The sequence below is a fragment of the Microbispora siamensis genome, from assembly GCF_016863095.1.
GTDB classification, from domain to species: Bacteria; Actinomycetota; Actinomycetes; order Streptosporangiales; family Streptosporangiaceae; genus Microbispora; species Microbispora siamensis.
Genome location: NZ_BOOF01000032.1, coordinates 1 through 57,671, shown reverse-complemented (window position 1 = coordinate 57,671; position 57,671 = coordinate 1). Strand labels below are relative to the sequence as shown.

The 57,671-nt window shown below is 70.8% G+C and carries 46 protein-coding genes (1 of these 46 running past the window's edge); 11 read left to right on the top strand and 35 right to left on the bottom strand.

Features of this window, described 5'->3' with window-relative positions; translation table 11 throughout:
* Both Msi02_RS26290 and Msi02_RS26285 read right to left on the bottom strand, forming a co-directional pair.
* Positions 1-627: the 5' portion of a nuclear transport factor 2 family protein gene (locus Msi02_RS26290; protein WP_204050738.1), read on the bottom strand. The gene continues 141 nt to the left of window position 1, outside the view; only the first 627 of its 768 coding nucleotides appear in the window; the start codon lies at positions 625-627; its stop codon lies off the left edge, out of view.
* Positions 624-1,538 carry a ThuA domain-containing protein gene (locus Msi02_RS26285; protein ID WP_204050737.1) on the bottom strand — a complete coding sequence of 305 codons (915 nt, stop codon included), beginning with the start codon at positions 1,536-1,538 and terminating at the stop codon, positions 624-626. The genes Msi02_RS26290 and Msi02_RS26285 overlap by 4 nt, the downstream gene beginning before the upstream one ends.
* A gap of 544 nt (positions 1,539-2,082) precedes the next feature.
* Between Msi02_RS26285 and Msi02_RS26280 the strand changes: the two genes are divergently transcribed.
* Positions 2,083-2,520 carry a hypothetical protein gene (locus tag Msi02_RS26280; RefSeq protein WP_204050736.1) on the top strand — a complete coding sequence of 146 codons (438 nt, stop codon included), beginning with the start codon at positions 2,083-2,085 and terminating at the stop codon, positions 2,518-2,520.
* A 62-nt stretch (positions 2,521-2,582) separates the two neighbouring features.
* On the opposite strand, the gene Msi02_RS26275 is transcribed toward Msi02_RS26280, so the two are convergent.
* From Msi02_RS26275 to Msi02_RS44595, 15 genes are all read right to left on the bottom strand, one after another.
* A complete protein-coding gene (locus tag Msi02_RS26275) occupies positions 2,583-2,744 on the bottom strand; it encodes a hypothetical protein (RefSeq protein WP_204050735.1) in 162 nt (53 codons plus the stop codon).
* A gap of 29 nt (positions 2,745-2,773) precedes the next feature.
* On the bottom strand, positions 2,774-3,766 hold the full coding sequence (locus Msi02_RS26270; RefSeq protein WP_204050734.1) for a sugar phosphate isomerase/epimerase family protein: 993 nt from the start codon (positions 3,764-3,766) through the stop codon (positions 2,774-2,776).
* A gap of 10 nt (positions 3,767-3,776) precedes the next feature.
* Entirely contained in the window at positions 3,777-4,754 is a 978-nt protein-coding gene (locus Msi02_RS26265) for a sugar phosphate isomerase/epimerase family protein (RefSeq protein ID WP_204050733.1), read from the bottom strand.
* A complete protein-coding gene (locus tag Msi02_RS26260; protein ID WP_204050732.1) occupies positions 4,751-5,722 on the bottom strand; it encodes a sugar phosphate isomerase/epimerase family protein in 972 nt (323 codons plus the stop codon). Before Msi02_RS26260 ends, Msi02_RS26265 begins: the two co-directional genes overlap by 4 nt.
* Positions 5,719-6,687, bottom strand: coding sequence for a sugar phosphate isomerase/epimerase family protein (locus tag Msi02_RS26255; RefSeq protein WP_204050731.1), 969 nt, complete (start codon positions 6,685-6,687; stop codon positions 5,719-5,721). Before Msi02_RS26255 ends, Msi02_RS26260 begins: the two co-directional genes overlap by 4 nt.
* Positions 6,688-6,746: 59 nt before the next feature.
* Positions 6,747-7,925, bottom strand: a complete 1,179-nt coding sequence (locus tag Msi02_RS26250; RefSeq protein ID WP_239108717.1) for a Gfo/Idh/MocA family protein — start codon at positions 7,923-7,925, stop codon at positions 6,747-6,749.
* Positions 7,926-7,927: 2 nt separating this feature from the next.
* Positions 7,928-8,938: a sugar phosphate isomerase/epimerase family protein gene (locus Msi02_RS26245; RefSeq protein ID WP_204050730.1), complete on the bottom strand. Its 1,011-nt coding sequence runs from the start codon at positions 8,936-8,938 to the stop codon at positions 7,928-7,930.
* Between the two features lie 23 nt (positions 8,939-8,961).
* Positions 8,962-9,852, bottom strand: coding sequence for a sugar phosphate isomerase/epimerase family protein (locus Msi02_RS26240; RefSeq protein ID WP_204050729.1), 891 nt, complete (start codon positions 9,850-9,852; stop codon positions 8,962-8,964).
* Complete coding sequence (locus tag Msi02_RS26235) at positions 9,849-10,250, bottom strand: C-glycoside deglycosidase beta subunit domain-containing protein (RefSeq protein ID WP_204050728.1); 402 nt, start codon at positions 10,248-10,250, stop codon at positions 9,849-9,851. The genes Msi02_RS26240 and Msi02_RS26235 overlap by 4 nt, the downstream gene beginning before the upstream one ends.
* On the bottom strand, positions 10,244-11,839 hold the full coding sequence (locus Msi02_RS26230) for a GMC oxidoreductase (protein ID WP_204050727.1): 1,596 nt from the start codon (positions 11,837-11,839) through the stop codon (positions 10,244-10,246). The genes Msi02_RS26235 and Msi02_RS26230 overlap by 7 nt, the downstream gene beginning before the upstream one ends.
* Before the next feature lie 154 nt (positions 11,840-11,993).
* Positions 11,994-13,541, bottom strand: coding sequence for an MFS transporter (locus Msi02_RS26225; protein WP_204050726.1), 1,548 nt, complete (start codon positions 13,539-13,541; stop codon positions 11,994-11,996).
* Between the two features lie 251 nt (positions 13,542-13,792).
* Positions 13,793-15,319, bottom strand: coding sequence for a GMC oxidoreductase (locus Msi02_RS26220; RefSeq protein WP_204050725.1), 1,527 nt, complete (start codon positions 15,317-15,319; stop codon positions 13,793-13,795).
* Between the two features lie 82 nt (positions 15,320-15,401).
* The gene (locus Msi02_RS26215; RefSeq protein ID WP_204050724.1) at positions 15,402-16,289 is read right to left on the bottom strand and encodes a thioredoxin family protein; all 888 of its coding nucleotides are present in this window, start codon (positions 16,287-16,289) and stop codon (positions 15,402-15,404) included.
* Positions 16,283-17,353: a Gfo/Idh/MocA family protein gene (locus Msi02_RS26210; protein ID WP_204050817.1), complete on the bottom strand. Its 1,071-nt coding sequence runs from the start codon at positions 17,351-17,353 to the stop codon at positions 16,283-16,285. The genes Msi02_RS26215 and Msi02_RS26210 overlap by 7 nt, the downstream gene beginning before the upstream one ends.
* Before the next feature lie 344 nt (positions 17,354-17,697).
* Positions 17,698-18,819, bottom strand: coding sequence for a DUF6461 domain-containing protein (locus Msi02_RS44595; protein WP_373308308.1), 1,122 nt, complete (start codon positions 18,817-18,819; stop codon positions 17,698-17,700).
* A 584-nt stretch (positions 18,820-19,403) separates the two neighbouring features.
* Here Msi02_RS44595 and Msi02_RS44590 point away from each other — a divergent pair.
* Complete coding sequence (locus tag Msi02_RS44590) at positions 19,404-19,862, top strand: helix-turn-helix domain-containing protein (protein ID WP_275414178.1); 459 nt, start codon at positions 19,404-19,406, stop codon at positions 19,860-19,862.
* 157 nt (positions 19,863-20,019) lie between these two features.
* Positions 20,020-20,352 carry a hypothetical protein gene (locus tag Msi02_RS26195; RefSeq protein ID WP_204050722.1) on the top strand — a complete coding sequence of 111 codons (333 nt, stop codon included), beginning with the start codon at positions 20,020-20,022 and terminating at the stop codon, positions 20,350-20,352.
* 142 nt (positions 20,353-20,494) lie between these two features.
* Here Msi02_RS26195 and Msi02_RS26190 read toward each other — a convergent pair whose 3' ends face one another.
* Positions 20,495-20,848 (bottom strand): hypothetical protein, encoded by a 354-nt coding sequence (locus Msi02_RS26190; RefSeq protein WP_204050721.1) that lies wholly within the window; start codon positions 20,846-20,848, stop codon positions 20,495-20,497.
* 268 nt (positions 20,849-21,116) lie between these two features.
* Between Msi02_RS26190 and Msi02_RS26185 the strand changes: the two genes are divergently transcribed.
* On the top strand, positions 21,117-23,036 hold the full coding sequence (locus Msi02_RS26185; protein ID WP_204050720.1) for an FUSC family protein: 1,920 nt from the start codon (positions 21,117-21,119) through the stop codon (positions 23,034-23,036).
* Here the strand turns inward: Msi02_RS26185 and Msi02_RS26180 are convergent.
* Positions 23,033-25,813, bottom strand: coding sequence for a helix-turn-helix transcriptional regulator (locus Msi02_RS26180; protein WP_239108716.1), 2,781 nt, complete (start codon positions 25,811-25,813; stop codon positions 23,033-23,035). The two genes, Msi02_RS26185 and Msi02_RS26180, sit on opposite strands and share 4 nt — an antisense overlap.
* A 199-nt stretch (positions 25,814-26,012) precedes the next feature.
* On the opposite strand from Msi02_RS26180, the gene Msi02_RS26175 reads away from it, so the two are divergent.
* Genes Msi02_RS26175 through Msi02_RS44035 form a run of 3 tightly spaced genes read left to right on the top strand, consistent with a single transcriptional unit; the run spans position 26,013 to position 28,578 of the window.
* Positions 26,013-26,945, top strand: a complete 933-nt coding sequence (locus Msi02_RS26175; protein ID WP_204050718.1) for an MBL fold metallo-hydrolase — start codon at positions 26,013-26,015, stop codon at positions 26,943-26,945.
* Positions 26,942-28,429: a carboxylesterase/lipase family protein gene (locus tag Msi02_RS26170; RefSeq protein WP_204050717.1), complete on the top strand. Its 1,488-nt coding sequence runs from the start codon at positions 26,942-26,944 to the stop codon at positions 28,427-28,429. The genes Msi02_RS26175 and Msi02_RS26170 overlap by 4 nt, the downstream gene beginning before the upstream one ends.
* Positions 28,430-28,455: 26 nt before the next feature.
* Entirely contained in the window at positions 28,456-28,578 is a 123-nt protein-coding gene (locus tag Msi02_RS44035; RefSeq protein WP_275414177.1) for a hypothetical protein, read from the top strand.
* Positions 28,579-28,705: 127 nt separating this feature from the next.
* Here the strand turns inward: Msi02_RS44035 and Msi02_RS26165 are convergent, their stop codons facing one another.
* From Msi02_RS26165 to Msi02_RS26155, 3 genes are read right to left on the bottom strand one after another with little or no spacing between them, the layout of a single operon-like run.
* Entirely contained in the window at positions 28,706-28,999 is a 294-nt protein-coding gene (locus Msi02_RS26165; RefSeq protein ID WP_204050716.1) for a DUF1330 domain-containing protein, read from the bottom strand.
* Positions 29,000-29,032: 33 nt separating this feature from the next.
* Positions 29,033-30,466, bottom strand: coding sequence for an MFS transporter (locus Msi02_RS26160; RefSeq protein ID WP_204050715.1), 1,434 nt, complete (start codon positions 30,464-30,466; stop codon positions 29,033-29,035).
* On the bottom strand, positions 30,463-30,921 hold the full coding sequence (locus tag Msi02_RS26155; RefSeq protein WP_239108715.1) for a MarR family winged helix-turn-helix transcriptional regulator: 459 nt from the start codon (positions 30,919-30,921) through the stop codon (positions 30,463-30,465). Before Msi02_RS26155 ends, Msi02_RS26160 begins: the two co-directional genes overlap by 4 nt.
* 67 nt (positions 30,922-30,988) lie before the next feature.
* Here Msi02_RS26155 and Msi02_RS26150 point away from each other — a divergent pair, with 67 nt between their 5' ends.
* Positions 30,989-31,132: a hypothetical protein gene (locus Msi02_RS26150; RefSeq protein ID WP_204050714.1), complete on the top strand. Its 144-nt coding sequence runs from the start codon at positions 30,989-30,991 to the stop codon at positions 31,130-31,132.
* Positions 31,133-31,783: 651 nt separating this feature from the next.
* On the opposite strand, the gene Msi02_RS26145 is transcribed toward Msi02_RS26150, so the two are convergent.
* Entirely contained in the window at positions 31,784-32,935 is a 1,152-nt protein-coding gene (locus tag Msi02_RS26145) for a DUF3103 family protein (protein ID WP_204050713.1), read from the bottom strand.
* A 493-nt stretch (positions 32,936-33,428) separates the two neighbouring features.
* Positions 33,429-36,206 (bottom strand): LuxR C-terminal-related transcriptional regulator, encoded by a 2,778-nt coding sequence (locus Msi02_RS26140; protein WP_204050712.1) that lies wholly within the window; start codon positions 36,204-36,206, stop codon positions 33,429-33,431.
* A 211-nt stretch (positions 36,207-36,417) separates the two neighbouring features.
* Here Msi02_RS26140 and Msi02_RS26135 point away from each other — a divergent pair, with 211 nt between their 5' ends.
* Positions 36,418-39,114, top strand: coding sequence for a helix-turn-helix transcriptional regulator (locus Msi02_RS26135; protein WP_204050711.1), 2,697 nt, complete (start codon positions 36,418-36,420; stop codon positions 39,112-39,114).
* A gap of 244 nt (positions 39,115-39,358) precedes the next feature.
* Here the strand turns inward: Msi02_RS26135 and Msi02_RS26130 are convergent, their stop codons facing one another.
* Complete coding sequence (locus tag Msi02_RS26130) at positions 39,359-45,922, bottom strand: PKD domain-containing protein (protein WP_204050710.1); 6,564 nt, start codon at positions 45,920-45,922, stop codon at positions 39,359-39,361.
* A gap of 417 nt (positions 45,923-46,339) precedes the next feature.
* On the opposite strand from Msi02_RS26130, the gene Msi02_RS44305 reads away from it, so the two are divergent.
* Positions 46,340-47,587, top strand: a complete 1,248-nt coding sequence (locus Msi02_RS44305; protein WP_308441835.1) for a methyltransferase domain-containing protein — start codon at positions 46,340-46,342, stop codon at positions 47,585-47,587.
* A 273-nt stretch (positions 47,588-47,860) separates the two neighbouring features.
* Entirely contained in the window at positions 47,861-48,448 is a 588-nt protein-coding gene (locus Msi02_RS26120; RefSeq protein ID WP_204050708.1) for a GNAT family N-acyltransferase, read from the top strand.
* A gap of 69 nt (positions 48,449-48,517) precedes the next feature.
* Here the strand turns inward: Msi02_RS26120 and Msi02_RS26115 are convergent, their stop codons facing one another.
* The 10 genes from Msi02_RS26115 to Msi02_RS26070 all read right to left on the bottom strand — a co-directional run.
* A complete protein-coding gene (locus Msi02_RS26115; protein ID WP_204050707.1) occupies positions 48,518-49,582 on the bottom strand; it encodes a TIGR04500 family putative peptide maturation system protein in 1,065 nt (354 codons plus the stop codon).
* A gap of 1 nt (position 49,583) precedes the next feature.
* A complete protein-coding gene (locus Msi02_RS26110) occupies positions 49,584-50,570 on the bottom strand; it encodes an MvdC/MvdD family ATP grasp protein (protein ID WP_204050706.1) in 987 nt (328 codons plus the stop codon).
* 58 nt (positions 50,571-50,628) lie between these two features.
* A complete protein-coding gene (locus tag Msi02_RS26105) occupies positions 50,629-50,784 on the bottom strand; it encodes a hypothetical protein (protein WP_179155319.1) in 156 nt (51 codons plus the stop codon).
* Positions 50,785-50,833: 49 nt separating this feature from the next.
* Positions 50,834-50,986, bottom strand: coding sequence for a hypothetical protein (locus Msi02_RS26100; RefSeq protein WP_179155318.1), 153 nt, complete (start codon positions 50,984-50,986; stop codon positions 50,834-50,836).
* Between the two features lie 114 nt (positions 50,987-51,100).
* Positions 51,101-53,272 (bottom strand): peptidase domain-containing ABC transporter, encoded by a 2,172-nt coding sequence (locus Msi02_RS26095; RefSeq protein WP_204050705.1) that lies wholly within the window; start codon positions 53,270-53,272, stop codon positions 51,101-51,103.
* A 112-nt stretch (positions 53,273-53,384) separates the two neighbouring features.
* Positions 53,385-54,239: a tetratricopeptide repeat protein gene (locus Msi02_RS26090; RefSeq protein ID WP_079316850.1), complete on the bottom strand. Its 855-nt coding sequence runs from the start codon at positions 54,237-54,239 to the stop codon at positions 53,385-53,387.
* Positions 54,232-55,536: an MFS transporter gene (locus tag Msi02_RS26085; protein ID WP_079316848.1), complete on the bottom strand. Its 1,305-nt coding sequence runs from the start codon at positions 55,534-55,536 to the stop codon at positions 54,232-54,234. Before Msi02_RS26085 ends, Msi02_RS26090 begins: the two co-directional genes overlap by 8 nt.
* A 108-nt stretch (positions 55,537-55,644) precedes the next feature.
* Positions 55,645-55,797, bottom strand: a complete 153-nt coding sequence (locus Msi02_RS26080; protein WP_179155317.1) for a hypothetical protein — start codon at positions 55,795-55,797, stop codon at positions 55,645-55,647.
* 109 nt (positions 55,798-55,906) lie between these two features.
* Entirely contained in the window at positions 55,907-57,001 is a 1,095-nt protein-coding gene (locus Msi02_RS26075; protein WP_204050704.1) for a chymotrypsin family serine protease, read from the bottom strand.
* A 120-nt stretch (positions 57,002-57,121) separates the two neighbouring features.
* Positions 57,122-57,671, bottom strand: a 550-nt coding sequence (locus Msi02_RS26070) for a hypothetical protein (protein ID WP_204050703.1), incomplete at its 5' end; no start/stop codon positions are given.

Here is a 57,671-nt window from a genome sequence, read left to right as displayed (position 1 = left end):
GCCGAAGTACGCGAGCTTCGCCTCGTACTCGGCGCGCTCGTGTGCGGCGAAGGAGATCCAGTTCTCGTCATAGGGCGCGCGGGCGACCTCGAAGCAGCGGAACTTCCAGATGCGCCACTGGCCGTCCTGCTTGAGGAAGTCGACGCCGTATTTGCACCAGACCCAATGCGCCCAGACCTTGCGCCCGTCGACGTCTTCTTTCGCGAAGAAGAACGGCGGGATATGATCCGCCTCCGCCGGCTCGGTCAAGCCCGCTTCCAGCCCCATCATGACCCACAGTCCCTTGGCGGTCGTGCCGTCGGCGGCGACCTCGATGACCGGTGTCGTGGTGTAGTGCAGGATCAGCTTCCCGACGGGGTGGGGCCGGCCCTTGTGGTAGGCCATGATCGTGTCCCAGTCCGTGTAGACGCCGTCGTCGTTGTACTGGGAACGGACTCCCTCGGTGCCACGGCGCACCCACAGCTCGTCGACGATCCGCTCGTCCTCGAACGCGTTGTGGTAGTACATGTAGCGCGAGAAGACGTTCTCCACGTCTCCCCGGTCCTGCGCCCGGATCGCGGCCCGCTCGGCGGCCGTGAGACGTGCCTCCAGGGCGGCCAGCCGCTCCTCAAGCCCCTCAGGCGTCACTGCTCCGTCCCTTCCTGCGTCCCGGCAGCGGCCTGCCTGCGCTGCTCGTACATCTCACGGACCATCGGCTCCAGCGTCGTCGGCCACCAGTCGCCGCCGGGAACCGGCTCACCGAAACCGTCGGGCAGCCCCAGGGTCACCTTGCCGGCAGCCGCCCATTCGGCGCCCCGGGCGAACAGGCCCCGGAACGACGGGTGGGAGATCGCCTCCGGCCCGTGACCGAGTCCGGTCGCGAACACCCGGCCCTGCCCGTAGCGATTCGTCCACACCAGGGCATGCTCCTGCCCCATCCCCGGCAGGGCGTCCCACTCCGCCGGCACCTGCGTGTAGCGCAACGGGTTGTCCCAGCCCGTCACGAGCACCTCGACCTCCGCACCCGGCGCCCACTGCAGGTTGACGTAGAGGTCGTCGTCATAGTGGGGCATGAACTCCGGCATGCCCGCCGTGACGGGGTGTTCCGGAGCGACCACATGCAGCCGGAAGTCGGGTATCGGAGCCCGGCGGCTGCAGTGCTCACGCATGACGCCGCCGGCCATCCGCTCGAAGTCGTCCTCCCATCCGGCCCCCATCTGCAGGGACGCGTGGTAGACGACGACTCCCTTTCCGGAGGCGACGTGGTCGTACAGCGCCTGCTCGGCGCGGGTGCCCCACCGCTGCTCAGGCGCGTGGCCCCACGGCTCGAAGCGGCCGAAGTAGTTGAGGACGACGAGGTCGTACGGCTCCAGCGTCTCCGGCCCGGCCCCCCGGAACTCCTCAGTGATCCGGACGTCGAACAGCCCGGTCTCCCGCAGCAGCTCGGCGAGCATCGGCGAGACCGTCCGCCAGTCGTGGTGGATATCGGTGTGTCCAGTGACGATCAGTGCCCGGAGCTTGTCCTCACCGCCGAGCTGACGCAGGCCGATGTCAGGCACGCGACGTCACCGCCGTCCGCGTCGACCGGGCAGTAGAGGTGCGCAACCGTGCCCGTCCGGTGTCATCCCGAAACAGGACTTCCATCGTCAAACTCATCCGCCGTTCCTCTCATCGGGGGGTTGGGACAGGTGCCGCCGTCGGGATGCGGCTGTCACGCACTCGAAGCGGACATCCCTGTGGGCCGGTATGCCGATGTACCGCCATGAACAGGATTCTGCATGAAATCAACATAAGTCAATCCTCTGTACGACCCTTTCTCCGCTCCGGACGGACCTCCGGCGACCGGCCGAGCCCGCTGTCGCCGGGGGGCGGCGGCGGCCCAAGACTGCGCGAGGACCTGCCGGACCCGGGAGGAGCGGGAGGATCGCCGCACGGACATCTGCTACAGGTCCAGGGTCAGTCGATGTCCGCGGCAGCGGGACACGCAGCTCATCATCGTTTCGCCGGCCAGGCGTTCCTCGAGGCTGAGGACGGAGTCCCGGTGCTCGGGGACGCCTTCGAGGGACGCGAATCTCGCAGGTGCCGCAGATTCCCTCTCTGCAGGTGGACAGCACGTTCGCGCCGGCTCGGCTCGTGCGGAGCCGCGCGCGGGGCGAATCGCTCGACGACAAGCCGGTGCTCCCGCCCGGCCCGCCGGGCGGAGTCCTCGAGCCCCGACAGCAGGCTCTCAAGGCCGCAGGCGTAGACGAGGGCCTCGCGGTCCGGCAGCCGGGACCAAAGGGCGTCGAGGTCGAGCCGACCGCGGTCCCGGCTCGGCCACGCCTCGACCCGCGCCCCGTGCCGGGAGACAAGCTCCTCGACATATCGTGGCTGATCACCTGCAGCGGCAGCGGCAACGCGAACGACGTCTTCAGGTCCGTGTGCCCGTCCTCGGCGAAGCCGTCGACCAGCCGGTGCGCCCGCTCCCGGATCCACGGCTCGTACCGGGCCAGCCGGCGCGGCATGAAGAACGTGTTGACCGCCGCACGCAGCCGGTCGTGATCCGGGTTGTCCAGGCCGAGCAGCGTGCCGCGGGACGGCACCCGCCCGGCGAACCGCTCCCGTCACGGAGACGGGAACTCCGGCACGGTGGGCGCCGAGGAGAAGGTCTCCGGGTCGTGCAGCGCGGCCACGATGTCGTCGTACCGGCCGACCACGCGCGCTTCGAACGTGTCCGACCACGGCAGTCCGCCCGCGGTGCGGGCCACGGCGAGGTCGGCGAACAACCGCTGCGGGTCACCGTCGACCGGCCCCGTCAGCGCGCCGCGGCTTCGACAGCGGCGGCCGTGACCGGGCGCAGGTCGCGCTGCAGCAGGTAGCCGCCGAGAAGCGCGCTCGTGGCGGGATGCGGACTTTGGTCGCTCTCGAACACCACCCACCCGGCGTAGCCGATGTCGAGCAGCGCACGCGTCACCGCGGCGAAGTCCACCAGGCCGCCGTGGGCCCCTGGCTCGGCGAACCACCGCGGGATCTCCCGGGAACCGCCTCGCTGCCGCACGGAGTACTCGGCGTGCGGCTGGAGGTACTCCTCGTCCGTGTCGGCGGCGAGCGCGTCCTTGTACTGGACGTGCCAGACGCGGCCGCGGTGGCGGCGGATGACCTCGACCGGGTCGAGGCCCGCGACGGTCAGCTCGGCGGTGTCGACAGCCAGGCCGACGGCGGCCGGATCCGCGAGGCCGAGGAGCCGGTCGAGTGCTCCCGGCCGGCGAAGCGAGGACAGGAAGTCGACGTGCAGCGCCGTACGGACGCCGTGCGCGAGCGTCGCCCGGCCGACCGCCGTCCAGCAGTCCGCCAGCCGCCGCAGCGCCGCGTCGTCGAGCGGACCGACGTCACCGGCGGAGGGGGCGGCGCGGACGACGAGGACGGATCCGCCGAGCTGTGCCAGAGCGCCGGCGAACCATTCGGCCCGCGTCACGATGCCGGTGACGTCCGCGGCGACCAGTGGCGAGTACGGAGGCGTCAGATGCTCCATCGACCGCTGCTGCGGATCGTAGAACCAGCTGGACACCGCCGCGATGCCGCAGCCCGAGAGGAACTCACGGAAACCGGTGAGCGAGCCGAAGTTCGCGATCAGCTGCTGCGGATTGCCCAGCGGCTCCCACCGCCCGGTGCCGGCCGTCAGCTCGACTCCCTCGAACCCGGCGATCGACACCGTCTTCAGCGCCCGCTCGTGCTGTTCCCGGCGGACGAAGTCGTCGAACTGCGGCTTCCACTGGTTCAGGGCATAACCCCACCTGATGTCGGTCACGGCCGGCCCCCTACCGGTAGATCTTCTCGAGGACGTTCACCGCGTACCAGCGCGCGATCGCAGTGCTCTCGGCGTAGTCGCCACCGTCCTTGTTCGCCTTGTCGTGCTCCACGCTGATCCAGCCCCGGTAGTCGTTGTCCCGGACCGCGGTCATCATCGCCTCGAAGTCGACCAGGCCGTGCGGAGTGCCCATCTCGTAGAACCACTTGCCCGTCGTCGGCGCCATGATCTCGGAATCCGGGCGATGACGGTGATCATCGCCGGCGGCGACGTTGCGGGTGTCCTTGAAGTGGAAGCCGCTCACCCGATGCGCGTGCCGGCGATACAGGGCCACGGGATCGACCGAGGCGATGCAGTGCTGCGCGGTGTCGATGAAGAGGGAGACGTACCTGGGGTCGGTGTAGGAGTAGAAGACTTCGATGTCCGGCTCGCTCTGGATGCCGCAGAAGAATTCGTGGTGGCAGGTCAGCTTCACGCCGTAGCCGGCGGTGATTTCACCGACCTTGTTCCACAGCTCGGCGCTGATCTTGAGCTTGTCCTCGGTGACGGGCTCCATGTCGTAGTAGAGCGTCGCAGGCATCACGATGATGTTGTCCAGCTCGACGCTCGACCAGTGCCCCATGGTCACGCGGAAGTCCTCGAGGATGTTCTCGTGCGTTTCCGGCACGTGGGGCGCGTAGTTGCGCAGGTCGTAGTCGGCGGCGTGGAAGATGTTGACGATTCGCTCCAGGCCGTGGTCCTGGACCATCTCCTGGTATTTGGCCGGGCCGCCGTAGTCGCCGTACATCTGCCACAGACGGAAGTCGAAGGTGTCGATGGCATCGAAGCCGACCGCCTTGATCTGCTTCAGAAAGGACGACATCGTGCGGTGGGAATGCCACTGGTCGACAGGCCCGGCGGGGCCGTTGGAACGCCAGTGGTCCATGTAGCTCCACTTGATGCGCCGCTCCGGCGTTTCGCTGCGCTGAGCGAGCTGATCGGCGGTCACGTGCGCGCCACCGACAGCTCTTGCTGCAGATACCAGCTGTTGAGCATGGCCAGCTCGGCGGGATTGCCGCCGTGGTCGCTCTCGACCACGACCCATCCCGGGTAGCCGTGCCGCCGCAGAGCGGCGACGAACGCCTTGACGTCGACGAGGCCGCCTTCGGTGCCGAGCTCGAAGAACCAGCGCTCGATGCGCCGGCCGGCTCCGCCGCGCAGCATCGTGGTCTCGGCGCCGGGCATGCGGTACTCCTCGCCGGTGTCGGCGTAGCGGGTGTCCTTGAGGTGCACGTGGGTGACCCGCTCGTGCCGCTCCTCGTAGAAGGCCACCGGATCGATGCCGCCGATCGTCAGCTCCGCGGTGTCGAGCGCGAGCCCGACGAGCTCCGGGTCGGTCGCGTCGAGCAGCCGGCGCAGCTCGTCAGCGGTGTGCACGGCGCTCAGGCAGTCGTAGTGCAGGGCCAGCCCCACGCCGGCGGCCGCGGCGACCTTGCCCACGCTGTTCCACACCTCCCCGATGGCCGCGATGTCGTCGCGGCCGAGCGGGGGCTGCATCCAGGCCGACCCGACGGGGCGGGCGACGAGCTGCTCGGCGCCGATCGCGGCGAGGAAGTCGACGAACGGCTTCGCGGACTCGACAATGGCCGCATGATCGTCGCGGTTGCGGGTCGAGCGGAACGCCCAGCCCTCCTCCTCGACCGGCTGGCCCGGGTCCCAGAACATGCTCGAGACGCCGTTCACGGAGCAGGAGCGCAGAAACGCGAGGAAGCCTTCGGGGCTTCCGTGGTTGATCTCGATGACCTCGGGACGGCCGAGGTTGTCCCACCTGCCCGTGCCCGCGGCCAGCTCGATGTGGCCGAATCCGAGCGCGGACAGCGTCTTCAGCGCCCGGCGCTGGTCTTCGTGCCGGACGAAGACGTCCATGCGAATGTTCCACTGGTTGAGGGCGTAGGCCCACCGCAGCGTGTCCCTCATCGCCCGGCCTCCAGCTGCGCCTCGGCCTCGGCCTGCGCCTCCGCGAGGACGTTGTCGATGTACCACTTGGCCACGCACGTGGCCTCGGCGTAGCTGCCCCCGCCCAGTTCGGCCTTGTCGTGCTCCACCGTGAGCCAGCCGTCATACCCGGAGGTCACGATCTCCCGCATGAGCGCGGGGAAGTCGACCAGGCCGCCCTCGGTGCCCATCTCATAGAACCAGCGGGTCACGTTCGGCGCCATCAGCTCCGGGTCCGGAGGCGTACGGTACGCCTCGTGCTCGTCGACGGTGTGGGTGTCCTTGAAGTGGAAGCCGGTGCACCGGTCGCGGTAGTCGCGGAACATCTGCAACGGGTCCACGCCGGCGATCGTGTGCTGCGCCGTGTCGCAGAAGAAGTAGACATAGCGGGGATCGGTGTACCGGAAGAAGAGGTCGAGCTGTTCCCGCGTGCGGATCGCACCCCAGAACTCGAAGTGGCACGTCGTCCGCATGCCGTGCTCGAGTGTCATCTGCCCGACCCGGTTCCAGAGGTCGGCCATGATCTTGATCTTCTCGTCCGTCACCGGCTCCACCTGGAAATATGTGGTGGACGGCATCACGATGAAGTTCTCGACCGACAACCCTTCGACGGCTCGCACCGTCGCCATGCAGTCGGCGACGATCCGGTCGTGGGTCTCCGGGACGTGCGGCGCGGTGTACTTCGTCGCGTACGGATAGGCGGAGAAGATCCCAGTGATCTTCTCGAAGCCGTTGTCCTGCAGGAAGTGCTCGAAGGCCTTCACCGAGCCGTACATGCCCTCGATCATGGGCAGGTAGAAGAAGAAGGTGTCGAAGCCCTTGAAGCCGAGGGCCGACAGTTGCTTGATGTAGCGGTCCATGTAGGCGCGGTTGAACGACGGGGGCTGCGGCCCCTGCGGCGTCTCCGTCACCCAGTGATCCATGTAGGACCACTTCGTCCAGGCCATGATGATTGCTCCTTCTCTGTCGTCTTCGCCGGGCGCGGCCGGGCTGTCGGCGGGTCCGCTCAGGTGAGCGGGGTCCAGCGGGCGTCGGCGGCCGCGCTGCGCTCCACCGCTTCCAGCACCCGCTGCACCTGGAGTCCCTCCTCGAAGGACGGGCGGGGCTGCTCGCCGGCGTCGATGGCCGCCACCAGATCGCGCACCTGGTGGGTGAAGCCGTGCTCGTACCCGAGCATGTGGCCGGGCGGCCACCACGCCGCGACGTACGGATGCTCCGGCTCGGTGACCAGCACGCGGCGGAAGCCGGCGGTGTTGCCGTCCGCGAAGGAGAAGACCTGCAGGGTGTTGAGGTCCTCGAGGTCGAAGGCGAGGGCCCCGGTCGTGCCGCTGATCTCGAACCGCAGCGCGTTCTTCCGCCCGGGGGCCATCCGGGTCGCCTCGAAAGTGGCCAGGCCGCCGCCACTCAGCGTGCCGAAGAAGACCGCGGCGTCGTCGACGGTCACCGGCCCACGCCGGCTCTCGGAGGCACGGCCGGAGAGGCCGACCGACTCCTCCAGCATGGGCCGCTCGGTCACGAAGGTCCGGGTCATTCCGCTCACGCCGGTGAGCTCCTGACCGGTCACGTACTGGATGGCGTCCACGATGTGGGCGCCGATGTCGCCGAGCGCGCCGGACCCGGCGGCCGAGCGGTCCAGGCGCCAGGTCAGCGGCGCGTTCTCGTCGCTGAGCCAGTCCTGCAGGTACACCGCCCGGGTCTGCCGGATCCGGCCGATCTCGCCTGACTCGACCAGTTCCCGCGCCAGCCGAACGGCCGGCACCCGGCGGTAGGTGAAGCCGACCATCGCGAACACCCCGCGCTCCCGGGCCTTCGCCGCGGCCTCCGCCATGGCCCCGGCCTCCGCGAGGGTGTTGGCCAGCGGCTTCTCGCACAGGACGTGCTTGCCTGCATCGAGCGCGGCGACGGCCACCTCCATGTGCGCCGAACCGGGCGTGACGACGTCGACGAGATCGATGTCGTCACGTTCCACGACGCGCCGCCAGTCCGTGTCGCATTCTGACCAGCCGTAGCGGTCGGCGGCCTCGCGCAGCGTCTCCGGGTTGCGGCCGGCGACGGCCACCATCTCGATCCGGCGCGGCAGGTCGAAGAAGCGCTGCGCGGTCCGCCAGGCGTGCGAGTGCGCGGCCCCCATGAACCCATGGCCGATCATCGCCACACGCAGCGGCGGACGTGCGGCGTCGGTCACCGTCAGTCCTCCTTCCGCGCGAAGGCGGCGTCGAAGGCGGTCTCAGGGGCGTCGAAGAGCTTGCCGCGCACGAACGCGAGCGCGTCCGGAGCGCCCACGAGCCGGTCCATGCCGGCGTCCTCCCACTCGACCGAGATCGGGCCGGAGTAGCCGATGCTGTTGAGCGCGCGGAAACACTTCTCCCACGGGACGTCGCCATGACCCGTGGAGACGAAGTCCCAGCCGCGGCGCAGGTCCGCCCAGGCCAGGTGCGAGCCGAGCCGGCCGTTGCGGCCGTCGCCCACGTTGAGCTTCACGTCTTTGCAGTCCACGTGGTAAATGCGGCCGGCGAACTCCAGGATGAACCCGACCGGGTCCAGGTCCTGCCACATGAAGTGCGACGGGTCCCAGTTCAGCCCGAACGCCGGCCTGTGCCTGACGGCCTCCAGCGCCCGCTTCGTCGTCCAGTAGTCGTAGGCGATCTCCGACGGGTGGACCTCGTGCGCGAAGCGCACGCCGACCTCGTCGAAGACGTCGAGGATCGGGTTCCACCGGTCGGCGAAGTCCTGGTAGCCGGCGTCGACGAGCTCCTGGGAGACGGGCGGGAACATCGCCACGTACTTCCAGATCGACGAGCCGGTGAACCCGACGACGGTGTCCACGCCGAGCCTGGCGGCGGTGCGGGCGGTGTTCTTCATCTCCTCCGCCGCGCGCTGCCGGACTCCCTCGGGGTCGCCGTCGCCCCAGATCGCGTCCGGAAGCATGGCGCGGTGCCGCTGGTCGATCGGGTCGTCGCAGACCGCCTGTCCCTTGAGGTGGTTGGAGATCGCGTAGACCTTGAGGCCGTACTTGTCGAGCACGGCGCGCTTCTCGTCGAGGTAGGCGTCGTCGACGGCGCCGCGGTTGGGGTCGAGGTGGTCACCCCAGCAGGCGATCTCGAGGCCGTCGTACCCCCAGGATGAGGCGAGCCGGGCCACTTCCTCGAACGGCAGGTCGGCCCACTGGCCGGTGAACAGGGTGATCGGGCGCGACATTACGGTTCCCTTCGTTCTACCGATCAGGCCGGGGTGACGAGACGCCGGATGAGGGCGTGCTGGCGCCGAAGTTGATCGGCCGCGCGGCCGACGCCGTAGTCGCCCTCGTACTCACTGGAGAGGTAGCCCGACCACCCGCGGCGCAGGATGATCTCCAGGAATTCCGCCCATGGGATGTACTGGTCCCTCAGGTCGTCGTCGATCTCGTAGAACTTCGCCTGCACGTGGACGACGTGGTCGAGCACGTCCTCGAGGTCGGACACCGGTACGACCGGCACCTCCGGCGGACGCGCCGAGCCTTCGCCGAGCCGGCTCGCGACACCTCCGCGGCGGTGGTGCATCCGAGTCTGGAAGACGCCGGTGTCCATGAGCAGCCCGAAGTGCTCGGTGCCGGTGCGCTCGATGAAGGCGAGGTAGTCGTCGACCACCTTCGACCTGATGACGGACGGCCAGTGGATCTCCGGGCAGATGACGATCCCCTTCTCCGCCGCGAGGTCGAGCACCCGCTCGGTGGCGGGCTCCCAGACCGGATCGGGTTCCAGGTCCGAGGTGACGACCCCGAGCTTGGGGCGTACGAAGCGGAAGCCGAGCGTCGCGGCCAGCCGGATGTCGGTCTCCAGTTGCCAGACGGCCTCGTCCACGGTCATGGGACGGCCACCGAACCGGCGGGTGTCCACCCAGGAGCCGTAGCACGTCGGCGTGAGGCCGTACCGCTCAAGCCGGGCGAACCAGGCGTCGATCCAGGCCGCGGGTGGGTTCGGGTAGTCCTGAACGTGGGCCTCACCGAGGATCTCCAGGCCGGTCGCGCCGAGGTCGGCCACGTCCTCGACACAGTCGTCGAGCGTCATCGTCACGCCGTATTCGCCCGTGTAGCTGTAGAGCGAGACGCCGTACTCGAACCGGGGCTCCGTCATCGCGTGATCACCAACCTGCGTTCCTCGCTCCAGACCGTCGGCTGAAGCTCCTCCGGGATGTACGACATGCGCAGCCGCAGTTCCGCGGCCACGGTGTGGAAGCCGATCGACAGCGGCCGCGGGCGCGGGACCGCGAGGATCGCGGGAACGTCCACAGGCCAGCGGGCGGTCTCGGAGGCGCGCAACTCGGCCGGTGAGTACCGCACACCGCCGATGCTCCAGCCGATGTCGTCGGCAGCGAAGCGCTCACCGTCAACGGTGATCGTCGCGCCCTCTATCAGGTTGGTCCACAGGCCCCGGTAGTACGGCAACCGCAGCCGCACCTCGAAGCCGTCTCCGGCCGCCCGGTTGCGGAACCCCCGGGTCTGGATCATGGGGACCTCCAGCACGGTCACCACCCTCCGATCGTGGCCGTCGACGCGGCCGTGTCCTTCGTGTCCTTCGTGTCCTTCGTGTCCTCGGGCTCGGCGGCGAGCCGTGCCGCGATGTCCCGGGCTCCGCCGACCGCCAGGGCCACCGACGTGAGGGTCGGGTTGCAGGCGATCGGGGTCGGGATGACGTTGTTGCCGGCCACGTAGAGGCCGGACACACCCCACACCTCGCTGTTGGGCGCGCATACCGAGGTGTCGTCGTCGACCGGGCCCATCCGGGTCGTGCCCTGGTAGTGCAGCGACGCCCCGGGCGAGAGGACCATCGGCTCGTCGCCGATGAAGTCGCCCAGCGCGCGTGCGGCTCGCAGAATGGCCGCCCGCGCCCGCCCCAGGGTCTCGTGGTCGCGCGGGGTGAGCGTGTAGTGGATCCGTGGCTTCGGCATGCCGTAGTCGTCGGTCGCGGAGTCGTCGAACTCGATGCGGTCGGACTCCTGCAGGTCCTTTCCGCAGAACCAGCCGAGCCCCACGATCGTGCCCGGGGCGGGCTCGTCCTCGTCCAGCAGCGGGATCGGGGACGCGTCGAGCTGCATGACCTGGCCGTGGAAGGGCTCTTCGTCGATGTAGGGGACCCAGGAGACGCCGCTCTCCTCGGCGATCGCGGTGTCTCCCCGCGGGCTGTGCTCCGCCTCCGGCTGACGGCTGACGTCGCGGAGCCGTACGGCGAAGATCATCTGCGGCTGGTCGTTGAGATACCGGCCCAGCGCCGGAGGGCGCACCCCCGAGGCGTAGAGCAGCTGTGGGGTGCGCAGGGCATCGGCCGCGACGACGACGAACCGCGCACGCACCTCTCGCTCGCCGCCATCGATCCGGTCCCGGACGATCACGCCGACGGCCCTGCCGTCCTCGACGAGCACGCGGCGCACCTGCGCGTCGGCGAACAGCAGGAAGTTCGGGTTGTTCCTCGTCGTGTCACCGAACACGACATCGGAGCCGCTCCAGGCAAGGGCGCCGTCCGCCCGTCGCCGGACGGCGAGGGGCATCGGCCGCACGCGCCGTTCTTCGGGCCGGCTGGGGTCGAACTCCGTTCCCAGCCGCGCCCGCACCACATCGGCATAAGGAGCGTCGTCGAACGGGTGCCGGTCGACGCCGAGGAGCCGCTCTGCCTCGTCGAGCAGCTCGTCGAGGTCCGGCAGGAACGCGATGCGCTCCGCGCCTCCGGGTCGCGGGCACGCGGCGGTCCAGTGGGCGCCCATGCCTCCGACGTTGGTCGACATCGCCAGCGCAGGCAGGCCGTCCTCACCCGGCTGCCGGTAGCCGTCAGGCAGCAGGTGCGTGCCCGGGCGCACCACCCGCCGCGAGGGGTCGGGGTAGTGCCCCTCCGGGCTCTGCGTGTGCGGCCGCAACCCCTCGGAGCTGCGCTGGGCGGCGACCCTCGCCACAGGGTCGGCGATGTTCTTCACGTGCATGCCGGGCGGGTCGGTGAGCACCGGCCCTGACTCGAAAACGGCGACGGCGGCTTGGGGAGCCTGCTCGCTCAGGATCCGGGCGTACGCCGCGCCTGTTGGCCCGCTGCCGACGATCGCCACGTCGACAGCGTTGGGAAAGGACCTGGTCATGCCGCTCCATTCGGTGAGAGGGGGATCACAGCGCACGCCGTCGAATGTGGCAATTCTGCCGATTTTCAACATAACTGGTCAACGCTGTGCGGCCACGTACCTGCTGATAGCGGGTATCAACCGTGCCGATGCCACGGGAATCGCGTCACCCCTGTCACCCGCCCTCGTGCGACGCGACCTGATGGCCGACCGCTTCGTTCCGTCCCTGCCCGGTCGTCCGAGCACCACCGCTCAGCCGGCGATCCGGGAGGAACAGCGACACCGCGAGAGCCACCACGAACAGCAGCACCAGCCCCAGGAGCAGGGGCGTGAGGGCCGCCAGGTAGGTCTCGGCATAGGCATGTCTCAGGGCGGGAGACAGTGTCCGCAACTGCACCGGCGACAGCCCCGCCAGGTACCGCCGGTCGCCCAGGCCGCTCAGGAGGCGGGCACTCAGCAGGCCGCCCAGCGCTGCCGCTCCGATGGACACCCCGACCTCCCGGACGAGGGCGACGGTGGAGGTCGCGGTGCCGACGACCCGGTCCGTGACGGCGTCCTGCACCGCCACGGTGCTGATCTGCATGAAGCAGCCGACGCCGAGGCCGACCACCCCGATCCAGACCGCGACGAGGAGAACAGGGGTGCTTGTCCGGACGGCGGCCAAACCCAGCATGCCGGCGGCGGCGATCGTACAGCCGAGCAGCGGAAAGTCGCGGTAGCGACCGGTGCGCGCCATCCGGTGTCCGGCCAGCAGGCTCGTCACCATGAGACCGAGGACCAGGGGCAGTATCAGCGTTCCGGCGGGCGTGGCGGACAGACCGAACGCCGCCTGCATCACGCCGGGCACGTAACCGACCAGGCCGAAGACACCGGTGCCGACGACGAACGCCAACACGCTGCTGATCACGACGGTCCGGTTCCGGAAGATCGAAATCGGGATGATCGGATGCGGATGCCGGCGGCACCGGTGCACGAACAGCCCGAAGGCCACAAGCACGAGGCCGGCCGTACTCAGGATGACCGGGGACGACCAGGGGTAGGTGGATCCGCCCCACGCGGCGACGAGGACGACACCCGTCGCCCAGACGGCCAGCAGGACCGCTCCGACAGTGTCGAACCTCTCCCCTGTTCGTTCTGGGACGATCCGGGGGACGGACCGGAAGGCCAGGAGGAGAGCGAGCCCGCCCAGCGGCGCGTTGACCCAGAAGATCCAGCGCCAGCCCACCGTGTCGGTGAGCGCCCCGCCGAGCAGCGGCGCCACGACGCTCGCGACCGCGAAAACCGCGCCGATCGGCGCGAGGAACCGGCCCCGGTCCCGGGCGGGGACGGCGTCGGCGACGACCGCCTGGCCCAGCACCACGATTCCGCCCCCACCGATCCCTTGGGCGAACCGCAGTGCGATCAGGGAGAAGAAGCCGGCCGCGAAGCCACACAGCACGGAGGCGAGCACGAAACCGGCGACGCAGGCGAGATAGAGCGCTCGGCGGCCGCGGAGGTCGCCGAGACGTCCGAAGACGGGCATCGCCACGGTCATCGCCAGTGTGTAGGCGGTGAAGACCCATGCCGTCTGCCGTTCTCCGCCCAGGTCGGCGACGATGGTGGGCAACGCGGTCGCGACGATGGTCTGGTCGAGCGCGGTGAGCAGGGTGATGACGATCTGCGCGACGAAGAGCAGGCGCAGCCGAGCCGGACGGCCGTTCGCCGCCCCGAGACGAGGATTCACAGGGAGAAGTCACCTTCTCGACCCACGGGAGGGGTCACCGACGGCGGCAGGGTGCGCGGCTAGCGGCGCTGCGCCGAGCCGACGGGCACGCTCTTCAAAGGAGACGACCCCGACCGTCGCTCAAGTTTAGCGGGAAACATGCACAATTACCCATCAGCTACCGTACGCTCGGCCCGTCGGGCATGCCACCGGCCTGCGAGGGTCGAGAACCAGGACCCCGGCAGGCCGGTGTTCGCAGTTCCTCCACATGCTCACGGCCGTGCCCCGACGACGCGGGCATCCCGCAACTCGGCCGCGAGCGCCCGGGCGCCGCGCACAGCCAGGGCGACGCTGGTCAACGTCGGGTTGCAGGAGTTCGCCGTCGGAATGAGGCCGTTGCCCGCCAGCACCAGCCCGGACAGGCCCCACACACGCGACCAGGGGTCGCACACGCACGTGCCGTCGTCGGCGGGGCCCATGCGCACGGTGCCCATGTAATGGAGGGAGCTCCCGGCGGGCATCAGCACCGGTGTCCCCGTCACGAACTCGCCCAGCGCCGCCGCGGCGCGTGCCTGGTGGGCGCGGGCCCGCTCGAGCTCCGCGTGCTCGCGCTCGGTGAGCTCGTAGGCGATGCGGATGCTCGGCAGTCCGTTCTCGTCGGGCTGCTCGTCGTCGAAGAAGAGCCGGTCCTCGGGCCGCGGCCACTTGCGCACCCCCCAGCCCATGCCCACGTAACCCGCGGGGTTGTCACGATGCGGGCTGTCCTCCGGCAACGGCACCGGGCAGACGGGCGAATACATCAGCTGCGCATGGTACGGGTGCCGCTCCTCGTCGTAGCCGATGGAGACGACGGCGCGGATCGGATCCACCGGGGTGGCAACCCCCTGCTGCGACGGCAGGAGTCCTTCGCGGACCGCCACCACGCCGAAGACCAGCGGATGCTCGGTGAGATAGCGCCCCAGGGCCGCCGGCCGGATGCCCGACGCCCACAACAGCTGGGGAGTGCGGATCGCGTCGGCCGCCACGACGACGGCGTCGGCGCGCACCTCCTCCTCGACGCCGCTGCTCAGGTCCCTGAGGACGGCACCGACGACACGGTCACCGTCGCGGACCAGCCGTACGCACAGGGTTTCCGGCCGCAGCGTGAAACGCGGGTCGTCAAGGACGGGGCAGAGGACGACGTCGGTGCCGCTCCACCGCAGAGTTCCGTCAGGCCGAGGATCCGCCGCCACCGGCAGCGGGCGGACCGCGATCCCATCGGCTGCGAACTCCTCGCGCACACGCTCGAGGATCGCCGCGGCCTGAGGCGAGTCGCCGAAGGCGGCCTTGTTGACGTGCAGCAGCCCCTCCGCGGTAGCGACGTGCTCGTCCCACTCGGCCTCGTCGACGAAGGTGATTCGCTCACTTCCCGCGGGCCTGGGCGTCGCGCAGGTCCAATGCGCCCCCTGCCCGCCCACACAGGTGGCGACGGCCGCCGCCGGCATCCCGGGCGAGCCCTCGGCCGCACGGCCGATGAGGTGCGTGCCCTGCCGCGCGGTGATCGTCCCCTCCACGACGACACCACCCGGGATACCCGACACGCCCGCCTCGCCGGCCCGCCCCTGCGAAGCCAGCCGCGCGGCCGCCTGCTCGTCGGCGGAGGGAATGTTCTTCACGTTCATACCGGGCGGCGAGGTGATCACCGGACCGGCCTCGACCATGAGAACGGTCGCCGACGGGACCTGCTCCAGCAGCACCCGCGCGTAGGTCGCCCCCGTCGGGCCGCTGCCGACGATCAAAACGGTCGGGTGAGCGGTCATACGTACGCCTCCTCGGCGGTCGATCTGGATCCGGGGGTGGTGGGCGCTTTCTCAGGACATGTACGGCATGCCATGACAACTCCTACCGATTTGAGGGCTTGCGCGGATCGACCCAGCCCGGGAGGTCCCACGGACGGGCCAGTACGCCGCGCAGCCGTGCGGCCAGGTCGGCGGGATCCGGCAGCGGCGAGGGGCGCCCGTCGGCCCGCTCGTAGACGCGACAGGTGAGGGCGGGTGGGGCGTCGCCGGGGAAGACGTCGCGCCGTCCCACCTGGAAGGTGGGCGAGCCGGGGAACCCGAGCCGCTCGGCCTCCTCACGCGAGGTCACCTGCCGCTCAGCGACGTGCACGTCGCCCCGGCCGAGCTCGGCGAGCGTCCCCCGGAGCAGCTCGGCGGCGTGCTCGTGCGTCGGGCAGCCGTCCCACCACAGCAGCTCCACCCGCCATTTGATGGAACAGCCCGCCGGAGAGGTCAGCGGCCGGGCCACCTCACGGCCGGACAGGACGTCGTCGAGCGCCTCACGCAGCCACCCGGCGTTCTGGGCCGGGTCGTCGTGGTCGCCGTCAGGTGCGCCGTGGTAGCGGACGAGGCCCATACGGTCGATCACGAAGATCTCGGGGGTCGCCGTCGCACCATACGCCTGGGCTACCCACTGGTCGGCGTCTCGCAGGAAGGGGCCGGCGAGCTCGCCGGCGGCGACCCTCTCACGCATGGCCGTGCTCGAGTCCTCCGGATGGTCGGTCTCGTCGTTGCTCACCACCTGCAGCACCGTGACGTCCCGGTTCGCGTAGTCGCGGGCGACCTGCTGGATTCGGTCGTGCCAGGCGCGGGCGAACGGGCAGCCGCTGGCGGTGAAAACAACGACGGTCGCGACGGACCGCTCCGGGCTGAGGCACACAGGTGCTCCCGCGGTGTCGGGCAGCTCGAACAGCGGCGCCCGGTCGCCGACCGTCAACCGTCCACTCAGCACGAGGCCACCTCCACCCAAGTCTGCTTCTGCGCGGCTTCCAGGACAGCGGCGGTCAGCTGTGCAGCGCGCAATCCGTCGGCGAAGGTTGGCAGGCCGTCCGGCTCGACGCCGTCCACCGCCGCGTAGGCATCGGCGACAAAGGCGTCGAAGCAGTCCTGGTAGCCCTGGGGATGTCCGGCGGGCACGGCGGTGTACCGCGCGGCTACCAGGGACTCGCTGGTGCCGCGCAGCAGCTGCCGATTGATCTCCCGGCCGCCGATCCACAGCGTCTCGGGGTTCTCCTGGTCGAAAGTCAGGCTCTCTTTCGCACCGTCCACCGAGAACCACAACCGGTTCTTCCTGCCCGGGGTGACCTGGCTGACGGTGACATTGCCCACCGCTCCCCCGTCGGTCTCGAAAAGCACGACTGCCGCGTCCTCAGTCTCCACTCTCCGCCCGCCGCGGGCAGGCACCGCGATCATCGTCTGGGCCGCCACGCGCACGATGCGGTGCCCGCTGACGAACTCCACCAAGTCGCACCAGTGGACACCGATGTCGGCGAAGGCGCGGGACGGCCCGCCGGCCGCGGAGTCCACCCGCCAGTTGTCGTCGCTGTCCTCGGCGAGCCAGTCCTGAAGGTACGAGCCGTGCAGCAGACGTACCGGCCCGGCAGTGCCGTCCGCGACACGGGCACGAGCCTCCCGGACCGTCGGATAGAAGCGGTAGACGAACGGGACGGTGGCCGTGACACCGGCATCGACGGCGAGCTGCGCCAGTTCCTCAGCCTCGTACGGGTTCACCGCGAGCGGCTTCTCGCACACGACGTGCTTGCCGGCGGCGATGGCCGCGCGCGCCAGCCGTGCATGAGTCGCGTTCGGTGTGCAGATGTGCACGACGTCAATGTCGTCGGCGCTCAGCAGCTCCTCGACCGTTTCCGTAAAGTCTTCCGGACGGAGGTGCTCGGCGGCGTTCCGGGAAGACTCCGGTGTCGAGCCGACGGCCCGGACCACGACACCGCCCGCGCGCCGGATGGCCCGAGCGTGCACCGTTCCCATGAAACCGACGCCGACGATGCCGGCACGCATGCGATTGACCACCAGAGACCTCCAGAGGGTACCCGTGACCCCGACCACGGGACTGCCTGCACATATTTATGAATGAAATCGACGGAAGTCAACGCATACGAGGGCCATCAATCCCTGATGGCAGACATAGACGAGGCTGATTCCCTTGGCATGGAGGGCCGGCCCATGCGCCATCTGCGGGCCGCGTCAACGCTCCGCCAGCCGGAGCGTTCAGGGTGGCATCAAATGAAGGACTGCCGTTACGCTCGCGTCCGGCGTCCAGGTCTCCGACATGTGGACACCTTGAGTACCAGATCATGGAGACCAAGGAGTTCCTGGTGGCATCAACGCCTACCCGCCTGAATTCAAGGCCGACGCCGTCGCGCTGTACCTGTCAGGCTCGGCCCACATCTGGGCATCAGCCGTGAGACCTGCGACCGTGGGTCCGCCAGGCGCCCATGAACTGGCACGCCAAGCGAGGCCGGCGTGTATCGCGGCGGAGGCCTTCGACCGGGCAGCTCGGGAGCCGTACGCGCGGATTCCGCCCCCGACACGAGCAGGGCTGGAGTTGCGTAGGGCCGTGCGAAGGCTCGCTGCCGGGGGCGGGCGGGTCCGGGGGGATCGCTCATCGCCGACATTGCGGCGCTGGTCGCCGCGGTGGCCGGCTGCGGATGGGCAGGTAGGACAATCCCCAGCTCAAGACGTTGAAGGCGCTGGCGAAGCTCTTCGGCGTCCCGATCGGCTACCCCGCTAACGACGAGGGCGACGCCCGAGTTGAGTCGGTCGGGTGCGGTGCCCCACCGGGTTCCGGGCCGGCTCGGATCGAAACCGGTGAGGAGCTCACCGTCGAGGGCATAGGCGAAGTCCTGGCCGGGGGCATAGTCGTGTCGCATCACCGCGACTGCCTCGCCACCATCGCGGGACAACTCGCCGATGACCTCGCGTTGTACGCCACACCGGCCGCACTCCTCGATGAGGATGGACCAGTCTCCCACCCGTACCATGGCGATCTCGGTACGGCTGGAGTCGGGGTACTCATCCACGTCGATCAGGCGGATGTGTTCCGGGGCGGCGCCCAGCCGCCGGAGCACCTCGTGCTCCTCCACTCCCCTGACGAGGGTGATCGTGTAGATCGGTCCCAGGGGGCCCTCGTCCTGCCACGCGTAGTCCTCCGGCGAGGCACCGGGCGTGCGGGCGGTGGCATGGACCTGCCGATGCTCGCTCAAGTGACAACGCACTGCTCTCAGCCGCAGCTCGTCGCTTTCCGCGTTACTCGGCGTCGGTGTAGGAACGACGGTCGCCAAGTCGTAACCAGGAAGGTCGCCACGGCAGCCACGGGCGTCTGCGACGGCTCCCGGCTGAGGACGCGCCGTCGATCGAGATGCACCGATCAGAAGCAGTCCTTTACGATGTAGATCTCTCAGTCCGTTGGACACAAGGAATTCCCCCAGCCAGAGGACTGGCGAATGCGGTGACACGCTGGACATACATCTGTCACCGGGCGGCACGGTCCGGGAGTGCGACTCTTGATGACACCTGGGTGACACAACAGAAAAGCCACAATCCCCGATCTTGAGAACTGTGACTCTGACCTGCTACGACAGTGTCGGGACGGCGGGATTTGAACCCACGCCCCCTTGACCCCCAGGACGTTGGAGTAGGCGTTTTAGCACGTCAGTGGCGTTCAGAGGGTAAGAACGAAGTTCGCTCGCATGCTGGTTGTTCGGCTGTGTGCATAGCGTGTGGTCCCCGAGTGGTCCCCACACGTTCGCCCTTAGATGGTAAGGGGACTTGCGGCACTCCCCTGTTCATCGTGGTGGCCTCGACTCTAAGCCATGAGTTCCCCGGTGTGTCCCCTGACGTAACACAATCGCCCCTCTAGCGGAGTCTTTGCGCTACGGTGCCTTCTATGTCGTGGCAATGGGCGCTTCAGCTTGCCCCTCCTATTGCGACGCTAGGTGCGGCCGCTCTGGGTTTGCTTCGGGAGCAGGGGGCTCTGCGGAGGAATCTACGGGAGGACGTTAGCATCGCCAAGGATCTTCCTGATGGTTCCCCGGGCAAGCACCTTCTGATGCAGCACATCGAATGGGAGATCGGTGTCCTTTTGAACCCTGATCGTGACTGGATGTCTTTCGCGATCGGCGGATTAGTCGCTCTAGCCGGCGGCTATGGGACTCTCTGGCTTTATCAGCAGCATGCCTGGTGGAGTTGGCTCGGATTGCTGACTGCATACGTAGCCATAGGTGGGCTTGTCGGCATGATGCAGGGAGTCAGGAGAGGAGGGATCGTTGGGCGCCCGGACTACTATCCGGCCGAGCTAGCGCCGAAACCAGGTCCGCCGGTGACTCCATCGGCGCAAGTGCTCCTCACCGTCTCCGAGACGGCCGCTGCGATGCGAGTGTCAAAGGCTGCCGTCTATCGACTTGTGTACTCCGGGCAACTACCTATCATTCGCGTTCGCCGCTGGTTCCGAATACCGGGTCAAGCGGTCAACGACTACCAGGCCGCTGCAGAAGCTGGCAACGCTTGAATCGGCCACCCGGTGCTCCGGCGACGCAGACTTCGCCCGCGCACTCCTGAAAGACAGCACGATCACCGAACCCTGGGAGAAGGCCGTCGCGGCATGCCTGACTGTACTTTGCCTTCTCAGAGTCGATGCTCAGCCGACGGACGCCACTGTTTCGAGCATGACCGACGCTTACCTCGAACTCGGCTCAGCCCCCGAATACGTGGTGTTCCGTACCCGCCTGGGGCTCGCTGTGGTCGACCTTGTCGGCAGCATGGAACGTCCAGAGGCCTCACGCGCCGCTACCCGCCTCGTGAGCGAGGCCGTGGCAGCAGGTGACGGCTACGTCGCGCGAGACGTGCTCGCCCACAAGGGATGCAGGACGATGCTCACCAGAAGCGAGGAATGCGCCCTGAACTCAGCCGTGCAGTCCTCCGGTCTCGCCCGAGCCACGATCCCCAAGCACCTGTTGGCCGATCTACTTACAAGTGTGGAAGCAAGCGTGACGCGCTGAGAACTCCTTTCATTGAATCGTCCCCACGGGACGGAGACCCACGATCACCTATAGAGGCGCTGGCAAATTTGCCTTCGAATTTAGTTCCGGTGAAGCCGGTCCAGCGGGGCTCCACCATAAACTCGCCGAGTGCGCTCTGTCACTAGCCCTTGTCCGGCTGGGCGACCTCGATATTTTGCCCACTTTCTTTTTCGATGACGGGCCGCCCGTTCAAGGGTGCACGAAGATGTAGCTGCACATCGAACTGGTATCCGTTGTCCGGCAGCTTTATGGTCCCCCAGGACACGAGGGGTGCGCACGGATTGCTCATCTTGACGCCGATTGTCACCTGAGAGGGCGACTCCTGCACTTCGGTGTCCGTCACTTCCCAGCAGAAGCGGCCGTCGTCATCCTCGGACTTGTACACCGTGAACGTCGCGGTCAGCGTCCGCCCATCGGCTGACGGCGTTACCCAGGCGATCGTATGCCAGTCCGCTTTGCGGACGTTCGCCGTCATGGCAAGCCACGCCCTCGTCCGTTTTCGTCGACCCACTATGGATTCCCTTGGCCATGATCTTTCCATCGGAGGGTCGGATGGTGTACACCCGGCCTCCGACAGCACGGACGGGGTGCCGATCGGCCGCAGGTGCGTGCGGCTGACGCCTCGGCCCTCGCGGACGGGCGGTGCGCCCGCGTCCGTCGAAGTGCAGTCATCCGGCCGATACCCCCGCCGGGCTGCGCGTCCGCACGATGGCCGAGGAATCCGTACGACCGGAAGGAAAGCGATGGGCACTTCGCTGCAGCGAGCGGCACGCGCGTGGGATCGCCTCGCCGCAGACGATCCGGGGCTCGTGCGCACGACCACCGCACTCAGAGCCGTCGCGGGCATCGCCCTCACCCTGGCCGTGTTGTCCTTGACGGACCTTCCTGCCGCGTTCCTCGTTGCGGGCTGCTTCGCCCCCTTCACCGTCGCGCTGGCCACCGGCGACAGCCCTCCGCGTGATCAGGTACTCGTCGTCGTCGCCGCCGTCCCACTCGTGTCCGCCGTCTTGCTCGCGGGTTGCGCGCTCGCGTCCTTCCCCGGGGCGGCCGAGGCCGTCTTCGTCCTGTTGGTCTTCTGCGCGGTGTACGTCCGCCGGTACGGGCCACGGGAGCAGGCGCTCGGGATCTTCGCCTTCATGGCGTACTTCCTGACCCAGTTCCTCGGGGCGCGGCTGAGCCAGTTGCCCGGCCTGTCCGCCGCGGTGGGCGTCGGCTTCGCCGCCGACGCGCTGGTGGGGTTCGGCCTGCTGCGGACGACCCCCGCCAGGACGCTGCGGCGGCTGCGGCGTGCCTTCGATTTCCATCTGGAGCAGGTCGTGCTCGGCGCGATCGAGGTGGTCCGGGCGGGAGGGGACGACACCCGCCTGACGCGGTCACTGGAACGCCGGGTCGCCCGGCTGCACCGGAGCGCGCTGATGATCGCCGATCTCCTCGACCGGGGACGCGCCGCCGACCGGGTGCTGCAGGGAATCGTGCGGGCCGAAACGGCCGCGCAGCGGCTGGCGGTGCTGGCCGTCCGCTCCGGTCCGGCTTTCGAGGGAACTACGTGCGACCGAGCCCCCGCCGTGCTCCGGGACGTCCACCACGCCATCGGCGAGCTGATGCGTGCCGTCGACGGGCTGCGATCGGTCGCCGGCGCCCCGGCGGACCGCGGCCCTCGTACGGCCGGCGCGGCCCGCCGGCTGAGGCGCGTCGCGCCGCGGCAGGCCGTGCAAGCCGCCGCGGCGGCGGCCGTCGCCGTCGTGAGCGGCGAGCTGTCGTCGTCCGAACGCTGGTACTGGGCCGTGCTCACCGCGTGGGTCGTCTTCGTCGGCACAGAGAGCGTCGGGGAGGTCCTGATCCAGGGCTTCCAGCGCGTGCTGGGCACCGTGCTGGGCGTGGCGTGCGGGCTGGCGATCGCCGCCGTGGCCGGGGGTGACGTGCCGTCGGCCCTGGGCGTGTCGCTGTTGTGCGTCTTCGGGGTCTTCCGCACCCCGCCGAACGCGTACTGGGCGGTGACCTTCTTCATCACCTGCCTGATCGCCATGGCTTTCGTGCTGCTCGGCACGTTCTCGGCCGAGCTGCTCGCGCTGCGCATCTGGGAGACCGCGCTCGGTGCGCTGTGCGGGGTGCTGGCGGGGGCGCTCGTGCTGCCCACGACCGTGCGCCGGGCCGGCGGCGAGCGCCTGCTGGAGGTGCTGCGTGCCCTCCGGCGTACGCGTGTGCCGGAAGGAGGCAGGTCTCTCGACACCCGTGAGCTGGATCGGGCTCTGGAAGAGCTGCGCGGTGCCCTTCGCCCGCTGACCCACCCGCTGAACCCGCGTCGCGCCCGCCGGGCCCACGCGCGCCACCTGCTCGCCCTGCTGGAGTCGTGCGCCTACCACGTCCGCAGCCTCGCCGCCGTGGCCGCAGCGGCTCAGGCGGACGAGACAGGGCACGAGATCCGTGCCGCCGAGCACGTCCGCGCCAACCTGGACCGGGCGATCCGCCTGATGGAGGCCGGTGGGTGGCCCGCCATCCCCTGCCACGACGGCCGCGGCACGCTGGCCCGGCTGGCCGCCGACCGCCGGTGGGCCGCCGATCGTACGTCCCGCGAGAGCTATCACGTGAACCGCCTGGACGAGGCGACGGCCGAACTGGCGCAGGCACTCGACGACGGCGCCGCCCACTGCGTCGTGACCTAGACGGCCGACCCCAACGCCGCCTCCACCACGTCGCGAAGCTGGGAGCGGGCGGTGACGCCCAGCTTGGGGAAGGTGCGGTAGAGGTGGGAGCCGACAGTACGCGGCGACAGGAAGAGCCGTTCCCCGATCTCGCGGTTGGTCAGCCCGCGGGCGGCGAGCCGGACGATCTGCTGCTGTTGCGGGGAAAGACCGGCGAAGGCTCGGGGGTCGGTCGCGTCGACGTCCAGACCGGCCGCCCGCAGTTCCGCCTGCGCGCGTTCGCTCCACGGCCGCGCCCCCAGCCGGCGAAATGTGTCGTACGCCGCGGTGAGGAACGGCCGCGCCTCGGCGATCCGGCGACGGCGGCGCAGCCATTCCCCGTACTTCAGCACCGCCTGCGCACGCTCGAACGGCCAGCGCTCCAGCGCGGGATCGGCCAGTGCCGCCAGGAACTCGGGCTCGGCGTGCTCGGGTTCGGCGAGCAACGCACGGCTGTGACGCACCAGGCTCCGCAGGCGGGACGAGCCGCCGCGGGCGAGAGTACAGGCCGAACGCTCGACGATCTCGATCGCCTCGGCCTGACGACCGACACGCGCGGCAGACTCCGCCAGCTCCGGCAGGGCCGGGTAGGAGGCGTGGTAGTGGACGGGGGCACCGTCGGCGTCGAAGACCACCCGCGCGTTCTCATACGCGGCCTCGTAGTCGCCTTCCGCCATGGCGGCGGCGGCCAGGGCGCGGCGCGCGTACACGGCGACCGATCGGCTCTCCAGCGGATCCACCAGACGCAGCGCCTCATCGGCGAGAGCGCGGGCGCCCGCCGCATCGCCCTGGCAGGCCACGACCATGGCCTCGATGGCGTGCGCGCACGCGACGGCGTGGTTGAGTCTGGCCGCCGCCGGCAGCGCGCCGAGGCCCGCGCAGACCGCACGCGCCCGATCCCAGCGGCCGTACTCGAAGTAGGCCAGCGCGACGACGCCGCCGAGCCCGTCGGGGAGCGGCCCGTCGGTGCGCCACGACTCGACGGCCTCGTCGAACGTCCGGATCGCCAGCGGGGTCTCATCCAGCACCCAGGCCGCGACGGCCAGCGCGGTCAACTCCACGGGACGACCACCCGCACCGGCGCCGTCGCCACCCCCTTCGCGATCACCCGCTGTGGAGCGCCCCCCGGCCGCGGCGATCATGTCCGGCAGGCGAGGCGCCAGCTCGCGGCTGCCCAGCGGATCCGACACGATCCGCGCCCACTCCCGCAGCGGCCCGGCGGGCAGGCGTGGCAGGAGCCGGTCGATCTCCCGCCGCTGGAACTCCTCGCCCGAGTAGAAGCGCAGCACCGCGGCGGCGGCGAGCGCGTCGAGCGCGATGGCCGGTCGCTCGGCCGCCAGATCGTCGGCGATCGCGGCCAGGCCGCCGAAGACGGCGGCGTGCTGCCCGGTCAGCGCGGACAGCCGCCCGACGTGCAGTGAGGCGGCGGCGAGCATGGCGGCGTCGTCGGTGCGTGCGCGGGCCCGGCCGGCCAGTTCCTCCACCCAGGGCAGGTCTCCGGTGAAGACGGCCAGGCCGGCCGCGTCCGCCAGCAGCCGGGCGCTGTCGTCGCGCCCGGGACGCAGCTCCGCCGCGCGGGCCAGCGCCCTGGCCGCCGCCGCGTAGCCGCCTCGTCTGCGAGCCCTGTCGGCCGTCTGCTCCAGGGCGGCGGACACCTCCGCATCGGGGTGGAGCGTGGCGGCGGCGAGATGCCACGCACGCCGGTCCGGCTCGTCTCGCAGGGCGTCGGCCAGCGCGCGGTGAGCCTCCATGCGGGCGTCGAACGGGGCGGCGTGGTAGACCGCGGAACGGGCCAGTGGGTGGCGGAACCGTACGTGCCGGCCTGCCCGGTGGATCAGCCCCGAGTCTTCGACGGCGGGCCAGGCTTTGTCGTCCGCGTCGGGCAGCAGCGCCAGCACGGCGTCCGGGGGATCCTCCACGTCGGCGGCGGCCAGAAGCAACAGGGCCCGTCGCCCGGCTTCCGGCAGCTCCGCCAGACGAGCGGCGTAGACGGCCGCCAGCCGCCGGCCGACCGGCAGCGGGCCGTGGTCGTCGGGATCAAGCGAAGCGTGGTCGGCCAGTTCGAGAAGGGCCAAAGGGTTCCCCGCGGCCTGCTCGAGCACGCGTTCCCTCATCCTGCCCGTCAGATCGGGCGCGCGCAGGTCGAGCAGCCGCCGGGACGCCGTGGGGTCGAGCGGGGGCAGCACAAGCGTCGGCAATCCCCGGCCGAACCCCGGCCCGTCGTCGCGTACGGCGGCCAGCAGGGTGACGGGGTCGTCGTCCAGTCGGTGGGCGGCGAAGGCGAGGGCGTCGGCGGAGGCGGAGTCGATCCACTGGGCGTCGTCGAGCACGAGCACGAGCGGCGCCCGTTCGGCCACCTGGGACAGCAGAGTCAACACGGCGACCCCCGTCAGCAGCGGATCAGGGGCGTCGGGCACGAACCCGAAGGCGCCGAGCAGCGCCCGGCGCTGCCGGTCCGGCAGGTGGTCCGCCTCGTCCAGCACCGGCCGGAGAAGCTGGTGCAGGCCCGCGAAGGCCAGGTCCCTCTCGGACTCGCGACCACTCGCCCGCAGCACCCGGCGGCCCGCCTCCTCGGCGCGGCGGGCCGCGTACTCCAGCAACGTGCTCTTGCCCATCCCCGCGGCTCCGGACAGGAGCAGGACCTGGCCGCCGCCGGACGCGTCCGTCACCAGAGCGGAGAGCCGCTCGACCTCGGCGTCCCGTCCGACGACCGCGTCACGTTCCGCTGTGGCGCGGCAACCCGGCGCCCGCCCGTCCACAGGCCCTCCAGAAGTCTCACCGGACAGGACCACGGCGTCACGGCGGGTCCTCGTCCCCTCGCTGTCACGGTAGCAAGTGCGTGCCCCCGCAACGGATGCAGTCACCTGACGCATACCGCCGGCCCCCGGCGGTGGCCCACGATGAACGGGCGGCGGATCTCGTCGCACCGATCACCGCTCGTCCGATCAAGGAACGCTCATGCCTGCCAATCAGATCACTTTGGGTGACGTCACGATCACACGGGTCTGGGAATATTCCGGGCCCGTCGACATGACGCCCGAGACGTTCTTCCCGGAAAGCTCGCCACGCACCTGGGAGGAGCACTCCTCCTGGTTGGAGCCGCAGTTCGTGGATCCCGAGACGCGGATCGTCAACTCCGCGATTCAGACCTGGCTGCTGCGTAGCGAGGGCAGGAACATCCTCATCGACACCGGGGTCGGCAACCACAAGGAGCGGCCGTACTCGCCGGTCTGGAGTCGCCTCGACACCGATTTCCTGGACAACCTGGCCGAGGCCGGCGTACGGCCCGAGGACGTGGACATCGTGGTGAACACACACCTCCACGTGGACCACGTCGGCTGGAACACCTACCTGGACGGCCGTACCTGGGTGCCGACCTTTCCCAACGCCACGTACCTCATCTCCAAGGCCGACTTCGACTTCTGGAATCCGGCGAACGAGCACAAGCCGCTGCTCGGGCGGGGCAACCAGAACGTGTTCGAGGACAGTGTGGCCCCCGTCCACGAGGCGGGGCTGACACACCTGTGGGAGGACTCGTACACGATCGACTCCAACCTGCGCCTGGACCTCGCGCCGGGGCACACGCCAGGGTCCTCGGTCATCACCCTCGAATCGGGCACGGACCGCGCCGTGTTCGTCGGCGACCTGGTGCACAACCCCGTGCAGTTCGTCGAGCCGGACGCCAACAGTTGCTTCTGCGAGGATCCGGCCGCGGCCCGCGCCACCCGCCGCAGGATCCTCCACTGGGCCGCCGACCTGGGCGCCCTGGTCGTCCCCGCGCACCTGGGCGGGCAGGGAGCCGCCGAGGTGGTCCGCGAAGGGAACGGGTTCGTCATCAAAGGCTGGGCTCCGTTCGCCCCCTACTCTTCGACCTCGAAGGAGGCCCGATGAACCACCACGCGGCGGACACCGTCCTCACCGCGCAGGGCGTCGTGCGCGGGCTCCGGCGCGACGGGACGACCGTGTTCCTGAACATCCCGTACGCCGCAGCGCCGACCGGCGCCGCCCGATTCGCCGCTCCACGACCGCACGCCCCCTGGGACGGTGTACGGGACGCGACGGAGCCCGGGCCCACCGCGCCGCAGGCCGAACGCCGGCTCGGCAGCGTGGACATGACCCCGTACTTCGGGCCGGGCTGGATCCCCGGCGAGGACTTCCTGACCGTCAACGTGTGGACGCCGGGGGTCGCCGGAGAGCGGCTGCCCGTGATGGTGTTCGTGCACGGCGGCGGCTTCGTGGCGGGATCCACCAGGTCGGAGCTCTACGACGGCACCGCCTTCGCCCGGGACGGGGTCGTGCTCGTGACGCTCAACTACCGGCTGGGCATCGCGGGCTTCCTCGACCTGCCCGGTGCCCCCGCCAACCGGGGCCTGCTCGACGTGATCGCCGCCCTGCGATGGGTACGGGAGAACATCGCCGCGTTCGGCGGCGACCCGGCCCGCGTCACATTGTTCGGCCAGTCCGCGGGCGCCACGATCGTGGGCGCCGTGCTGGCCACGCCCGAGGCCGAAGGGTTGTTCCGGCGCGTGATCATGCAGAGCGGCAGCGGCCTGGGCGCCTTCACGCCCGAGCAGGCCGCCCGGGTGACCCGCGCCGCCGCCCACGCGCTCGGGGTCGAGGCGCATGCCGACGCCTTCGCCGGCATCCCCGACCTGCGGCTGGTCGAGGTCATGCCCGAACTGTCGGGCATCGATCTGCGGACCGACACCCACAGTGACCCGCTCATCGGGCTCAGCCCTTTCAGCATCGTCCTCGACCGGCAGCCGGCCGAGGCCGTCGCCGCAGGCCGCGGCGACGGCGTGGACCTGCTGGTGGGCACGAACACGGAGGAGGGCAACCTCTACCTCGCACCGTTCGGGAACCTGTCCACCTCGACGGCGGCGGACGTGCACGCCGCCGCGGCCCGCTCGCACCCGCGGCCCGCCCGCCTCGTCGAGGCCTACCGCAGGGCCCGGCCGCAGGCGTCGTCCGGCGAACTGCGCTCGGCGATCATGGGCGACGCCCTGTTCGGTGTGGGCAGCCGGCGGCTGGCCGACGCGCACGCGGGGAGGGCCGCCGCCACCTACCGCTACTCGTTCGCATGGCGCTCGAACGCGTTGGACGGCGAGCTGGGTGCCACCCACGCCGTGGAGCTGCCGTTCGTGTTCGACGTCGCCGACCTGCCCCGGCTGCGCGGCCCACAGGCTCTGCTCGGTCCGTACGAGCCGCCGTCGGACCTGGCCGCCCGGATGCACGCGGCCTGGGTGGCCTTCGCCGCGACCGGCCACCCCGGCTGGGACCGCTACGACACCGCCCGCCGGGCCACCATGCGCATCGGCGCCGAGTGGAGCATGGTGGACGACCCGCACGGCGAGGAGCTCCACGCGTGGCCCTGACCGCTTCCCACCAAGGTTCTCTCAGCATGATCACCGCCGGCACAGACCAACCGCCGCCCAGCGCTCACCGGCGTCGCCTCCGCCCCGCCTGCGCCACCAACCTGCTCCGCGCCCTGCTCGTCCTGACGAACCTCGAACTCGACCGCTGACAGACGATCACGACCGAAGACAGCCGCCCACGACCAGCACGAGCACCCACGAACCCCGCCACACCAGCAGCCGCACCAGCGAAAACCAAGATGGTGGATCTTCAGTGAAGATCCGACTGGACCTCGGTCAGTCGATGCCTTCGACGATGCGGAAGTCGCGCTCGACGCCGTCGGAGAGGGCGGCCAGCGCCTCCTGGTAGGCCGCACTCTCGTACGCCGCGACGGCCTGCTCGAAGCTGTCGAACTCGACCAGGACGGTGCGCTCGGCGATTCCGGCGCCATGCGCCACGACCCGACCGCCACGGACGCGGGTCCGACCGCCCCCGGCCCGGACGGCCGGACCGGCCAGCTTGTTGTAGGCAGCCAGCTTCTCAGGGTCTGAGATGGTGCGGTAGGCGCTGACCCAGTAGCCCTTGGGCATGGAACCTCCAGTGTTGGGGTGAGTGCATCTGGCTTACGGGTTGGTCTCGGGCGGGCGTCGGCGGGCGAGAGCGAGGCTTGTCAGCGTCGTGATCGCCATGGCGCCGATGCCGACCAGCGCCGCGGTGGTGTAGGCGCTGTCGTCGGGGAAGAGGTGGCCGGGGCCGGTGCCCGCGGCGAGGATCAGGCCGCCGACGGCGCTGCCCAGGGAGTACCCGACGCTGCGGACGACGTAGTTGAAGCTCATGGCGCTCGACGTCTCGCTCTTGGGGGTGACGGCCAGGATGACGCCGGGCATCGCGGCCGAGAAGCCGCCGACGCCGAAGCCGAGCACGCCCATCGCCGCGAACAGTTCGGCCAGGTTCGACCGGGCCGCCGCGAACAGGGCGAACCCGCCGCCGACCACGACGGCGCTGCCGGCCAGGAGCAGGGGGTCGGCGATCCGCGTCCGGACCCGCGGCGTGAGCTTGCCGGCGACGAACCCCAGCACCGAGAACGGGATGAGGACCAGCCCGGCGACGAAGGTCGTCAGCCCGAAGCCGTAGCCGGCGCCGTGCGGCGTCTGCGCGTACCGGGTGATGAGCGTGAGCAGGAGGTACATGCCGATCCCGCCGACGACCATGGCGAGGTTCGCCACGGCGACCGCCGGGTGCCGCACCGCCCGCACATCGACCAGGGGCGTCGCGCTGCGCAGCTCGATGACGGCCCAGACGCAGAGCAGCACCACCGCGACGACGGCGAGGCCCGCCGCCACGGCGAGATGCCGGCTCCACAGATTCCGTTCGCCGGCGAGGAACAGCACCAGGAGCAGCGCAGCGGCCAGGACGACCGCGCCTGGCACGTCCACGTGGGCGGAGCGGCCTTCGGGGGCTTCGGGCATGGAGCGCCACGCGGTCAGGAGGGCGGCGGCGGTGACGACCAGGCCGAGGCCGTAGGCGGCCCGTACCCCGCCGAGCTCGGCGAGCAGTGCGGCCAGCGGGTAGCCGACGCCGGCCCCGATGATCGAGACCACCGAGATCAGGGCGATCACGGCCGCGCTGCGCTCCTCGGGGAGGTGGTCCCGGGCCACGCCCATCATCAGCGCCGTCAGCCCGAGCCCGACGCCCTGGGCCGCCCTGCCGGCCAGCAGCCACGCGAACGGCAGCGGCAGCACGGTGAGCGCGCTGCCGGCGACGACGACCGCCAGCGTGGCGAGGATCGTGGCCCGCCGGTGCGGGCCGGCTCCGAGGCGGCCCAGGACCGGCGTGGCGACGGCGCCGCTGAGCAGCGCGACGGTCAGCGTCCACTGCGCGCTGCCGAGCGAGACGTGGAACGAGGTCGCCACGCTGGTGATGAGCGGCGTCCCGAGGCTGGCGACCGCCGCCACGACCAGAGCGATGAACATCAGGGCGGGGACCAGCAGCCGCGCCTCGGAACGCGCCACCGGGAACGCCTTCACCGTGCCCCCGCCGACCGGCTGCCCGGTCACTGCTTCGGCCCTTCGCGGTCCTGGCTTTCGAGCTCTGCCAGATGATTCAGCGCCGGAAGGGCCGCCACCAGCGCCTCGACCTCGTCGCCGGTGAGCTCGCCGATCAACCGCTCGAACGCGTGGACGCCCGCCTGGCGCCGCGTCCGGACATAGGAGGCGCCGGCCTCGGTCAGGCACACCAGCGTGACCCGCTTGTCGGACGCGTCGCCCCGCCGCTCGACCAGGCCGGACTGCTCCATCACCCGGACCAGGGCGGTCATCGCGGGCTGGGTGACGCCCTCGACCGCGGCCAGATCGGTGATGCGCCGCGGGCCGGTCCGGTCCAGGGTGGCCAGGGTGGCGGCGGACGTCAGACTCATGTCCCGGGGCAGGCGTCTCGCGGCCCTGGTGGCCAGGCCGTAGAGGGCTGCCGCGATGGCGGCGGACGCGCCAGGAGCGGTGTCTTGACGACTCACGCTCGAAGCATAACATTTTTATATTCATAGTTTATGGAAATGCCCGCACGCCGATGGCGCCGTCAGCGTGACTCCACGCGATCCGGACTACGACGTTCATGCCGTGACCGCCATCACCCTCCCCGAACTGGCGGGCGACCCGCAGGAGGACGCAGCCCTGCTCGCCCGCTGGGAAGCGCGTTTCGTCCAGACCGAACGCCGCAGCGCGTAACCCCCGGCGCCGCGAACGCTCCCCCGACATAGCGCGCCTGGGACGTCCGAGAACGTCTGTGTAAGGACTCATGACATCCCTCACGGAATGATCAAGAAACGTCTCCCCTGCGGCCGAGCCGCGCCCGGGTGAAGCAACGGTTCTCCGTAATACTCTCGGTGGTTCTGTCCGAGTTCCCTGAGGCCGTCATTGCTGTGCACACGCTGTGGGGGCGACACTGTCCCAACGCGTTCGGGCGCGGTGAGCGCTGCCGAAGGCCGCGGCGAGCGCTTGCAGAGCGGCGCCGGTCCGCTCCTGCCTGCCGTGGTCGTGGTTGCGGCGCTCACCGCTGTTCCCGTCCGCCTCTGCAGCCGCCGTCCCCGGCATCGCCGATATCGGGGGCCTTCCATCTTGACCGCAGTAAAGAAGCGCCATCAGGTCCCATACAAGATGACATGGTCCCCGAGACGCCGAAAGGGCCGACCAGACGCGGCCGTCGAAGACGCCCTGACCGATGCGCCGGGACTCCTGGCGCCCTCATAACCCGATTCGAACTGCCACCGGGCGCTCTCGTCGTCTTCACCGGCGAGATGGACGGCGGCCCCGGGTTGACGGGGCCGCCGCCGATTGCACTGCCGCCGGCGCCCGCGTCACCGCCGACGGCCTCGTTCGTCACAGCCAGTGGAAGGCGAGGACGAGGCTCATTCCGCTGGGAATGGCAGCGCAGTGCACGTCGGTGGTCTGGCGGTTGATGTTGTAGCAGGAGTCGACCCAGTCGTCGTCGTCCTTGGTCCAGCCGCTGGGCAGGGCCGCGACGATCTTGTCGGCCACCGGGACGTACTTCTCGTAGCCGGCTACGGTGAGCACGCCGTCGACGACGGCACGGATCAGCCCGGACAGGTCGGAGTTGTCGTCGTGCTCCATGAAGACCACGTCCACGGAGGTCCAGCTGAAGTTGGACCACTCGATCAGGGACTGCCCCGGCGAGTAGACCGTGCCCTCCTTGGTGATGTACGGCATCTCCACCTGGTCCACGCGGGCCTTCCCGTCGAGCCCCGCGCCAGCGACCCAGGCGTAGATTTCCGGCCCGCCCTTGTACCACGGCTCGTGGTCGTCGCGGTTCACGATGCGGAAGACGGTGGACACCGGCCGCGTCGCCAGGCTGTTGCTCGTCTGAGGTTCGTCGGCAGCCGACCGGTCGGTCCCGCCGATGCCCGCCTCGGTCAGGTAGCGCCGGATGGTCTGCTGCGCCAGCTCGGCGGACTTGTGCTCGTCGAGGCCGACGATCAGCACCGGGCGCTGCGGCGCCCTGAAGGCGTCGAGTTCCTGGGTGCGGCCGTTCGAGCCGTAGGCGACGACGGTGCGGACGGTCTTCTCGTCGCCGGAGGGGGTGGCCATCACCAGGGTTCCCCCCGCCGAGATGCGCTCGACCGACTGCGGGTCGATCCGGATCTGCAGCAGCGCCCCCTCGGCCTCGATGCCCTTGAGCTTGAGGATCTGACTGTTGGCGTCGCGGGCGTACGCGGCCAGGTCCTGAGTGCCCGGCACGGAGCCGAGCAGCGCCGCCAGGTCGGCCTCGCCGTCACCGGCCAGCTCGTGGATGAGCGCGTCACGCAACCGCCGATCGCCCAGGCGGCGCGCCACCTCCTCGGCGAGGTGGCGCTTGAAGCCGTCCAGCGCGTCGGCCCGGGCGGCGGCGGACGCGTCCGCCGCCTGCGGGGCGGGGGCAGGGGTCGGTGCGGCCGTCGCGGCGGGTGAGTTGGAGACACCGCCGATGAGCGTGGCGGCCAGGGCGAGTGCGGCGTATACCGCGGTCTTCTTCACGTGGACCTTCCTCACGTGGGGGGGAACGATCAACCGAGCGGACCAGCTGGACCGGCAGGGGTCGCCTGCCGGGGTGCCCGTCGCCGTCAGCGTCACCGACCGCAGGACGACGGTCATGAGTAGGCGGTACTCATCCGGATCACGGCCCACCAATGAGCATCGGTTACTCATGACCGGCGCGCGCTTCTCGCCGATGCTGTCGGCATACGCAGATCAGCCCACGAGCAGACACCGCAGGAGCGGCCCCCAGCGACGCCCTCCCCGGGATCGCGGGGCCTGGTGCTCTAACGCCGAAACCCTGTACATCCGGCGACAGGAAGACGAGAGACATGTCAGGCTCGAGACCGGTGCGGGCGCTCCCGGCGCTGGGGCGCCGCGCGCGCCGCCGACGTCCCTCCGACGGCCGCCCCGGCCGTTCTTTCGACATGCGGGTGAACGGCGGGAGGCGGCCGCAGGCGGACGGTGTTCTCGCACTCGGTCTGGCCGAGACCGGCTACTCCTGGCAGCGGGACGACGGCGAGATACCCGCCGGCGTGGGCCCGGTCTCATGCGGCTGATTCCGGCCGCCCTCGCCCACGCCGTCACGTGTCGGGCCGCCCGTGGTCCAGGCAGGCCCGACCGGCGGCAACGGCCGGGGCATGCCCAGGGCCGCGGGCAGATCCTTCCGGCCGCGGATGCCGAGCTTGCCGTAGGCGTGCTGGAGGTGGTTGGCGACGGTCCGCTTGGACAGGGCCAGGTGTGCGGCGATGGCGTCGTTGGTCATGCCGCCGGCTGCGAGCTCGCATATCTCCCGCTCGCGCGGGCTGAGCGCCGCCTGCTGCTCGAATGTCGCCGTCCACGGCGGCCAGTAGCCCTCGCACGACTGGGCCAGCTCGCGGCCTCGGATCCGCAGCCGGGCCGTCAGGCGGTGCTCGCCCCGTTCAGCGGCGATCTCGGCCGCGGTCGCGACGGCCTGACCGGCCAGGCCGTTGTAGCCCCACTCCGCGAGGGCGTCCGCCACCGCGGCCAGTCCGTCGGCGTCTCCGTCGACGGCCGCCCGGGCGTGCCGGTCGAACAGCAGGAACAGGCGGCTGTCGCAGCGCCCGGCCACCTCGTGCAGTGCGTCCGCGACGGAGGGCGAGGGGTACAGCCGTACGGAGTGGTAGAAGGCCTCGACCGCCTTGGTGAACCATCCGCCGGACCGGTAGCGCTCCCCCAGGGAGGCGCCGGCCTCGGCGGTCTTCACCCGGTCCGCACCCGCCAGCGCGTCGATGCGAATCCTCGACAGGGTCAGATGGTCGTGCAGGTGCGACCTGGCGGGAAGCCTGCGGGTGATGTCGTCCAGCACCCGGCGGCTCTCGTCGAACCGGCCGACGGCCGCCAGGCAGGCCGCGTACTCGGCGAACACGTAGACCTGGATCGGAAAGGGCACGTGATGGTCGAGGAGCGCGTGGGCTTCCCGGAAGTGGGGCAGCGCCCGGCCCGGCCGTCCCGCCCACACCTCGCAGATGCCCAGCTCGAAGGAGAGCAGGGAGGCGCCGGCGGAGTCCTCCCGTTCGATCGCCGCCCGATAGCCGGTGCGGGCCGTGGCGAAGGCCCCGTCGAGACAGCCGGCGAGGGCGAGGGCCTGCACGTGGCAGGCCGCCGTGGCGGCCCCCATCGCGCTCCACACCCGCGGTGCGCCCAGCCGCCCCGAAGCGTAGCCGTCGACCACGAGGGAGGGCCGGCCGAGGTAGATGTCGAGGTAGGCCTGCAGGGGCTCGCGGACGCTCGCGATCACGCCGTCCCGCACTCCCGTGGACAGGCAGGCCAGGCCGGCCGGGCCGAGATCGGCCGCGCCGTCGCCGAAGGCGGCCAGCGCCAGTTCGGCGACGGCCAGCTCGGCGGCGGCCTCGCCGGCGAGAGGGGCGCCGGCGCGAGCCGCGCGGACGACCTCCTCGGCCTCGGCGGGTCGCCGCAGATTCCAGAACAGGTTGAGCGCGCGCAACGCCGCGACCGGCGCGAGCTCCGGCGGCGGTCCCCCGGCGGCCATGCGCCGCCTCAGCAGTTCCTCCGCCTCGTCCGCCTTGTTCTGCGCCACCAGAGCCCGCGCCAGCACGTCGACAGCGGCGGTGGTGCCGGAGTGGCGTGCCAGCCGCTCCGCCAGGGGGGCGTCGCAGCGGGCGAGCGCTTCGGCGGCGGCCTGCACCACCTGATCGCCGGGCACCGGGTCGCCCGCGGACAGCTGCCAGGTCACCGCGCGCAGCCGCGCCCCGTCCATGGGCGAGGAGGTGTGCGTGACCGCGTGGGAGAGAGCCCGGTAGACGCTCCGGCGGTGGTCCTCACTGGAGCGGGCCCGGACCTCCTCCGCGTAGAGCGGGTGACCCATGCGCACCAGCAGGTCGCGCCGGACGCGCTCGACCGTGATGAGCGAGCGCTGTTCGAGTTTCACCAGTACGGACGGATCGACGAGCGCCTCGATCAGGTCGAGCGGCACCGGTTCGGCGTGCGCCACGTACGACAGGGCGCGGGCTTCCTCCTCCATGAGGCCGGCGAGGAGATCTGCGACGATGGTGCGCAGCCCGCGCTGGATCGGCATCCGCCCCATCCACCGCCACACCTCCCCGACGCGGCGCAACGTGCCCGAGGCCCGGCACTCCTCGACGAGATGCCGCAGGAACAGGGGGTTGCCGCGGGTGACGCGCCACAGCCTGTCGATCGTCATTCCGTCGACCGGCCCGTCCAGCGCCGCCGTGAGCAGGGCGCCGACCGTCGGGCGGTCGAGCGTCTCCACCTCCGTCGTCTGGACGAACGGCCGTCGCAGCAGCGCCGTGACGGCGGGGGCGCCGGTGACGCCGGCCCTGACGGCGGCCAGCACGCGCGCCCCGGCGACGGCGGCCAGATGCTGGACCAAGGCGGCGGACAGGTCGTCGAGCTGGTCCAGGTCGTCGATGACCACGACGCAGGTGCGGTCGCCGGCGGCTTCACGGATCGCACCGGCTGCAGCCGCGAAGATGTTCGCCGTGTCGTCGCCGGCCGGTTCCGGCAGCAGGATCCCCATCGTCGCGAACGGCAGCCCGCGCGACGCCTCCGCCCCGGCGGTGACGACGACGTGCATGCCCTCGTCCCGGCAGCGCGAGACGATCGAGTCGAGCAGCCGCGACTTGCCGACCCCGGCCTCCCCGACCAGCAGCACGCCGGGCTCGCCCTGCCGCCTCAGCTGGGCGACGGCGGCCCGGATCTCCGCCGTACGCCCCAGGAAGGGCCAGGCAGGGCGGGAAGCCCGTCCGTCGACGTCCTCGCGCGCTCGCACACGACCTCCCCCGCTCGCCTGAAGTTCATCGGGAAGCGCACTTTTTCCACCACATGTATGGGACGAAAGCAAATAATCCATTAGAGGGTGTCAAAATTGGACAATAACGGGAGACAATCAGTCGGAGAAGACGGGTCGGCGGAGGATCCCGTGGAGGGGGATGAGAGGCGGCCGGCGGGTAGAGGGAGCACACCCCGACTCCGGAGAGATCATGATCGAACATGCCGTCGAACGCCCCGCGGACGCCCTGGAATGGCCTCTGACCGGCCGGGAGGAGGTGACGCGGGAGGTTCTCGCGGCGATGGCGCGGCACTCGGGATCGGGAGTGCTCGTCACCGGTGAACCCGGCGTCGGGAAGACCCGGCTCATCGACCACGTCCTCGGCGAGTGCGCCGGAGCGGACACCCTGATCGTCCGGGGAGCGGCGACCGAGGCCACCAGGAACATCCCCGGAGTGGGGATCGCCGGCCTGCACATCGTCGGCCAGCCGGCCGCCGGCGCCTTCTCCGGACTCTCCGGCCTTTCCGCCGCCGTCGCCGAAGCCTGCCGGGGCGCCCGCGGCGTAGCGGCCCCGGCGCGGCGGGTCGTGCTCGGCATCGACGACGCCGACCAGCTCGACGCGTCGTCCGCGGCGGTGGTCGGCGACCTGGTGAGGACCGCGGGCGTCACGCTGCTTCTCACCGCGCGCTCCGGCGCGCGCCTCGACGGGTCGCTCGCCCACCTGTGCGGGAGGGGTCCGCTGCGCGTGCTGCGCCTGGCGAACCTGCCCCGCACGGAGGTCCTCGATCTGCTCATCCGGGCGCTGGACGGGCCGGTCGACGGGCTCACCACCGACATGCTGTGGCGGATCACCCGCGGCAACCCGCTGCTGCTGCGCCGCGTCGTCGGCATCGGCCTCGACACCGAAGACCTGGCGTCGGTCCGCGAGGTCTGGTCCTGGCGCGGGTCTCCCGGCAGGCATCCGCGCCTGCACGAACTCGTCGCCGCCGACCTCGCCACGCTCAGCGCGCCGGAGTCGGAGGCCCTCGAGTACGTCGCCCTGACGGGATCCCTCCCCCGGGCCACCTTCGAGCACCTGGCCGGATCGCCGACGGTCGGCAGACTGGCGGATCGGGGGGTCGTCGCCTTCACCTCGAGCGGGAAGGCGGACGCGGTCACGATGTCCCACGCGCTCCACCGTCAGGCCCTGCTCGCCGGGATCGGCCTGCTGCGCCGCCGGCAGAGGTACCGGGAGTTGATCGTCGCCGCGGCCGAGACCGGCGTCCCCGACGACGGCGACCCGGCGACCGTGCTGTGGCGGCTGGAGGCGGGCCTCGACGTACCGCTGGCACAGGCGGTCGCCGCGGCCGGCCTCGCACTCGCCTCTGGCGACCCCGTGCTCGCCGAGGACCTCGCACAGCACGTCCACGGTGCGCCCGGGGCGGTTCTCAGGGGCCAGGCGCTGATCGCCCAGGGCCGGGCGGCGGACGGTGAGCGGCTGCTGGCCGACCACGGCGGAGACAGCGCCGAGACGGTCGCGCTACGCTCACTGAACCTGTTCTGGGGGCTTAACCGGCCCGCGGAGGCGCAGGCGGAGATGGCACGACGGCCCCGGGACGCCGCGTCGTCGGCCGATCTCCGCGTGGCCGAACTCGGGCTGGCGCTCTTCACCGGGACCGTCTCAATCACCAACCCGGCCCCGCCTCCCGCCGCCGAGGTCGGCGGCCCCCGGAGCCCGCTGGTCGCCGATGCCGCCATGGTCCTGCGCGCCTATCGGCTCACCTTCCGCGGCAGGCCCGCGCGGGCGGCCGAGGACTTCGACCGCGGGACGCTGGAGCCGCCCTCCCGGTGGCCGGCCATGCGGGGGTCGGCTGCGGCCTGTCACATCAACGCACTCGTGCTGGCGGGCAGGCTCCGGGAGGCGCTCCCCCTCACGGAGGCCTATTACTCGGAGTCCGTCGGGCGTGCGGAGCCGTCCGAGGTCGCCATCACCGCGCACATGCGAGGTCACTGCGCGATGTGGGAGGGCCGGCCGGGCCGGGCACTCGCCCCCCTGCGCGAGGCACGGGCGCTCGCCGACGAGCACACCCCTTTCCCGCTGCGCGTCTTCATCGGATGTGAGTACGCGGTGTGCCTCGCCGCCCTCGGCCGCCCGCAGGAGGCGACCCGGGAGCTCGACCAGCTCCGCGCGCTGATCCCCGACGGTCTGAGCCTGCAGGAGAGACTGGAGTTCAGCCGGATCCGGCTGCTCGCGTATTCGGGCAGCCTGGCCCACGCCGCCGACCTCGCCAACCGGCTCGCCGACCGCTACCTGCGCGAGTCGCGGCTCACCACCGGCGTCGAGTGCGCCTACTACCACGTGCGGCTTCGTCCCTCGCCCAGGGCGGCCGCCCGCCTTCGCGAGGCGGCCGCCGCCTGCGACAGCCCGCTCTTCGAGCTCTTCGCCGAGCACGGCGAAGCGCTGTCCACGGGCGACGGCCCGGCGCTGCGCGGGCTCGCCGAGCGGTTCGCCGAACTCGGCTACACGGGCCTGGCCCTCGAGGCCGCCGGCGCCGTGCCGGGTGGAGGCCGGACCAAGCGGGACCGCCTCGACGACCTCGCCGGCCGCTGCGACGGCCTCCGCCCCCCGTGGCTCCCACCCGTCTCCCCGCCGTCCTCGTCCTCCTCGGCGAACCTCTCCTCTCTCACCAGCAGGGAACGGGAGATGTGCGAGCTGGCGGCGGCGGGCCTCAGCAACTCCGCCATCGCCGTAAACCTCGGCGTCTCGGTCCGTACCGTCACCAACCTGCTGGCCCGGGCCTACCACAAGCTGGGCGTCCGCAGCCGGCGGCAACTCGCCGCCGCGCTCCCGCTGTCCCACGCCGGGCAGGCGCATGCGCCTGGCCATCCCGTGTCCTCCCTGTTTCCGGGCACCCGGCCGGTGCCGTGATCGAGGTCGCCGGAACGGCGAGTTCCTTGACGCGCCGAGCCGGGCGCCCGGTGTCCGGGCGCCCGGCTCGTGCCGGAAGCCGAAGCCGTATCCGAGGGTGCGGGCCCACCTCACGGCGATCAGGGCCCCGTCCTGCGGCGCGACCGCCGTCACCCGGCGCACGGCCCGCAGACGGGCCGCCTGCCCGGGCCATCCCTGGCGGGAACGGCCCGGGCAGGCGCCGGTTCGACGACGGCGGGTGCGATCAGCCGGCGACGCGCAGGACGCCGGTCATGGGCGAGGGCGCGCCGGCCGGCTGGTTGTCGTAGACCAGCGTGCCCTTGCCGTCCCGGGCGACCAGGTGGAGGCGGTCCTTGTCACCGGCCCCGGCGTCCAGGACGGTGACCTCGAAGGACACCTTCCCCACGCCCTTCACCTGCCCGGTTCCCCGCAGGATCGCGGTGGCGCCGGTCGTGGACAGCACCGTGTACGAGGTGTCGTCCAGGGTGAAGCCGGGCGCCGAGTAGCGGAGCTTCCCGGCCGGCGTCCTGCCCTTGCGCGGATAGTGGGCCGTGACGGTCACGGACGCCTCGCCGACCTTGGCGCATTCCGCGGTCAGCGTGCAGGCCCCGGCGGGGATGGCCAGGGTGCCCGCCCCGGTGAGCGCCGCGGTTCGCGCGTACACCAGCACATGGGCCTTCGCGCCGCCCGCGGCGTCGGCCGTGGTCCGGCCGCCGTGGTTGTCGGCCACCGTGACCGACACCGGATACAGGCCCGGCTCGGTGAACACGTGCGGCATGGCCAGCGTGCCCTTGCCGTCGTGCTCGGTCACCGCACCGGTGAGCTGCTCCTTGCCGACCGTCCAGGTCGCGGTGTGGGTGTCGCCCTTGGCCCTGTCGGTGAACGAGGCGGTCAGCGTCACCGGGGTGCCCACCTCCACGGCCGTGACCGGCGCCTTCAGCGCCACCTCGGGTGCGGCGTCGGTCACGTGCACGACCAGCGGCGCGCTGCCCGAGCCGCCCTTGTCGTCGGTCACGGTCAGCACCACCGTGTAGTCACCGGCGCTGTCGTAGGCGTGGACGAGCTTGAGCTGCCCCGCGGTCAGCGTGAGCGGCTGCGGGCCCGCCCCGTCGCCGTAGTCGGCGGTGTAACTCCAAGAGGAGGAGTCGGGATCGGTGAACGACCCCATCCCGATCCACTCGCTGCCCGCCTCGACGGTGTCGAACCCGGTCCGCAGCGTCACCTTCGGGGGCTGGTTCGGCGTCTCGGCCGTCTTGACCGTGACGGTGAACCTCGCCGTGCCCTCCAGGCCGCCGTCGTCCTTCACCTTCACCGTGACGGTGTAGGTCCCGGCGGTTCCCCACTGATGCTCCAGACCGATCCGCTTGTCGGCACCGGGCGTGACCGGCAGGGCCCCGGACCCGTCGCCGTAGTCCACCGTGGCGGACCAGGAGGCCGAGTCGGCGTCGGTGAAGGACACACTGCGCTGCAGCTTCTCCCCCACCGTCACCTCGGCGTCCGGTCCGGCCGTCACCACTGGAGCGGTGTTGGCGGGCGCCGCCTCGATGACATACGGGATGCCCTGCATGGTGGTCTCCTTACCGTCGCTGACGATGACCAGCGCCATGCCGTTCACCGGGGCGGTGAAGGTCCTGGTCGCCGTGACGGTGCCGCCGCCGGCCTGCTGCTTCACCGTCGCCGGCTCCGGTTCGGCGCCTCCGAACGTCACCTTCGCGGTGTGCGTGTCGTTCACGTCGGCGTCGGTGAACTCCGCCTCCAGCGTGAACTCCGTACCGGCCACCCCGCGCAGCGGAGCCGACGGCACCTTGATCACCGGCCTGGAGTTGACCGCGGCGACGCCGGTTCCCGCCAGGGTGACGGTGTACGCCGGCGCGGCGCCGTCAGCGGTGGTAAAGGTCAGCTTCCCGCTCGCGGCACCCTCCGCCGTCGGACTGAAGGTCACCGTCACGACACACTTGTCCCCCACTGCCAGTTCCACCGGGCAGGCGTTGGACTGCGCGAACGGTCCCTCCACCGCGATCGCCTTCAGCGGGATCGGGGCGTCCAGCCGGTTGGTCAGCGTCACCGTCACGGGGTAACTGGTCGTCCCGATCTTGACCGGGTCCTGCCAGACCACCCCTGGAGTATTCAGCAACGGCCGCACCGTCGCCGTGGCCGAGGCGCCGTTGTCGTCCGTCTTCGGATCACGGACCTCGAGGGGAACCGCCCATGCCTTGGCCGTGAGCGCGGTCCCGTCGGCCGTGGTCGCCGGGATCTTGGCCGACACCTCGACGACGGCGTCCCAGCCCGGCTCCAGCTTGGTGATCTTGGTACGGAACCCGCCCTTGATCGGCGCGCACCTGCCCCGCCAGGGCTCGCACACCGCCACCCCGGCCAGCTCCTTGGGCACGTACACGTCGACCTGGACGTCGGTCGCGGTGTCGGGACCCCTGTTGGTCACCGTGGTGGTCCAGATCACCGTCGAGCCCGGTCCCGGCTCGGCCGGGGTGACCGTCTGCTCCACCTTCAGGTCCGCCTGCGCCGTGGTGGGCGTCAGCAGGAACATCCGATTCTCCTGGTGGAACCCACCGTCCTCCGCCGGCGCCGGCTCGCGCACGAACCCGGCCACCAGCATCTGGCCCGAGGAGTTCACGTCCCGCACCGACCACGAGCCGGCCATGCCCATGCACGGCACGGTCGTCTTCCGGCCGTCTTCCGGGCACCACGGCCGGGACAGCAAATCCTTGAGCGGGTACGCGGTGCCGTCCACCCACATGACCGGCGACCGCATGCCGTTGCGCCGCGGCTCCTGCTCGAGGCCGACGATCAGGTCGTTGTCGTTGACCGCGATCGCCTCACCGGCGCCCAGGTCGGTCGGCTTGCCGTCCTTCCAGACGTAGGCGCGCTTGGTCGTCGTGCTCTCGGTGTAGCCGCACCGCACGGTGCCGACGACCAGACCGGTGTCGTTGAGGTCGTTGGCTCTGCCGCCGGTCCCGGCGCAGCCCTCCACGGCGCCCATCGGCAGCTTGGTGAGCACGCCGTCGGCGTACACCGCCGGAACGGTCTCCGTCGGTTCGTTCTGGGAGTTCCGGCCGAGCGCGTAGGCGCCCGCGACCTCGCCGCTGCCGTTGATGCGCGAGATGTTGACCTGCGCCGCCTCACCCTGGTAGTTGAAGCCCGTGTCGTACTCGGGGACCGGGAGCATGGCCCCGCGATCCCACATCACGTACCTGTGCCACCCCGTCGCACCGAAGGCCTGACCGTTGTCGTTCAGGGTCTCGGCCAGGGCTGCCGCCGCGGTGTCGTTCGGCTGCAGGTCGGTGACCGAGCCGTCGCTGCGCCAGGTGACCGCGTGCTGGGAGTTGTAGCCGCGCGTCGTCGCCACGGCCCAGCCGGACGCGTTCCCGGCCTCGTCGATGCCCACGGCGCCGGTCTCGCACGTGAGCGTGCCGTCGGTGCAGGGCGGGCCGCCCAGCTCGGTGAACGTGCCGTCCTGCCAGCGCACCGCGTGCTGCCTGCCGTCCTTGCCGGTCACCGTCGCCGCGACCTGGCCGCGGTCGTTCAGCGACCACGCGTCGGTCTTCGTCACATCCCCGCCGGGCAGAGTGCCGATCTCGGTCACCTGGTAGGTGCCGAACCGCGCCTCCACCGTGTGCGCCTTGTCCATGGTCACCGTCAGCGGGCCGGGGCCGCGCTCCTGGCCGTCGATGACCCAGCCGATGAGGACACGTCCCGCGTCCGGGGTCGCGGTCACCTTCACCGTCGTCCCGGCCCGGTAGGAGTCCCGCGCCGGCGAGGCCGCCGCCGACCCTCCGGACTGCGCCGACAGCGTCAACGGGAACTCCCGGGTGTCGACCTGCCTGACCTCCACACCGGCGGTCGTGGCCCGCATGCCCTTGGCGGTGTCGGCCGTGATCACGGTGGTGTAGACGCCGTCGGCCAGCGCCTCGGTGGTGCCGCCGTACACGCCGTCACCGACCGCGCCGGCCCCCTCGTCGGTCAGAGTCAGCTCGTGATCGGCACCGTCCTCACCGGTGAGGGTGGCCCGCACCGTCGCCCCGGAAACCGGGTCACCGCCGTCGGTCACGGTGGCCGACACCGTGACCCGGCCCTCCTCCGAGGACTGCTCGGCCGTGGCCGTCACGTTCACCGCGGTGCCCGCGATCCACGCGCTTCCCCAGGCCTGGATCGGTTCGGACCCGGTGTTGCTGAACTCCAGCCGCCAGATCCCCGCCTGCGGCTTGTCGACGTCCAGTGCCTGGATCGGCTCCTTGGCGTCGTCACCGCCCGCGGCGGAGGAGGCGGCCGGGTTGCCGGACGGGTCACGCAGCAGCACTCCCGCCGTTGGCGGCAGCGCCGTCACCACGCCGAACGCGGTGCCCTGTGGCACCTCCAGCGGCACGCTGACCGTCTTGCCCGCCTCCACCGTCGCCGACGGGAACGCGAACAGCGAACTGGCCTCGCCCCCGCCCCCGCCCTCGGCCGCGGCGGCGCTCACGCCGGCTGTCCCGGTCGTCCCGGACTCGTTCGCCGCACCGGCGAGCCGCTTGTGCGGTGCGCCTTCCGGCGCCAGAGGCGTTCCCCCCGGAATGCCCGAGCTGGTGGACCCTCCCTGCATCAGCCGCGGGGCGATGTAGCCGGCGTAGTCCTTCTGGTTGGCGACCATCTCGCTGTGTTCGCTGCGGGTGGTCGGCGTGTCCAGCAGGTCCCAGAAGGCACTGGTCGATTCGACGACTCCGTCAGTGTTGTCGCCGTGCCAGATCCAGTCCTTGGTGGGACAGCGCAGGCGCCGGCCCAGACCGACGAGGTTGGAGATCGGCACACCCTTCACAACACCGCGCGAATACCCGGCCAGTTGCAACAACTTGTTCAGGCCGGCCACGTAGGCGGTGCCGTTGTGCCGCAACGCCGGCGACCACCAATACTTGGACAGCCCGTTGCCGAGCAATGCGTCCGCGCACGCGGACCCCATGTTCGGGGTGCCCATCTGCAGCAGGCGGTCCACCACGGGCTTGCCGTCGACCCCGTCCGGCATCCGGCTCAAGATGTACTCTTTGGAGATGTTGCCGCCCATGGAATGAGCGACCAGTCGGAACTTGTCGGCGCCCAGTCCCTCACGCATGTGCTGCGTGTAGATGTTCACCTCGTCGGCGTTCTCCAGCAGGCTCTTGGTCCTCTTTTCCGGGTGACGCCTGTCGCCGGTGTTCATCGTGCCCGGCCAGCGCCCGTCGCCGACCGCGTAGACCTCCTGGGCCGGGTGCTGCTGTTTGGCGAAGGTGCCGAACGCGCTCCAGGTGTCCGCTGTGCTCGTGAAGCCGTGGACCAGCACCAGAGGCATGGGCAGGATCTTTATCGGAGCCCTCTCCTTCGTGTCCACACCCTCGACGTAACCGGTGCCGGAGAAGAGCCGGATCGACAGGGAGCGATCCGAGTGCGGCTTGCCGTCGAGCCAGGCATAGCCCTTGGTGTCCCACACCAGTGTCCGCTCGACGGTCTCGTTGGGTTTCAGGGTCAGCGGGAACGTGCCGTTCGGCAGGGGTTTGCCGGTCCCCTCCTCGACCACCTGCAGGGTCCTGTTCAGCCGCTGACTTGTGGGGTTGGTGACCTGCAGGTTGACGCGTACCCTGTTGCCCTCGTACACCCCTCTGTCGGGCACCGGGACGAACGCCGTGGACGGGGGCAACTGCGTGAGAAGCCTGACCGAGTCGATCGTGGGCTCGCCGAGGTGCAGGTCGAGCATGAAGGCGTGGACCCGTTCGGAACCGTCGAGCGCCATGGAGTTGCCGAAGACCACCCCTTGATCGCTGATGCCGGTGACCTGCCGCAGGGTCAGACCGTTCCGCTGCTCGGCCGGCACCAGGTCGTTCAGGTTGATCGCGGTGCCGTCCGGGAACCAGACGGCGGCACGCCAGAGCGATTCCACAGAGCCGCCGGGGCCGTCGCCGTACATCATTCCGCCGACGACACTCGAGTTGTTGATTGCGTAGGCGATGCCGCCACGGCGCGTCGGGATCGTGTAAGGCGTGCCTTTGCTGTCCCAGTAGACGGGGGTGTCCGTGCCGCCTACGCGCGCGTAGCCCGCGACCTCGCCCCTGTCGTTGATGTCCATGGCCATGGTGGACCCACCCGGGTATTCCAGGTGGTCGCGGGCCATGTCGAGGCGCTGGCCCGGCCGGCTGCGGAAGGCGGCGGGCACGGGGCTCTCATCGGCGATGCCGACGGTCGCGCCGAAGTTGTTCATCCCTCTGACGCTGACGCTCTGGCCCTTGTACGCCCGAAGGTCCAGGAAGGAGTCGTCTGAGGGATCGTAGACCCACGAGCCGCCCGCTACCTGCCCCAGATTGTTGATCGCGGTTGCCCCCGACCTGCCCTCCAGCAGCTTGGCCCCGGCCTTGTCGGAGTAGATGAAGGACCCGGTGTGTTTCTCGCCCTTCGAGTAGGCGGTGTACGTGCCCACAACCGTGCCGTAGTCGTTGACGTCCAAGGCACGGCTCCCCGTGACGTCGGCGCCGAGACGCCCATTGATGTCCTTGAGGGGCCGGTCCGCGGCGAGCGTGACCGCTTGCCCACTGATCGCCGTGGCTCCCTCGCCCTTCTTGTTGACCTTTCCCCCCAGGTTCAACTCCAAGATGGGAATGGTGCCGAGGGAGCCGAGGTCGGTGTAGGTGACGGAGCCGGGGTCGGGAAGGGCGGCCGCCGCCGGGCCGCCGAACGGCCGCGGATCACCCGCGGCGAGTGCGGGGATCGGGGTGAGAAGGGAGCCGGCCAGCGCGGCGAGCACGGGAAGTGCCGACCGCCGCACCAACGCCCGGCTGAATAAACGTTTCACGGAATACTCTCCGAATATGCGGGCAACAAGCCCCTCACGGTCCGATGAAAGCCCGTTGCGGGCAGCTTGCCGAGAGGAAATCCTCAGACTGCGGAACGCCGAATCCGTCGGCGCATGACGGGCCGTCGAAGGACCCGTACGGGGAATGGGAACGGTTGTGCTTCCGGCATGAACATGGGCGGCCCCTCGGGGCCGCGGGGCCCCGGATACGCAGAGATGAAAGTGGTCGACCATGAGTGTCCGGCCGCCTCTTGCCGCTCCCTTGAGACAACTTGCGACCGAGGAGACTCAGGCCGGGGCCGCCCTCCTGTCACCCGGCCCATCCCCCGAGCGCTTTCGTCCTGCGGCGATGACCGGGTTGGCCGAGGGCCGGCGAGGAAGTCGAGGGTCCGCACGCTGTCGGCGTAGACCTCACGGGTGCGGGCGAGCATCTGCGCGAGCATCTCGGCCGCGGCGAACCCGTGCTGCGAGGGCCGCGGCAGCAGACCCGCAACCACGACGCGTGGACGGCGTCCGCCGGGGGATGGCCGGGTCCTCACCGGCGCGATCACCGTGCGGCAGAACCGACTCGCCCGAGGACGAAAGCCTCCCTTCCCGCGCCGGTCGCCAGCCGCATTCCGGCGGGGCGGCCTTGAAGGGTTCTTGAACCGTCTTGCGTCTCCTGGGCGAAACCGGCAGGCGATTTCTTCGCAGGACGCACAAGGCAGCTCATGCGTTTCCCAAGAAGAAACGGACATTCTGGGAGCCGGAGTGCGTCCATTCAGACGCTTTCGCCCATTTCAACGGCATCGGCGTAGGAGGATTCATGTATTTCCGGTTCAACCCGCCAGGCCGCGTGATCGGCGGCGTGTAGTGCCCGCCGGCGACAAGGTATTTCAAGGAAGCCCGACGTCGGCGCAGCAGGAAGCGGCGGAGACCTACCTTGCGCAGGTCGCCCAGCACCCGGTGATACGGGCGGTACGCGCCACAGCCGTGGGCATGCTGTCCGTGGCGTCCGGCAGCCGGGTGCTGGACGTCGGTTGCGGACTCGGCGAGATGTCGAGAGCCTTCGCCTCGATGGTCGGGCCGGCCGGGTCCGTCACCGCCGTCGACCTGAATCCCGCCATGGTGGCGGCGGCACGGGACAGGGACCCCGCCATGCCGGCGGACGCGGCGGTGAAGTACGAGGTCGCTGACGTGGCGTCCCTCGGCTACCGCGACGAATTCGACGTGGTGTGGTGCGAGCGGGTGCTGCAGCACGTTCCCGATCCCGCGGCGGCGGCCGGGTCGCTGGCGCGGGCGGCGGCGCCCGGGGGGCGGGTCTGCCTCCTCGACGTCGACTGGGGCGCGCTGGTCGTCGACGGAGTGGACGAGGCCCTCACGGCGCGGGTCCTGGAGGTGTTTCAGCTGAAGGTGCGTCAGCCGGCCGCCGGCCGCACGCTGCGCCGCCGCCTCGTGGAGGCCGGCCTCGTCGATCCGGTGGTGCGCTCGGTTCACGCCGTGTCCACCGGCCTGGCGGACGCCGCGTCCGTCATCCCCGTCCTCGACCGGCGGCAGGCCGCCCTGGTCGCGGAGGACGACCGGGACGCGTGGTTCGACGGCCTCGCCCTGGCCGACATCCGCGGCCACTTCCTGATGGCCATGCCCGTATACGTGGCCGTCGCGACCCGGCCCTTCCAGGACTAGCGGGCCACGGGCTCTTCCCCGGTTGAGCCCGGCCCGCGATCCCGCTCAGCACCGCTGCCATCACTCCGCAGGCGTACGGGCACGCACGGTCACTCGCGCGCCGGCGGACGGACGCCCATTCACGGCCATCGGGAGAGGCACGTCATGCGAAACGACACAACAGACGCATATCTCTTGGAGACGGTACGTCTCGAAATCCAGCCACCGACTTCCCGCAGCTCGTCCTTCGGATCGGAACCGTGGCAACGCGAGATCAGATCGTTCCGCGGTGAAGTGATCTACGAGAACGGCCGGTTTCCGCACTTCCGGACGGAGGACGGAGGGTTCGACGACGCCGACGAGCACGACGGTCACGCCTACCACCTCCTGGCCCGGCTGCGTTCGACGGGAGAGCTGATCGCCTCGGCCCGGCTCGCACCCGTCGAACTGCTCACTCCGAGCAGGGTCGTCGCGCTCGACGAGCCGGGAGCGACGCGCCTGCTGAGCTCGGAGCGACTCCGGCGCACGGATGTCCTGGAGGGCGCCCGCTGGGTCGTCCACCCGGGCCATCGCGGCCGGAAGATCGGGCAGCTCCTCGTCGTCGCCAGCAACCTTCTGGCGCAGCAGCTGGAGCGCCGCCTGATCTGGGTGCTGGCCGGGACGGTCGCGGGACAGGACGCAATCCTCCGCCACTTCGGCTTCTGGGAGGCCTCGCCGAACCGGCACCCGCTGCCGGAGGTGGGCGACGTGGTCAAGCTGCTGGCCTGCCGGCCGGAGCGGCTTATGAGCGATCACTCCGCGCTCGCCGCGCAGGTCGCCCCGGCCGTGACCGAAGAGCTCGCCCGGATCCGTCTCGGCCGGGAGAGCTTCCCGGTGGGGTAGCGCCGGCCCCGACAACGGGACGCCGGCCGGCGCACCGAAGCGGTGCGGCGGCCGGCGTCTTCGTGCGTGTCACACGCCGACGGCGTCGGGGGCCTGCCGGCGCAGGGCCCGTGTGAGGGCGTCCGTGCGCGGCGCCGTCCCCCACATCCATTCGATTCCGGCCTCGCGACGCCGTCCGGCCAGCCACTGCTCGAAGATCCGTTTCTCGATCTCCCCGCGGGTCGGGCCGTCGAGCGCGGCGGGCCGCGCCTCGAGGACGCGGGTCACGGACGGCTCGCGCCCGGACGGCCCCAGCAGGTCGCCCGCCCGGGCGGTGGCGGCCCGGGGGCCGAGGTCACCTCGGTACGCGAGCCGCACCTCGCCTCTCGCTCCGTGCTCGAGGGTCTCCCGGGCGGCCAGGGCGAGCGCGTCCTCGCCGGGTCCCGCGCCGGCGAGCCGTACGGCCCCCTCCCGAGCCGCCGCCGGGTCCGGGTAACGCAGCGCGAGCACGCTCAGCCGGTCGTAGTCACCCGGCGAGGCCGCGAACACCTCCTCCACACGGTCACCGGCCACCCGGGCACGCAGCCGCGCCACGGCGGCCTCGGCGGCGACCACCTCCTCGAGACGCCCGTGGTCGAGCCCACGCTCGGCCATCCACTCCCGCGTGGCCTCCACGGTCAGCAGACCCCTCGCCCGCCGGAACGCGTCGAGGGCCTGCTGGAGCTCGGCGGCCGGAAGCTCGACCGGGTCGAGTGCCAGCTCCTGCTCGACGAGGCTGGCGTCGATCAGCCGGGCCGCGAGGGAGGGATCGGTCCACAGCACGTCGAGCACGGCCACGGCGTGCTCCATCGTGACCTCCATGCCGTTGACACGGAGCAGGACCTGTTCGCTCGTGTGGTGACTGCCGCGCAGCGGCCAGGGAAGCGCGCGGTCCGGGGCGAAGGCGAGGGAGACGGTGCCTCCTGCGGTCGTGACGAGCAAGTCGTAGTGGTAGCTCCCGCCGGGCGCGTCGCGCTCCCAGACCAGGCGCATCCGCACGCTGGGATGCCGCCGGCGGAGCCCGGCCAGCTCCTCCTTGGCCGGGCCGGGTGCCATGTCGGCGATCCGGCGGAGGCAGGCGAGGGCGTCGGGCAGCAGACGGTCGGGTAACGGCATGTCACTGTCCTTCGTACAGGTAGTCGCAGATCGCCTGGCTGATCGGCTGGCCGGTCATGTTCTCGATCCACAGCCACTGGGCATTGGGATTGATCTCGAGGAAGACGTGACGGCCGTCGGGGGTGAGGATCACGTCGACCGCGCCGTACGCCAGGTCGAGGCGGTCCATCAGCGCCAGGCAGCGGGCGGCCACCTCGTCCGGCAGCCGGTGCTCCCGGTAGGGCGTGACCTGGGTGTCGTACCGCCGCCAGTCGAGCGCGGATCGGTTGGCCACCTGAGAGTGGATCTCGGCCGCGAAGATCCGGCGCCCGACGATGGTGATCCTCAGCTCGACGCGCTTGGGGATCCGCTCCTGGACGATGACCGGACAGAACCTCAGACCGTCCGCGTAGGCCACGTCGCGAGAGGAGACCGGCTCGCACAGGCGGTTCAGGGTGAGGTGACCCGCGACCCCGGAGACCCACGGAATGTGCAGCGGCTTGGTGATGACGCGGCCGTCGTGCCGCTCGTAGAAGTCGAGGAACGTCTCCGGCTCCGTGGTGATCACGGTCTCCGGGACCAGGAAGCCGAGTTCGGCCGCGACGGCGAGCTGGGCGGGCTTGTGCCCGGCCCGGCGGAAGACCGACTCCCGTCCGGGCAGTTGCCGGCAGGCGAGGCTCTCCCACAGGCCCGTCGTCAGGCTGTGGCATTCCTCGGCGGTGTACGCCGCGACGACCGGATCGGTGATCTCCGGGTGCGGCGCGGGACGTCTCGGGCGGCGCCACCACAGCGCGGTGAGCGCGTCGAGGTCGATCGTCTCGCCCGCGCCGAGCAGGTGCCTGCGGACGAGGCCGCCGGCTTCATAGGCGAGGTCCGCGCGTACGGAGACGGGGAAGTCTTCGGGGTTGAAGACGGTGACGCGGGCACCCCGGCCGGCGAGCAGCGCGCGGACCCGATCGGCATGCGGGTCGTCCTCTCCGGTGAGGACGAGGACATGCGGGGAGGACATGGGATCCCTTCGTCCTGCGGTGGCGGGGGCGCCGGCGCGCGACGGCCCCCGCACACGATCAGATGAGGATGTCGTCGTACGCGCAGCTGTTGTCGGTGTAGCAGCCTGTCTTCTGCTCCTCGTACAGCTGCCCGCCGGCGATGCCGAGCAGGTGCTCCTCGTTCAGCTCGGCGCCCAGGGCGCTGATGTCAGCGAGTTCGGTGGTCAACCTCATCGTTTACTCCTTTCCTGTTCGGGATTCCGTCGCCGGGTGGGCGGCGGTTCTAGCACCACCAGTCGTCGGTGTGCACCACCACGCCGCAGAGGCTCGTGGCCCCGTTGGGCAGCATGCCGCCGCTGATGCCGACGAGCAGGCTCTCGTCCAGCTCCGCGCCGAGGGCGGTGATGTCCCGAAGCTCGGTACGCCCGTTCTTCATGTCGTTCCCTCCCTTCTTCCGGGTTGCGGCAGATCGTGTCCGGGCGGACTTGCCGATGGCTTGAAAGGACCTGAGACGAAATGTCGTCACTTGACGGCCGAAGAGACGCAGCTCTCAGGCCGGAAACCGGAAGCCTGCGTCGAGTTGCGCTTCGACGAGGCGGGCATAGAAGCCGCCGTGGCGGACCAGCGCGTCATGGGTCCCCCTCTCGACGATGCGTCCGCCGTCGAGCACGAGGATCAGATCGGCGTCCCGTACGGTGCTGAGGCGGTGCGCGATGACGATGCGGGTCTGCGTGAGCATGCTCAGGTTCGCCTCGACCGCCGCCTCCGTGCCGGTGTCGAGATGGCTGGTGGCCTCGTCCAGCAGGAGGATGTCCGGCCGGGCGAGCAGCGCCCGGGCCAGCGCGAGGCGTTGGCGCTGCCCGCCGGACAGGCCGCCGCCCTCGGTCAGCATCGTGTGGTATCCCATGGGCATGTCGGCGATGTCGCCGTCGACGCACGCCAGCCGGGCCGCTTCACGTACACGCTCCAGGGACGCGTCCGGGTCTCCCAGCGTGATGTTGTCCAGGATCGACCCGGTGAACAGAGCCGGCTCCTGGGTCACGACGCCGAAACGGCGGCGCAACCGGCCCGGGTCCAACCGGGAGGCGGGTACCCCGGCGTAGAGAATGTCGCCTTCTGTAGGCGGCAGCAGCCCGAGCAGCAGCCGTGCGAGGGTGGTCTTCCCGGACCCGGACCGGCCGACCAGCGCGATCTTCTGCCCCGGCCGCACCGCGAGATCGAGTTCGCGCACGATCCACGGACTTTGCGGCCCATAGCGGAAACCCACGCCGCGTAGCTCGACCGCGTGAGGGGCGATGTCGCCGGGCGCGCGGCCCGGTGCGGACTCGGGCTCGCGGATCTGCGGCTCCGGGTCCGTGTTCCAGATGTCCGACAGCCGCTCGACGTGCACGCGGGCGAGTTGCAGGCCGCGCAGGGTGTTCGTGAGCGACGCGAGCGGGGTGATGGTGGCGGCTCCCAGCGCCTGCAGGGCGAGCATGGCGCCGACGCTGAGCTGGTGCGCGAGCACCTGCTGACTGCCGGCCCACAGCAACGTGAGCGGGGTGGCGAACCGCAGCCCGGCGAGAAGGACGTCCTGCAGGCCCTGCGCGAGTCCGCTCTCCCCCGCCTGACGCGTCTGAACCGCGAGCGCCCGCCACCAGCGGTCGAGAACGCGCGGCTCCGCCCCGGACGCCTTGATCGTCTCGATGCCCCGGATGCTTTCGATGAGTTGCCGCTGCGCACCGGTGCGCGCCTCCATCTCCCGGTGCACGAGATCGCTGATGTGCCGGTGCGTGGCCGTCAGCGAAAGGACCTGAGCCGCGGCGAAGGCGATGAGGACGGCGCCGAGCAGCGGCGACCGTACGGTGACCAGCACGAGGTAACCGACGGCGAGCGGCCCGTCGAGCAGGGCGGCCAGCGCCTGGCCGGTGAGGATCTCCCTGAGCATGCTCACACCGGACACGCGGGAGACGAGGTCGGCCGAGCCCCGATGCGCGAAGAACCGGAACGGCAGCGACAGCAGGCGCCGCGCGACCGCGTCGAGCAGGGCGCTGTCGACGCGGGTGCGCAGGAAGACGAGCGCCCAGGCGCGCGCCGCTCCGGCCACCACCTGTGTGGCGACCGTCACGGCGAGGCCAAGCCCGACGACGGAGAGCGCGCCTGCGTTCCCCGGGGTCAGGACGCGGTCGACGACGAATTCGGTGACGGCGGGCAGGACCAGGCCGAGAGCCTGCATCAGGATGGCGAGCAGCACCAGCAGGGCCAGTGTCGTCCGGTGCCGGGAGAGGACGCCTCGCAGGTGTCGCGACCACCAGCCGCTCCGTTCGCCGAGGCTCCCGCGCTGGAAACCGGGGCCCGGGGCGAACACGAGCGCCGCCCCGCTGTAGTCGTGCGCGAACTGTTCGGGTGTCAGGCCGTAGCGGCCGACGGCGGGATCGACGACCGCGATCCGGCCTCGCGTCACACGTTCGACGACCACGAAATGGTTCTGCCGCCAGTGGACGACCGCGGGAAGCGACACCTCGGGCATTCGCGCCGCGGGCACGGCCAGCGCCCGGGTGGTCAGCCCGTGTGCCCGGGCGGTGCGGACCAGGGCGAGCGCGTTCGCCCCGTCGCGCCCGATCCCCATCTCCTCGGCCAGCACCCGGGCGGGGACCCGCCGCCCGTGTGCGGCGAGGATCATCGCCAGGCAGGCCGCCCCGCACTCGACCATGCTGTGCTGAAGTATCACCGGGACTTTCATGCGACGTACTCTGCGAATCCCGCTTGAAAGCCGCTTGTGAACTCGTGGAGCGGTCACCACCGGCGGTCCCCGGTGGACGCGGCGTCCGTTCGCCTCGTGATCCCGCGCCGGGTCAGCCGGCGCCGTGCCCGCTCCCCGCCGCCCTGCGGACGGCGTCCAGTCCGCGCAGGCAGGCGAGCCGTACGGGATGGTCGGCGGTGACCTCGTCGCCGAGCACGGCGAGCGCCCGGTGAAAGGCCGCCGCAGCCACCTCCGCCCGGCCCCGTCTGGAGGCGGCGACTCCCAGGTTGTGCAGCGGCACAGCCAGGTCGGGATGGGTCTCGCCGAGACTCTTTGCCTTGAGTTCGACCACTTTGGCGTACCCCGCCTCCGCGCCGTCGAGGTCGCCCCTGGCGTACCGGATGGCGGCGAGGTTGCTCAGACACGAGGCGACCTCGTAGTCCTCGGGCCCGAAGTTTTCTTCCAACACGGCCAGAGCGTCCAGCAGCAGCCGCTCCGCCTCGTCGCTGCCGCCGAGCGCGTGCAGGATCGCGGCGAGCGCCGCCTTGTCCGCGGCCACTGCGGGATGGGCGGGGCCGTGGATCCGTTCCCGGATCTCCACGGAACGGCGGGCGAAGGGCTCGCCCTGAGCATGAGTGCCCCGTGCGTGGTTGAGCCCGCCGAGGTTGTGGTAAAGGTCGGCCAGAAGCCGATGGCCCGGCTCTACGCTCGCCTCGACGATCGCCTGAGCGCGGCGGTAGAAACGCTCCGACTCTTCGAACCGGCCGGTGTATTTGTGCAGCACGCCGAGGCCGTTGCACACGTGGGCGACGAGGAGGGAGCCGGGTCCGGTCTCCTGCTCCGCGAGCCGCAGCGCACGCCGCAGCACACCGTCGCATTCGCGGTACCGGCCCTGCTCGCGCAGGGTCCGGGAGAGCCTGAGTAGCGCCTGGGCCCCGGTGCCGGCCCCCGCCATGGCCTCACTCATTTCCTGCGCCTGCTTTCTCCCGCTTTCCTGCGCCTGCTTCGTGCCGCTCGCCGGCGGCGCGGTCGTCCGCCGCGACCAGGTTCACGGCGTCCGGAAGGTGCCGCTCCAGCCGCAGCGCCTGTACGGCGACGAGCCCGAGGGCCAGGGCCATGGCGGCGAAGAGGGCCGCCCCGAGGCCCGCCGACAGCGCGATGCCGGCGACCGCAGGTCCGGCGATGGAGCCGAGGGTGGTGGCCAGGCTGTAGACCCCGTTGTACCGGCCGCGCGCCGCGTCGGGCGCGAGGTCGTTAACGATGGCGGGCACGGTGGGGGCCATGAGCGTCTCCCCGACGGCGAACAGGGCCATCGCGATAGCGAACCCCGCCATGCCGGCCGCTCCTCCCGCGGCCGCCGCCCACAGCACCGCCGTCCACGCGGCGGCCATGAGTACGGCCGACAGCGCGAAGGCCCGGGTACGGCGCCGGCTCCGCAGCAGGCGCAGCACCAGGAACTGGGCGACGATGACCGTGCCCGTGTTGGCCAGGAAGGTGAGCCGCAACGCGGCGGCGTCGAGCCGGCCCTCCTCCATCGCGTAGACCGGATAGGCGCTGTAGTACTGCGCGTAGCCGCAGGAGAAGACCGCGACCACCAGCACACAGATCCGCAGCAGCAGCCGGTCGGAGAGGAGTTCGCGATACCCGCCCCGCTCGCCGGGGGCCGGGGACCGCACGCCCGGGACGCGCCCGCCGGGCGATCGGGCGATCAGTGCGGCGAAGGCGAGGAAGGTGGCCGCGTCCAGCAGATACAGCGTGACGAAGCTCCGCGCCGAGGCGCTCACCAGCACCGCGGCCAGCAGGCCCCCGGCGCTGAAGCCGGCGTTCATCATGACGTACTGCACGGCGAATATCTGCGACCGCCGCTCCCTGGGAACGCAGATCCCGATTAGCGCCTGGAAGGACGGGAGCGTGACGGCGACGCCGAGCCCGTACACCACGGCCGCCACGAGACCCTGCCAGGCGGACCTCACACCGGCCATCCCGACGGTGCCGGCCGCCGCGACCACGAGACCGGCGACGGCGGCCTGCCGCGGACCGATACGGTCCGTGAGCAGGCCGCCCAACGGATTTCCGACGAGTCCCGCCACGGCAATCACCGAGAGGATCGGCCCGGCCAGGCCGAGTTCGATCCCCCGGACGTTATGCAGATAGACCAGAAAGAACGGCAGCGTCAGGCCGCTACCGAAAGCGGACACCGCGTCGCCGGTGAGTATCCACCACGCCTGACGAGGCAGGCCCGGCACCATGCGGCGCAATGACATCTCTTCCCCTTGTCTTCCGGTCCAAGGCAGGATCCCGGTCCCGGGAAGGCCCCTTGATTCGGTCAGCGGCCTTCCGGGTCAACTCCCCGCCGGATCACCGGGACTCGTTCAGCCGATGAGGGACTCGTTGTGGTTCAGGTTGCTCCCGTCCTGAAGCACCACCTCGCTGTGGTTCAGGTCCTTGCCGTCCTCGAGCACCACCTCGTTGTGGTTGAGAGACAGTCCACGCGTGGTGGTGTTCCTGCGCCCGTCGTTCGCCATGAGGATCTCCTTGCGTGTGTGGCCCGCCTGGCAAGGGCGAGCCGCCGGTTTTGACCGGCCAATCATGTGCAGCGACCCTTTGCGAATTTCTTGTGCTTTCTTGCGGGCGTCACATGGGGTCGAGGTAATTGATCGTGTCCAGACCTGGCCAGTCCCTGGTAGGGGTGCCGAAGTCCTGGAAGATGACCCACTCTGTCTTGTTGCCCAGCAGGTCGGTCTGCTGGAGGGTCCCGGTGACGGTGCCGGCCGCCTGTATCCAGGCGGAGTTGTTGATCAGGGAGAAGACCGGGCCTCCGCTGTCGCCTCCCGCCACACTGAACCGGCCCTTCCGCTTCGCCGCGATGAGGTCGCTCCAGCACCGGCCCTCGTAGCAGAACTTTATGTACTCGTCCTTGACCACGGTGTAGCCGCAGTTCGCCCCGCTGGTGGCACCCGAGTAGCACAGCGACTGACCGGGGAAGGTCCACACCCAGCCCACCACCGGCTTGGTGAAATCGCTGACGCCGGGGACGCCGTCCCAGATCCGGTCCGCCGCGTCGGTCCGCACCAGGACCAGGTCGTGCTCGGCGTGCCTGAGGGTGGCTTCGCCGATGTACTGGCCGGCGCCGTCGAGCAGGGTCTCGCCCACGGCGGCGCAGTGTCCTGCTGTCAGCAGGTATTCGGTGGACCCGATATGAACGCCGAACCCGCCGGTGCACGTGTACCTCAGGTTCTCATTGCCGCCGCAGGCCCCGCCCCACTCCCCCGAGGGACGGATGGCGAGGCCGCCGTACCAGGGGACGCCGTCGTCACAGCGGCTGGTGGGGGTGGGCGACTCCTGCTCGACGACGTCGACCGGGACGCCGAGCTCGGGGAGCGGAGCCAGCGGGCTCTTGCGCCCCGGGCGGACGGCCGCCTCCAGGCCCCTTCCGGCCGAGATTATCTTCACCGCCTGCAGCTGACCGCCGTGCTCCACTCCCGACGAGCGCCACAGCCGGTCGGCGGCCGCCCGCAACTCCTCGCGGGAATGCTCCGCCGCGCGGACCTCGACCGCGACACCGGCGGCACGGGCGGTGTCGGTCACGGCCGGGGGCGGGGCACCCTTCCACCACAGCAGGACCCGGTCCCCGCTGATCTCCAGTCCGGCGTATCCGTCGTCGGCGCCCTGCTCCACGACGGTGCGTACGGCCGAGGCCGCGCGCACCAGCGGTTCCTGCCGCGCCATGGCGGCCTGGTCCTGAGGCGACAGGTAGCGGGGCGGGCCGGCCGGGGCGGCCTTCAGGCGCCCGGCCGGGTGCCACCAGGCGACGATCTCCGCTGCGGCTCAGCCGGATGCCGATGCAGATCACGCGCCGCCTCCCCGCGCCCGGTGCCGCCACCAGATGAGCCCCGTTCGCTCCGCGGTCTGTTCGAGCGCCGAGAGATGCCTGGTAGCGCGGAGGTGGTCGCCCATGGCGGAGGCGAGCAGAGCGAGGTACCAGTCGACCGGTCCCATGCACATCACGGCGGAGATCGCCGAGATCCGCCCGCTGTAGGGCAGCAGCGCGGAGTAGGTGTCGTGGCAGGCGGGGGCGTCGCCGACGGCGGCCTGCGCCGCCCCCTGCAGGCAGGTCGTGGACAGCCACGACCAATCGAGAGGCGGCGACGGCCAGCCGGCCCGGACGAGCTCCCGGGCCTCGCCCTCCCGTCCCTGCGCGGCCAGGCGCAGGACGCGAGCGTCGTGCTCCATGGTCGGGTGGATGCCGCTGATCGCTTCGATGAGCGGTCCGGCATCCGCCATGGCGCCCTGCTGGCAGCGGATCGCGAGACGGCCCATGGCGACGGCGGGCCGCGCGTGCCACACTCCCACCCGCTCGGCCTGGCATTCGGCCTCGTCACGCAGCTTGCCGGCTTCG

Coding starts and splice junctions, on each gene's coding strand:
- Msi02_RS26260 (WP_204050732.1), bottom strand. CDS start 5,722: ATGAGGGACACGCTGCGGTGGGCCTACGCCCTCAACCAGTGGAACATT.
- Msi02_RS26255 (WP_204050731.1), bottom strand. CDS start 6,687: ATGGCCTGGACGAAGTGGTCCTACATGGATCACTGGGTGACGGAGACG.
- Msi02_RS26245 (WP_204050730.1), bottom strand. CDS start 8,938: ATGTCGCGCCCGATCACCCTGTTCACCGGCCAGTGGGCCGACCTGCCG.
- Msi02_RS26240 (WP_204050729.1), bottom strand. CDS start 9,852: ATGACGGAGCCCCGGTTCGAGTACGGCGTCTCGCTCTACAGCTACACG.
- Msi02_RS26230 (WP_204050727.1), bottom strand. CDS start 11,839: ATGACCAGGTCCTTTCCCAACGCTGTCGACGTGGCGATCGTCGGCAGC.
- Msi02_RS26220 (WP_204050725.1), bottom strand. CDS start 15,319: ATGACCGCTCACCCGACCGTTTTGATCGTCGGCAGCGGCCCGACGGGG.
- Msi02_RS26210 (WP_204050817.1), bottom strand. CDS start 17,353: ATGCGTGCCGGCATCGTCGGCGTCGGTTTCATGGGAACGGTGCACGCT.
- Msi02_RS44595 (WP_373308308.1), bottom strand. CDS start 18,819: ATGTCCAGCGTGTCACCGCATTCGCCAGTCCTCTGGCTGGGGGAATTC.
- Msi02_RS44590 (WP_275414178.1), top strand. CDS start 19,404: ATGCAGCACATCGAATGGGAGATCGGTGTCCTTTTGAACCCTGATCGT.
- Msi02_RS26195 (WP_204050722.1), top strand. CDS start 20,020: ATGACCGACGCTTACCTCGAACTCGGCTCAGCCCCCGAATACGTGGTG.
- Msi02_RS26190 (WP_204050721.1), bottom strand. CDS start 20,848: ATGACGGCGAACGTCCGCAAAGCGGACTGGCATACGATCGCCTGGGTA.
- Msi02_RS26185 (WP_204050720.1), top strand. CDS start 21,117: ATGGGCACTTCGCTGCAGCGAGCGGCACGCGCGTGGGATCGCCTCGCC.
- Msi02_RS26175 (WP_204050718.1), top strand. CDS start 26,013: ATGCCTGCCAATCAGATCACTTTGGGTGACGTCACGATCACACGGGTC.
- Msi02_RS26170 (WP_204050717.1), top strand. CDS start 26,942: ATGAACCACCACGCGGCGGACACCGTCCTCACCGCGCAGGGCGTCGTG.
- Msi02_RS44035 (WP_275414177.1), top strand. CDS start 28,456: ATGATCACCGCCGGCACAGACCAACCGCCGCCCAGCGCTCACCGGCGT.
- Msi02_RS26165 (WP_204050716.1), bottom strand. CDS start 28,999: ATGCCCAAGGGCTACTGGGTCAGCGCCTACCGCACCATCTCAGACCCT.
- Msi02_RS26135 (WP_204050711.1), top strand. CDS start 36,418: ATGATCGAACATGCCGTCGAACGCCCCGCGGACGCCCTGGAATGGCCT.
- Msi02_RS26115 (WP_204050707.1), bottom strand. CDS start 49,582: ATGCCGTTACCCGACCGTCTGCTGCCCGACGCCCTCGCCTGCCTCCGC.
- Msi02_RS26110 (WP_204050706.1), bottom strand. CDS start 50,570: ATGTCCTCCCCGCATGTCCTCGTCCTCACCGGAGAGGACGACCCGCAT.
- Msi02_RS26105 (WP_179155319.1), bottom strand. CDS start 50,784: ATGAGGTTGACCACCGAACTCGCTGACATCAGCGCCCTGGGCGCCGAG.
- Msi02_RS26100 (WP_179155318.1), bottom strand. CDS start 50,986: ATGAAGAACGGGCGTACCGAGCTTCGGGACATCACCGCCCTCGGCGCG.
- Msi02_RS26095 (WP_204050705.1), bottom strand. CDS start 53,272: ATGAAAGTCCCGGTGATACTTCAGCACAGCATGGTCGAGTGCGGGGCG.
- Msi02_RS26090 (WP_079316850.1), bottom strand. CDS start 54,239: ATGAGTGAGGCCATGGCGGGGGCCGGCACCGGGGCCCAGGCGCTACTC.
- Msi02_RS26085 (WP_079316848.1), bottom strand. CDS start 55,536: ATGTCATTGCGCCGCATGGTGCCGGGCCTGCCTCGTCAGGCGTGGTGG.
- Msi02_RS26080 (WP_179155317.1), bottom strand. CDS start 55,797: ATGGCGAACGACGGGCGCAGGAACACCACCACGCGTGGACTGTCTCTC.
- Msi02_RS26075 (WP_204050704.1), bottom strand. CDS start 57,001: ATGGCGCGGCAGGAACCGCTGGTGCGCGCGGCCTCGGCCGTACGCACC.